Here is a 55893-nt window from a genome sequence, read left to right as displayed (position 1 = left end):
TTTGTTCCATCCCATGTGCGGTACTTTCAACCGTTCGGGGCGGGTGTCGGCCAGGCCCGCCGCGCCGGTGTCGGCCAGGCAGGCTTCGTCGTCGGCGGCGATCAGGTCCGCGAAGCGCGGGCCCGAGAAGCGGCGCACGACGCCGGGGAACAGGCCCAGGCAGGACGTGCCGCCCTCTTCAGAGGAGTCGAACAGCATCTGCTCGCCCACGCAGACGCCCAGCAGGGGCTTGGTGCGGGCGGCGCGCACGACCGCTTCGCGCAGGCCGGATTCATTCAGGGTGCGCATGCAGTCCGCCATGGCACCCTGGCCCGGGAACACCACGCGGTCGGCCGCGTCGATGTCCTGGGGCTGGTTGCAGATGCGGATGTCCGCATCGGGGGCGGCGAACGTCAAGGCGCGTGCGACGGAGTGGAAATTGCCCATTCCATAGTCGACGATGGCGATAGTGGTCACTTCTTTTTGCCTGGTGCGGTGGGGTTGGCGAACGTTACAGCACGCCCTTGGTGGAGGGCACGACGTCGCCCATGCGCGGGTCGACTTCCATGGCCATGCGCAGGGCGCGGCCACAGGCCTTGAACACGGTTTCCGCCTGGTGGTGGGCGTTCAAGCCGCGCAGGTTGTCGATGTGCAGCGTGATCAGCGCGTGGTTGACCAGGCCCTGGAAGAATTCGCGCGTCAGGTCGACGTCGAAATTGCCGATGTGGGCGCGCGTGAACGGGATGTGGTATTCCAGGCCGGGGCGGCCCGAGAAGTCCACCACGACGCGCGACAGCGCTTCGTCCAGCGGCACGTAGGCGTGGCCGTAGCGGCGCAGGCCGGCCTTGGTGCCGACCGCTTTGGCGATCGCCATGCCCAGCGTGATGCCCACGTCTTCCACCGTATGGTGCGCATCGATGTGCAGGTCGCCCTCGGCCTTGATGTCGAGGTCGATCAGGCCGTGGCGCGCGATCTGGTCCAGCATGTGGTCCAGGAACGGCACGCCGGTGTCGATCGTCTGCTTGCCGGTGCCGTCGATGTTGATGGCCACGCGGATGCGGGTTTCGTTGGTGTTGCGGGTGATCTCTGCGGTACGCATGTTAAGCACTCAAAATCTCTTGCAGGGCAGCCAGCAAGGCGGCGTTCTCGGCCGGGGCGCCCACCGAGATGCGCAGGCAGTCGGCCAGGAGCGGATGGGCGTTGGAGAAGTTACGAATCAATATTTTGCGCGTTTTCAGCGCAAGATGCACGGCGTTGCCGTCCAGCTTGCCGGAAAAGCGCGCGAGGATGAAGTTGCCGGCGGAAGGGAATACCCTGACGCCGGGCAAGGCGGCCAGGGCGGCGGCCAGCGGTTCGCGGTCGGCGCGCAGGCGCGCGGCCTGCTCGTCCAGCACGTCCTTGTGGCGCAGGACCGTCATCAGCGTGGCCTGGGTCAGCACGTCCAGGTTGTAGGGCGGACGCACCTTGTTCAGTTCGGCGATCCAGTCAGGATGGCCGGCCAGGTACCCGAAACGCAGGCCCGCCAGGCCGATCTTGGAGACCGTGCGCATGACGACCACGTTGGGCGCGTCCAGCACCTGGGCCATCCAGCTGCGGTCGGCGAAGGGCTGGTAGGCCTCGTCCAGCACCACCAGGCCGGGGGCGGCGGCGATGATCGCCTGCACGTCGCCGTCGGACCAGAGCCCGCCGGTGGGGTTGTTGGGCACGGCCAGGAACACCACCTTGGGCCGGTGTTCGCGGATGGCGGCCAGCATGGCCGGCAAATCCAGGGTCAGATCAGCCGTCAGCGGCACGCCGACAAAGCGGGCGTGGTCGAAACGGGCCGCCATGTCGAAATAGACGAACGACGGCCAGGGCGACATCACGGTGTCGCCGGGGTTGCAGCAGGCCTGCACCACGATGTGGATGAGTTCGTCCGAGCCGTTGCCGAACAACACGCCGGCGGCGTCCGGCACCCCGAAAGCCGTCTTCACCGCCTGCTGCAGCGCGGACAGGTCGGCGGCCGGGTAGCGGTTCAGCGGCGTGTCGCGCACGGTGCGGGCGATGTCGTCGCGGACCGCCTCGGGCAGCTCGTAGGGGCATTCCATCGCGTCCAGCTTGATGCAGCCTTCCGCGTTGGCCACGGGATACGCGGCCAGTTCGCGGATATCGGCGCGGACCGTGCCGGCGATGCGGCCGGCGACGCTCATGGCTTGTCGATCCGGTACTGGGCGCTGGCGGCGTGCGCCTGCAGGCCCTCGCCCAGCGCCAGTTCGGCGGCGATGCGGCCCAAGGTCTGCGCGCCCTGGTGCGATACCTGGATCAGGCTGGAGCGCTTCTGGAAGTCGTACACGCCCAACGGCGACGAAAAGCGCGCCGTGCGGGACGTGGGCAGCACGTGGTTGGGGCCCGCGCAGTAGTCGCCCAGCGCTTCCGAACTGAAACGGCCCATGAAGATCGCGCCGGCGTGACGGATCTTGGCGGTCCAGATTTCGGGCTGCTCGGTGGAGATCTCCAAGTGCTCGGGCGCGATGTCGTTGGCGATCTGGCAGGCTTCTTCCAGGCTCCGGACCTGGATCAGTGCGCCGCGATTGGCCAGGCTGACGCGCAGGATGTCGGCGCGCGGCATCGTGGGCAGCAGGCGCGCGATGGCGGCCTCGACCTCTTCGATGAAGGCGGCGTCCGGACAGAGCAGAATGGACTGCGCCAGTTCGTCGTGCTCGGCTTGCGAGAACAGGTCCATGGCGATCCAGTCGGCCGGCGTCTTGCCGTCGCAGATGACCAGGATTTCGCTGGGGCCGGCGATCATGTCGATGCCGACCACGCCGAACACGCGGCGCTTGGCGGCGGCGACATAGGCGTTGCCCGGGCCGACGATCTTGTCCACCGCGGGCACCGTATCGGTGCCGTAGGCCAGCGCGCCCACGGCCTGCGCGCCGCCGATGGCGAACACGCGGTCCACGCCGCCGATGGCGGCCGCGGCCAGCACGATGGGGTTGCGCACGCCGTCGGGCGTGGGCGTGACCATGATCAGTTCTTCTACGCCCGCGACCTTGGCCGGGATGGCGTTCATCAGCACCGACGACGGATAGGCGGCCTTGCCGCCCGGCACGTACAGGCCCACGCGGTCCAGCGGAGTGACCTGCTGGCCCAGCAAGGTGCCTTCGGCGTCGGTGTAGGTCCAGGTCTCGGCGCGTTGGCGCTCATGGTAGCTGCGCACGCGGTCGGCGGCGGCTTCCAGCGCATTACGCTGCGCGGCCGGCAGCGAGGCCAGCGCGGCATGCCAGTCTGCCTTGGGGATTTCCAGCGCGGCGGCCGCTGCGTCCGGCATGCGGTCGAAGCGCTGCGTGTATTCCACCAGCGCGGCGTCGCCGCGGGTGCGCACGTCGGCCAGGATGCCGGCGGCGGCGCGGTCGATGGACTCGTCCTCGTGGGCCTCGAAGGCCAGCAGCTTGGACAAGGCGGATTTGAATCCGGGATCGCGGGAGTCGAGACGATTGATCAGGGCCATGGCGTCATGGAGCAAAGCGGAAAGCGGCCGCCGCGGCTTCGCGGCGGGCGGGGGTCAGGCATTGCGGGAGGCGGCTCTTTCGAAGGCGTCCAGCAGCGGTTGCAGGCGGGCGCCGCGGGTCTTCAGTGCGGCCTGGTTCACGATCAGGCGCGACGAGATCGGCATGACGTCCTCGACCGCGACAAGGTCGTTGGCGCGCAGCGTGCCGCCGGTGGACACCAGGTCGACGATGCAGTCGGCCAGGCCGACCAGTGGCGCCAGTTCCATCGAACCATACAGCTTGATGATATCCACGTACACACCCTTGGCCGCAAAGTGTTCACGGGCTGAGTGGACGTACTTGGTGGCCACGCGCAGGCGCGCGCCCTGGTGCACGGCGCCTTGGTAGTCGAAGCCGTTGCGCACGGCCACGGCCAGGCGGCACTTGGCGATGTTCAGGTCGATGGGCTGGTACAGGCCGCCGGGCTGTTCCTTGGCGTGCTCGATCAGCACGTCCTTGCCCGCGATGCCCAGGTCGGCCGCGCCGTATTGCACGTAGGTCGGCACGTCGGAGGCGCGCACGATGATCAGGCGCAGGCCAGGGTCGCTGGTCGGCAGGATCAGCTTGCGCGAGCTTTCCGGGCTTTCGGTCACTTCGATGCCGGCTTCGGCCAGCAACGGCATGGTTTCTTCAAAAATCCGGCCCTTGGACAGGGCCAGGGTCAGGGGCTTCGTCGTGGCATCGTTCATTGCCGAGCCGCCTCAAAATGAACGGGCCCCCTCGGGGGGCAGCAAGCCGAAGGCGCAGTGTGGGGGCAGCCTCGCCGCCGGGCCGCCCCAAGGCGGGGCAGCCCCCTCGGGGGGCAGCAAGCTGTAGGCGCAGCGTGGGGGCTATTGTGTTTCATGCCTGTTCCTTGCCGGTAACGCGTTGGATGTTCGCGCCCAGGGCGCGCAGTTTGACTTCCATCTGGTCGTAGCCACGATCCAGGTGGTAGATGCGGTCGACCAGCGTGTCGCCGTCGGCGGCCAGGCCGGCGATGACCAGGCTGGCCGAGGCGCGCAGGTCGGTGGCCATGACGGTGGCGCCCGACAGGCGCGTAACGCCGCGCACAATGGCGGTGTGGCCGTCGATGTCGATGTCGGCGCCCATGCGGCGCAGTTCCTGCACGTGCATGTAGCGGTTCTCGAAGATGGTTTCGACGATGACCGAGGTGCCGTCGGCCACGGCGTTCAGCGCCATGACCTGCGCCTGCATGTCGGTGGCGAAACCGGGGTACTCGTGCGTGCGCAGGCCCACGGCCTTCGGACGCTGTGACATCGCGCCGCGGATCCAGCCCGGACCGGTCTCGATGGTCAGGCCGGCTTCGGTCAGCTTGTCCAGCGTGGCGCCCAGGATGGCGGCGTCGGTGTTTTTCAGCAGGATGTCGCCGCCTGCCGCGCCCACGGCGCACAGGAAGGTGCCGGCTTCGATGCGGTCGGAGATGACGCGGTGTTCGGCGCCGTGCAGGCGGGCGACGCCGTCGACCACGATGCGGTCCGTGCCGTGCCCCTGGATGCGGGCGCCCATCTTGATGAGCAGCTCGGCCAGGTCGACCACTTCGGGTTCGCGCGCGGCGTTCTCCAGCACGGTCTGCCCGTCGGCCAGCACGGCGGCCATCAGCAGGTTCTCGGTGCCGGTGACGGTGACCATGTCGGTGCGCACGGATGCGCCCTTCAGGCGCTTGGCGCGCGCGACCACGAAGCCGTGTTCGATGCTGATCTGGGCGCCCAGCGCGGCCAGGCCCTTGATGTGCTGATCGACCGGCCGCTGGCCGATGGTGCAGCCGCCGGGCAGGCTGACGCGCGCCTCGCCGAAGCGGGCCAGCAGCGGGCCCAGCACCAGGATGGACGCGCGCATCGTCTTGACCAGGTCGTACGGCGCTTCCAGGTCGTCGACGCGGTCGGCCTGCAGCGTGACCACGCCGTCCGCGCCGCGTTCGGCGCGCACGCCCATGCGGCCCAGCAGGCGCAGCATGGTGGCCGTGTCGTTCAGGTGCGGGACGTTGGTCAGCGTCAGCGCGTCGGCGGTCAAGAGGCCCGCGCACAGGATCGGCAAGGCCGAGTTCTTGGCGCCGGAAATCGAGATCTCGCCATGCAGCGGGGCGCCGCCGGTGATGCGAAGCTTATCCATTACTTGCCTGCTTGCTGATATTCGCCTGGGGTCAGCGTGCGCATCGACAACGCGTGGATCTCGGCCTTCATGCGGTCGCCAAGCGCGGCATAGACCATCTGATGGCGCTGGATCAGGCGCTTGCCTTCGAAGGCGGCGCAGACGATGACGGCGTCGAAATGCGAGCCGTCGCCTTGCACGTCAAGATGGTCACAGGACAGGCCGTCCGCGATGTATTGGCGGACTTGCGCGGGAGTGGGAAGCATGGACGTCAGTTCCTGAGTTTGTAGCCGCTGGCCAGAAGCCGCAGCGCGTAAAGCGATAGCGCCAGGAACACCGCCGTCACCACCGCCAGGCTGCGCCAGGGCGAGACGTCCGACACCGCGAAGAACCCGTAGCGGAATCCGTCGATGGCGTAGAAGATGGGGTTCCAGTGGGACACGCTCTGCCAGAAGGGCGGCAAGGTGTGGATGGAATAGAACACGCCGGACAGGAATGTCGCGGGCATGATCAGGAAATTCTGGAAGGCGGCCAGCTGGTCGAATTTTTCGGACCACAGGCCCGCGACCACGCCCAGCACCGCCATGATGCCGCAGGACAGCACGGCGAACACCAGCAACCACAGCGGATTGGCGGGCACCAGCGACACGAAGAACAGCGCCACGGCCCAGACGCACAGCCCCACGGCCAGACCGCGCACGACGGCCGCCAGCACGAAGGCGCCGAACATGTCGCGGTGCGACAGCGGCGGCAGCAGCATGAAGACGAGGTTGCCGGTGATGCGGCTTTGGATCAGCGACGAGGACGGGTTGGCGAACGCGTTCTGCAGCATGCTCATCATCATGAGCCCGGGGATCAGGAACGCCGTGTAGGGCACGGTGCCGTACACCATCAGGCGCCCTTCCAGCACGTGCGCGAAGACCAGCAGGTACAGCAGCGCCGTGATCACGGGGGCGGCGATGGTCTGGAAACCGACCTTCCAGAAGCGCAGCAATTCCTTGCGCAGCAGGGTCGGGAAACCGGAGCCCGCATCCAGGCGGGGCTGCACCAGCGGCTGGCTGGCGGTCGCGTTGGACGGCGTCATGACGAAATCTCTTCGGGTTGCAGGGCGGGTGCGGCGGGCTCGTCGCCCTGATGCATGATGCGCACGAATGCGTCTTCCAGGTCGACGCCGCCCACGCGGGCCATCAGGGCCTGCGTGGTGTCCAGGGCCACGATGCGGCCGCGCTTGAGCATGGCGATGCGGCCGCACAGGGCTTCCGCTTCTTCCAGGTAGTGCGTGGTCAGCATGATCGTGTGGCCGGCCTTGTTCAGGCGCGAGATGAATTCCCACAAGGTGCGGCGCAGGTCAACGTCCACGCCCGCGGTGGGTTCGTCCAGCACGATCACGGGCGGGCGGTGCACCAGCGCCTGCGCCACCAGCACGCGGCGCTTCATGCCGCCCGACAGCGCGCGCATGTTGTTGTCGGCCTTGTCGGCCAGGCCCAGGTTGAACAGGATCTCGTCGATCCAGTCGTCGTTGTTGCGCAGGCCGAAGTAGCCGGACTGGATGCGCAGGGTCTCGCGCACCGTGAAGAACGGGTCGTAGACGAGCTCTTGCGGCACCACGCCCAACGCGCGCCGTGCCGACTTGTAGTCGGCCACGACGTCGTATCCACAGACGGTGGCCCGTCCGGAGGACGCGTGCGCCAGACCTGCAAGGATAGAGATCAGGGTGGTCTTGCCCGCGCCGTTGGGGCCGAGCAGGCCGAAGAACTCGCCGTGCTCGATGTTCAGGCTGACGTTGTCCAGCGCCTGAAAGCCGGGGGCGGGCGTGCGCCCAAGCAACTTCTGCCAGCCGCGCTGGCGCGGCAAGTAGACCTTGGAGACGTTTTCTAGACAGACGGCTGACATGACGGCGGGGGAGTGCCCGGAAAGAGCGAATTGATCATTATATAAGCGCGCCGTGACGGCAAGCGCCTATGGCCCCGGGAGCCGTAGGGATGGCGGCTTCATCCGTCCCTTAAATAATCAGCCCGGCGGGCCGCAAAGGACGCGCCGGGCCGGAGGCAGCCGGAACCGTGAAATTACTGGTTGCGCTGGTTCAACGCCTTGATCAGGCCGTCGATGCCGTTCTGATTGATCTGCTGCGCGAACTGGTTGCGGTAGTTCTCGATCAGCCAGATGCCTTCGACGTTCATGTCGTAGATCTTCCAGCCTTGCGGCGTCTTTTCCAGGCGGTAGTCCACGCCGGTGGGCTGGCCGTTGGCTTGGCTGATCAAGGTGCGCACGACCACGTCGTCAGCTTTGGGGTCGCCGCGGAATGGCAGGGCCTTGACGGTGGTGCTGGGCGTGACGCGGGTCAGCGCGCCGCTGTAGGTGCGCACCAGCGTGCCGCGGAACGCCTCGGCCAAGGCCGTCTTCTGCTGTTCCGTCGCCTGGCGCCAGAAGCGGCCAGCGGCCAGGCGCGTCGTCTTCTGGAAGTTGACGTAGGGCAGGATGTGCTGGTTGACGACTTCGTTGATGCGGGTGGTATTGCCGGCTTTGACGGCGCCGTCCGCTTTCAGCACGTCGAGGGCTTCGTTGGCCGTGGCCACCACGAATTGGTCCGGGGGACCGTTGGGGTTGGGCTTGGCCTGCGCGGCACCGGCCGCGGCAAGGCCGACGAGGCCCGCGATGGCCAAGCGCTGCAACAGGGAAATAAAAGTAAATTGCATCAAAACTCCTTACTGTACCGATGAACGCAAGCGAGCAGCTTACTTGGTTGCCGGCGCGGGCACCGGAGCGCCCTTGGCGGCGGCGGGGGCATCGCCACCTTCGTCTTCGTAATTAGGCAGTGTGTCTTCGTCGTTCACGCGCTGGCCAAGCACCATGGCGTTGCGGCGTTGCAGGTAGGCGTCGCGGATGAAGCTGTACGGGTCCAGCGCGACGCGGTCGATCGTGTCGGTGGCGCTCAGCAGGCTGGCGCGCGTATCGACCAGGCGCAAGCCCCACAGCGAGTTGCGCAGGCGCACGTTGTCGATGGAGTCGACGCCCATGTAGCCGTAGGTCGTGCCGTAGTAGTCGCCGATCAGACCGGCGCCGTCGCGCACGGTGGACGAACCGAAGAACGGCAGCACCAGGTACGGGCCCTGGCCAAAGCCCCACACGCCCAGCGTCGTGCCGAAGTCGTTCGGAATCTTGCGCGCGCCGTTGGCCGAGGCGACGTCGAAGCAGCCGCCCACGCCCATCGTGGTGTTGAACAGGAACCGGCCCAGCGTGTTCACGAAGTCGTGGCCGCGGCCTTGCAGGAAGCTGTTGGTGCCGGACCAGAGGTCGCCGACGTTGCTGAAGATGTTGTGCACGCAGCTGCGCACGGGCTGCGGCGTGACAAAGGTGTAGGCCTGAGCGACCGGCTTGAAGACCGCGCGGTCGACCGTGTCGTTGAACTTGTAGACGCCCCGGTTGAAGCCTTCCCAAGGATCGCGCGGATCCGGGTTCTGCGGCGCGGCGCAGCCGGCCATCAGTGCACCCGCCGCTGCGATGGTGGCAATTCGGGTAAGTGCGTTCTTGTTCATGATCAGGACATCCCTATCAACGATTCTTATGATATTTCGACGGTGAAGCGCAGCCTGTTACGGCGTCTTTCGCATCGTCTTTAATTTGGTGCTTTCGCGGGCTCGGCTTCAGGGGCCGTCGCGCCCTGCTTTTCGGCGGAGCCATACAGGAACTGGCTGATCAGCTGCTCCAGCACGACTGCGCTTTGTGTATAGCGGATTTTTCCGCCGTCGGTAAAGTTCTCTTCCTCGCTGCCGGCCGTCAGGCCCAGGTACTGTTCGCCCAGCAAGCCGGACGTGAGGATCGACGCCGACGTGTCCTTCGGGAACTGGTAGGCCTTTTCCAGATTCACGGAGACGACCGCCTGGAAGGTCTTGTCGTCGAACGAGATGCTGGACACGCGGCCCACCACGACGCCGGCGCTTTTGACCGCCGCGCGCGGCTTGAGGCCGCCTACGTTATCGAAATTGGCCGATAGCGTATAGGTCGGAGCGAAGGAAAAGGTGCTGAGGTTGCCGGCGCGCAACGCCAGGAACACCAGCGCGACTGCGCCCAGCAGTACAAACAGGCCTACCCAGAAGTCGGTTTTTTCGCGTGACATGATCGATCCGTTTCAATTTCCAAACATCAAGGCGGTGAGCAGGAAGTCCAGCCCAAGTACCGCCAAGGAGCCCACGACCACGGTGCGCGTGGTGGCGCGGGCAACGCCTTCAGGGGTGGGCCGGGCCTGCCAGCCTTCGTAGAGCGCCACCAGCGTCACCGTGACGCCGAACACCACGCTCTTGATGACGCCGTTGGCCACGTCGTTCCAGACATCCACGCCGCTTTGCATCTGCGACCAGAACGCGCCCGAGTCCACGCCGATCATCACGACGCCGACGACCCAGCCGCCCAGGATGCCCACCATGGAGAAAACCGCCGCCAGGATGGGCATGGCGATGATGCCGCCCCACAGGCGGGGCACCAGCACGCGGCGGATCGGGTCGACGGCCATGACTTCCATGGCCGACAGTTGCTCGCCGGCCTTCATCAGGCCGATTTCGGCGGTCAGGGACGTGCCCGCGCGGCCGGCGAACAGCAGCGCCGTCACGACAGGCCCCAGCTCGCGCACCAGCGACAGGGCCACCAGCAGCCCCAGCGCCTCTTCGGAACCATAGCGGTTCAGCGTGTAATAACCTTGCAACCCCAGCACGAAGCCCACGAACATGCCGGACACGGCGATGATCAGAAGGGAATAGTTGCCGATGAAATGGACTTGCTGCGACACCAGGCGGGGGCGCGAGAACACGATGCCGCTGCGCGCCAGCATGCCGGCGAAGAACCGAGTGAAGTAGCCGATGCCGGAGACGGTGCCGCGCACCCATCCGCCCAGCGCGCTGACGGGGTTGTTGGATCCGCTCATGCTTTGCGCCCCTTCTGTTCGGAAAGCCACTTTTGGAAAGCCGGCGTTTCGGGGTACTGGAACGCGACCGGGCCGTCGGGCTCGCCTTTCAGAAATTGCTGCACGTAAGGGTCTTGCGACGCCGACAGCGTTTCCGGCGTGCCGGCCGCGGCCAGCTTGCCCTGCCCCACCAGATACACCTGGTCGGCGATGGCGAAGGATTCCTGCACGTCGTGGGTGATCAGCACCGAGGCGCACCCCAGGCGGTCGGCCAGGCTGCGGATCAGGCGGGCGGTGATGCCCAGAGAGATCGGGTCCAGGCCGGCGAAGGGTTCGTCGTAGAGGATCAGTTCGGGTTCCAGTACCACGGCGCGGGCCAGGGCGACACGGCGCGCCATGCCGCCGGAGATCTCGGCCACCTTCAGGTGCGCGGCGGCCCGCAGGCCGACGGCGTCGAGTTTGTCCAGTACGCGGTCGGTGAGGTCGGATTCGGACAGTTTTGTATGTTCGCGCAACGGGAACGCGACGTTTTCGAACACGTTCAGGTCGGTGAACAGCGCGCCCTGCTGGAACAGCACGCCCATGCGCTTGCGCAAGGCTTGCAGTTCGGCGGGAGTGGCGCGCCCGATGTCCTGGCCGAACGCCAGGACCTGGCCTTGCTGCGCGACGAGCTGGCCGGTGGCCGCGCGCAACAGCGTGGTCTTGCCCGAACCCGAGCCGCCCATGACGGCGACCACTTGGCCCGCGCGCACGTCCATGGAGATATCGCGCAAGACGGTGAAATCACCGTAGCCTAGCGCCACACCTTCCAGGCGCAGGGCGAATTCCGGGGTGCTGCTTGTTTGAGCGGGCATGGGCAACGAAAAGGGTGTTTTGCGAGGACCAAGGCGGACTCTGGCCTCCAGCGGCGAGGCGCCATTGTAGCCCGACGCTTTGTAATCACAATGCGATACGTCGCCAATGGAACAGTGTTTTCGGTTTCAGGGACAATCACCGGCCCCGGGGCAGCCGGTGCCGGGGCAGCGGGGGCCCGCCCGCTGCTCAACGGCGCGTTTGGGCCGCCAGGGTTTCCCGCGCCAGACGTTGGACCAGGTCGGCCGTGCGCTCGCGCCGGGCCAGCGGGGCGGCCTGGCCCGCCCACAGGGACAGCACGTTGATATTGCCGGCCTTGCCGCCCGCCGTGCGCATGGGGCGCGTCAGCGCGTTCTGCAGGGGGTACGGCAGGATGTCGCCGGCGATGGCGTCGGCGTCCCGCATGAAGGCGTTGGAGATGCCGCGCGCCGGGCGGCCTGAAAAAGCCCGTGTCACGCGCGACTGCTCGGACCGCGAAGCCGGCAGCACGGCCTTGTAGGCGTCGCTGATGCCGGATTCGTCCGTCGTCAGGAAAGCCGTCCCCATTTGTGCCGCGTCAGCACCCAGCGCCAGGGCGGCGGCGATGCCGCGGCCGTCCATGATGCCGCCGGAGGCGATCACCGGCACGGAAACCGCGTCCGCCACCTGCGGCACCAGCGCCATGGTGCCGATCAGCGATTGGTCGAAATCGTCCAGGAAGGTGCCGCGGTGTCCACCCGCTTCGGCCCCCTGGGCCACGACGGCGTCCACGCCGTCCTGTTCCAGCGCGACCGCCTCGCGCACGGTGGTCGCCGTGCCGACGGTCAGGATGCCCAGTTCGCGGCAGCGGGCCAGCACGTCGGCGGCAATCCGCCCGAAGGTGAAGCTGAAGACCGCCGGGCGCAGCCGCAGGATGGCGTCGATCTGCCCCGGCAGGGGGTCGGCCTGCGGCCCGGGCGCGGCGGGGGCCGGCAGGCCCAGCTGCTCGTGGTAGCGGGCCAGCAGGGCCAGCATGCGGCCGGTGTCGCCCTGCACGGGCAGGTCCGGCACCGACGCGAAGAGGTTGATGGCGAACGGCCGCGGGGTGCGGGCGCGGATGCCGGCGACCGCCGCGTCGATCTGTTCGGGGCTCATGTAGGCCGCCCCGAGCGATCCCAGCACACCCGCTTTCGACGCCTCGGACACCAGTTCCACCGTCGTCGCGCCGCCCGCCATGGGGGCCTGGATGATGGGATGGTCCAACTTCAGAAGGTCAAGCAGACGGGTGGCCATGGGAAGACTCCTAAGGGTTATTGAAGCTGGATGTTCCCAGCCTTGATGACGTGGGCCCACTTCTCGGTTTCGGTCTTGATGAAAGCCGCGAATTCCTCGGGCGTGCCGCCGCCGACCTGGCTGCCGGTATCGGCGATGGCCTTCTGCACATCCGGTTCCTTCAGGATGCGGTTGAATTCGGCGTTGAGCTTCGCGATGATCGGCGCCGGCGTGCCGGCGGGGGCGACGATGCCTTGCCAGTTGTAGGACTCGAAGCCCGGCAGGCCGGATTCGGCCATCGTGGGCACGTCGGGCAGCACGGCCAGGCGCTTGGCGGACGTGACGGCGATGGGGTGGATCTTGGCGCCCTGGATGGCCGGCAGCGCGGAATAGCCCATTTCGAACATCATCGAGATGTGGCCGCCCATCAGGTCGGTCGCCGCCAGGCTGCCGCCCTTGTACGGCACGTGCACGATGTCGATCTTGGCCTGCTCGCGGAACATCTCGCCCGACAGGTGATGCGCGCCGCCCACGCCCGACGACCCGAAGGACAGCTTGCCGGGCTGCTTCTTGGCCAGCGCGATCAGGTCGGCCAGCGTCTTGACCGGCAGCTCGTTGTTCACGCTCAGCACCAGCGGGCTGTTTTCGATCAGGATGATGGGCGCCAGGTCCTTTTGCGGGTTGTACGGCATTTCCTTCATCAAGGACGGGTTCACCGCCATCGGGGCCAGATTGCCGGTACCGATGGTGTAGCCGTCGGGCGCCGCCTTGGCGATCAGGTTGGTGCCGACCACGCCGCCGGCGCCCGCCTTGTTCTCGACCACGATCGGTTGGCCCAGCGTTTCACCCAGTTTGCGCGCCAGCAATCGCACGCGCGTGTCGGCGAAGCCGCCCGGCGCGTAGGGGACGATCATGGTGATGGGTTTGGCGGGCCAGTCGGCGGTCTGGGCCTGTGCGGCGCCGCTGAAAGCGGCCGCGGCCGCCAATGCGGCGATCAGGGGGCGCAAAGATTTCATGCTGGGTGACTCCTCTCTTTTCTTTAATGTGTGCAGCCCTGCGGGCCGCTCGCATTATGCCCAGCGCCTTTGTCTTCTGTCGTGATTTTTCCCAAGCGCCAGGCCGAAAGCGCCAGCAGCGCCGCGCCGGCCCCCAGCACCTGCGGCAGGCCCGCGCCCCAGCGCGACGCCCATGACGCCAGCAGCGGCCCCAGGATCTGTCCGGCGGCGAACGCCGCCGTCATGACGGCGGCGGCCCGGGGCGCCGCGGCGCCGGCGGCGCCCCGGGCGGTCAGCATGCCCGCCTGCGTGATCACCATGAAGGTGCCGCCCACCAGCAGCGCGGCCACGATCACGGCGGCGATGTGGTGCCAGAGCGCCACGGCCAGCATGCCCAGCGCCATCAGCGCCTGCGCGCCCTGCCAGACGCGCTTGTCGTCGCGTCCACGGGCAAGCTTGGGTACCAATAGGCAGGACACGGCCGCGGCCAGCCCGAACAAGGGCCAGGCCCACCCGAAGACCGCCGGGTCCGGGATGACCTCCTTGGCCATCGCGGGCAGGAAAGTGGCGGGAATGATGTAGCCCACGCCGAATACGCCATAGTGCAGCGCCAGGCGCGGAATGACGCGGGGCAGCCGGGCCGGTTGCGCGGCGCCGGCGGACGGCCGGCCCGAGGCGGTGGGCCGATTCAGCCCGGGCCCGGCGATGGCGGACAGGGCCAGCGTCAATCCCCCCAGGGCCAGCCACATGCCGTCGGCGCGGACGCCCCATGCCATCAGGGCCAGGCAGGCCAGCCCGGTCAGCGCGATGCCCGCGCCCACGCCGGCATACGTCACCGCGGATGCGGCGGGTTCGCGCGGATCGCCCGCCGGCACGGGCCGCCATCCGGCCACGCAGATGAAGGCGCTGGCGCTGGCGTAGCCCGCGGCAAGCCGCAACACGCACCAGAACGCGACGTCGTGGACAAGCGGCATGGCCAGCGTCAGCAGCGCCACGGCCAGCAGGCTCAGCGCCAGCTGGCCGCGGGGATGGCGCACGGGCCAGGCCACGGCGGCCAGGGCGCCCAGCAGGTAGCCCGCGTAGTTGGCCGAGGCGATCCAGCTGCCCTGCGCCAGCGACAAGCCCCCTTCCTGCGCCATCAGCGGCCAGACGGGCGTGAAGGCGAAACGGCCGATCCCCATGGCGGCAGCCAGCGCCAGCGCGGCCGGCCAGGCCAGGCTGGCGGCGCTGCGGGAATCGGGAACGGAAGGGTAAGCAGGCGTTGACATGCGTCCACTCTACGGCTGTACTAATATCTTTAATAGTGAATTATTAAGAACATAGGTTCTTGAAATGAGAAACTTGGATCTCGACGCGTTGCAGATCTTCAAGGCGGTGGCCGATCAGGGCGGCGTGGCGCGCGCGGCCCAGCATCTGAACCGGGTGCAGTCCAATGTGTCGACCCGCCTGAAGCAATTGGAGGCCTCGCTGGAGGCTCCGCTTTTCCGGCGCCAGAACCGCCGGCTGGTGCTGTCGGACCAGGGGCGCGTGCTGCTGTCGTACGCCGATCGCCTGCTGCGCTTGTCGGACGAGGCGCAGGCCGCGGTGCGTGACGGCGCGCCGCGAGGCGTGCTGCGCATCGGCACCATGGAAAGCACGGCCGCAGCCCGCCTGCCGCCGATCCTGGCGGCCTATCACGCGGCCTGGCCGCAGGTGGGGATCGAGCTGGTCACCGGGACATCCGGCGCGCTGGCGGCCAAGGTGCGCGACTACGAGATCGAGGCGGCATTCGTGGCCGAGCCGTTTCCGGCCGACGGCCTGGCGGGCATGGATGCCTTCAAAGAGGAACTCACGCTGATCTCACCGCTGGCCTGGGGCGAAATCGCCAGCGCCCGCGACCTGGGCGGCCGCACCGTCATCGCGTTCGCGGCCGGGTGTTCGTACCGGCGCATCCTGGAGTCGTGGCTGAACCACGAAGGCCTTGCGCCGGGCAGGGTGATGGAATTCGCGTCGTATCACGCCATCGTGGCGTGCGTGGCGGCAGGGTCTGGCGTGGCCATTGTGCCGCGTTCCGTGCTGGCCGTGCTGGGGGCGGAGCATTCCGTCCGCGTCAGGGCGTTGACTGGCCCGTATGCGCAAGCCCAGACCCGGCTGGTCTGGCGCGCCGATGACGACACCCCTGCGTTGCAGGCATTGCGGCAACAGCTGCAAGCGACGGGTCGATAGCGCCGGGCCAATAAGCAAAAACGGGTTGCGCGCGGCAACCCGCGCGCAACCCGTGCAGTCCTTCCAGCCAGTCGCTTAGAAGCGGTAGCCGACCCCCAGCGTCGCCACCCACGGATCGATGCGCGCGGTGCCGATGTGCTGGCCGTCCAGCTTCACCTTCGAGCGGATGTCGATGTAGCGGATGTCGGCGTTCATGAACCAGCGTTCGTTGATTTTGAAGTCCGCGCCCAACTGCGCGGCCACGCCCCAGGAATCGCCCAGCTTCAGGTCCGATCCCTTCAACGGGCCTTCGGCCTTGGTGTCGAAGAAGTGCGTGTAGTTGATGCCGACGCCGATGTAGGGCTGGATCATGCTGTCGGGCAGGATGTGCCATTGCAGGCTGAGCGTGGGCGGCAATTGCTTGCTGGAGCCGATCTTGCCCAGGCCGCTGCCGCTGACGTCGTGTTCGAACGGCCAGGCGCCCAGCAGTTCGATGCCGATGTTGCGCGTCACCATGTAGCCCAGCGTGAAGCTCGGGCGCACGTTGTTGTTGACGTCGAGCTTGACGCTGCCGTCCAGCACCGTGCCGTTGTCGGACGACGGACGGACCTGCGTCACGCCCACGCGGAACAGCACGTCGCCTGCCTCATGGGCATGCGCGGGAGCGGCGAGTGCGCCGGCGGCGATCAGCCCGGCGATGGCGGTGGCGCGGAAACGCCCGTTCAGCGAAAACATTTTTTCTTCTCCGATCTTTCCATGAGGGTGAGACCACAGGTTCTCAAACCTGGCCCAGGGGCAGATTGATATGTGTCAAACCGTGAAAAGATGGAGCGCGCCCGTGGCAGACAGGCAACAAGAATCGGATGGATCCTACGCAAGCGCGGCCAAAAACACCACCGCGCCCAGGCCCAGCATGAGGAACGGGCTGACGCGCGTGTAGACCAGCGCGGCGGTCGACAGGGCCGCCACGCCCCAGGCCCACGCCCCGCCTTCGGCCGCGCGCAGCAGGGTGCAGGACGACGCCAGGATCATGCCCGCCGCCACCGGCACCAGGCCCGCTTCGATCGCGCGGATGCAGACCGTGCGCCGGTATCGCGCCCACACGCGCGCCAACGCGTAGATCAGCAGCGAGCACGGCAGGAAGATCGCGATCGATGCGGCGATGGCGCCGGCCCAGCCGCCCACATGCCAACCGATTAGCGTCACCAGCAGCGACGCCGGGCCCGGCGTGATGCGCGACAGCGCGAAGTAGTCCAGGAACTGCGCGTCGTTGATCCAGCCATAGCTGTCCACCGCCTGGCGATGGATGTCGGGCAGGATGCTCTGGCCGCCGCCGACGGTCAGGAACGACAGCGGCGTGAACACCGCGAACAGGTCGTGAAGTGTCTCCAGGTTCATTTCCGGGACTCCTGCCGGCGGATGCGTGTGTAGGCGATGAAGATCGACAGCGGCGCCATCACGCCCACCACCCACAGCAGCGGCAGGCGCAGCAGGAAGATGGCGGCGAAGGTGCACGCCATGATCGCGGCGGGCACGCGGCCGATCAAGGCCCGCCGCGCCGCGCGCAGGCCCGTCTGCAGCGATACGCCTACCGCGGCGGCCGCCACGCCGGCCATCGCCACGTGCAGGCCGTGCGACTGCGCCATGCTGGCGAACAGCGCCGCCAGCGCGATCGCCACCAGCATCGGCGGCACGGTGATGCCCAGGCCGCCCAACAACGCGCCGGGCCCGCCGCGCAGCCGGAAGCCGATCCAGATGGCCAGGTTCACCACGTTCACGCCGGGAAAGGACTGCGCAAGCGCCAGCCCTGACAGGAAATCGGACTCGGACATCCAGCGCCGCTGCTGCACGAATTCACGCATCATCCAGCCGCTCAGGCCGCCGCCGAAACTCGTCAGGCCGACTTTGGTGAAGGCCAGGAAGATCTGCGGCAAGGAGGGGGGAGCAAGGGGCGCGTCGGCGGACATGGCGGAAACTTAAAGGAGGTGATGGCGCATCGGAAGGAAGCGATGCCGCATCTTACGGAAACGAGAATGTCGTCTGCCTGAAAGCATTCGCCGCCTTGGCGCGGTGGGCGCGAAGGCGGCGAACGGGTATTGCCGGGTCGAAAAAGGATCAGCGCGGCAGTTCGCTTGCGCCCATCAGGTAGGCGTCCACCGATCGCGCGCACTGGCGGCCTTCGCGGATGGCCCAGACCACCAGCGACTGGCCCCGGCGCATGTCGCCCGCGGCAAACACCTTCTCCACGTTGGTGCGGTAGTCGTCCGTGTTGGCGCGCACGTTGCCGCGCGCGTCGCGGTCCACGCCGAACGCGTCCAGCACCGTCTGCACGGGCGCCACGAAGCCCATGGCCAGCAGAATCAGGTCAGCCTTGATCTCGAATTCCGAGCCTTCGACTTCGCGCATCTTCATCTGGCCGGTGGCGTCGTCCTTGAACCACTCGACGCGGGCGCCGACCAGTTTCTCGACCTTTCCGTTGCTGCCCTTGAACAGCTTGGTGGTCACGGACCAGTCGCGCTCGCAGCCTTCTTCGTGGGACGACGACGTGCGCATCTTCAACGGCCAGTACGGCCACGTCATGGTCTTGTTTTCGGACTCGGGCGGCTGGGGCATCAGTTCGAACTGCGTGACCGAGGCCGCGCCGTGGCGGTTGCTGGTGCCCACGCAATCGGAACCCGTGTCGCCGCCGCCGATGACGACCACGTGCTTGCCCTTGGCAAGCGTCTGGTCGGTCAGGCGGTCGCCAGCGACCGCCTTGTTCTGCTGGCGCAGGAAGTCCATGGCGTAGTACACGCCCGACAGCTCGCGGCCCGGCACGGGCAGGTCGCGCGGGGTCTCGGAGCCGCCGGTCATGACGATCGCGTCGAATTCCGCCTTCAGCGAATCCGGCGTGCGCACGGTCAGGCCGTCGGCTACCGGGTCCTTCGGGTTGCCGATGTAGGTCGACGGCGCGAATTCCACGCCCTCGGCTTCCATCTGCGAGATGCGGCGGTCGATCTGGTGCTTTTCCAGCTTGAAGTCGGGGATGCCGTAGCGCAGCAGGCCGCCGATGCGGTCGCTCTTTTCGAACAGCGTCACGGAGTGGCCGGCGCGCGCCAGCTGCTGCGCGCACGCCATGCCGGCGGGGCCGGAGCCCACGACCGCGACCTTCTTGCCCGTCTTTTTGGCCGGCACCAGCGGCGCGACCCAGCCTTCGGCCCAACCCTTGTCGATGATCGCGTGCTCGATGGACTTGATGCCGACAGCGTCGCTGTTGATGTTCAAGGTACAGGCAGCTTCACACGGCGCCGGGCAGATGCGGCCGGTGAATTCGGGGAAGTTGTTGGTGGAGTGCAGCACGTCCAGCGCGCGGCGCCAGTCCTGCTTGTACACCAGGTCATTCCAGTCGGGGATGATGTTGTTGACCGGGCAGCCGTTGTTGCAGAACGGGATGCCGCAGTCCATGCAGCGCGCGGCTTGCTGCTTGGCCTGGTCGTCGGTCAGGTGCAGCACGAATTCGCGCCAGTTCTTCAGCCGCTTCTGTGGGGCCTCGGAGGCCTCCTGCAGACGCTGAAATTCCATAAAGCCGGTAATCTTTCCCATGGTATCCCTCACGCAGCCAGTTGTTGCTGATTGGCTGCACGCCACATTTCACCCAATGCGCGACGGTAGTCCGTCGGCATGATCTTTACGAATTTGCCGCGCGAGGCTTCCCAGTCGCCCAGGATCTCGCGGGCGCGGTAGCTGCCGGTGTAGCGGAAGTGGTCTTCCACCAGGCGGCGCAGGATGGTTTCATCCGTCTCGCGTTCGCCACCGCGCTGCGCGCTGTGCCAGATGTCGATATTGTTCAGCGCCTGCTGTTCCGCATGCGGCACCACGCCTTCCAGTTCCACCATGGACAGGTTGACGCGGTGCTTGAGCGTGCGTTCCGGATCCCAGACGTAAGCCACGCCGCCCGACATGCCGGCCGCGAAGTTGCGGCCCGTGGCGCCCAGCACCACGACCGTGCCGCCCGTCATGTATTCGCAGCCGTGGTCGCCCGTGCCTTCCACCACCGTCGCGGCGCCCGAATTGCGCACCGCGAAGCGTTCGCCGGCCACGCCGTTGAAGAACGCCTCGCCTGCCAGCGCGCCGTACAGCACGGTGTTGCCGGCGATGATGTGGTCGGGGCCGAAGCCGCGGAAGTCGTTGGGCGAGCGCACGATGATGCGGCCGCCGGACAAGCCCTTGCCCACGTAGTCGTTGCCTTCGCCCACCAGATCCATCGTGATCCCGTGCGCCAGGAACGCGCCGAAGCTCTGGCCGGCGGTGCCGTTGCACTGGATGTGGATGGTGTCGTCCGGCAGGCCGTCGTGGCCGTAGCGCGAGGCCACGGCGCCCGACAGCATGGCGCCGATCGTGCGGTTGCGGTTGCGCACCGGCACGATGAAGGACACCTTTTCGCCGCGTTCCAGCGCGGGGCGGCTGCGGTCGATCAACTGGTGGTCCAGCGCGCCGGCCAGGCCGTGGTCCTGCTCTTCGGTCTGGCGCACGTCGGCATCCGACTGCGTTTGATGGAACACGCGGGCAAAGTCCAGCCCTTGCGCCTTCCAGTGCTCGACGCCCGAACGCATGTCCAGCAGATCGGCGCGGCCGATCAGGTCGTCGAACTTGCGGATGCCCAGCTGGGCCATGATTTCGCGCACTTCCTCGGCGATGAAGAAGAAGAAGTTCACGACGTGCTCGGGTTTGCCCTGGAATTTCTTGCGCAGGACCGGGTCTTGCGTGGCCACGCCCACCGGGCAGGTGTTCAGGTGGCACTTGCGCATCATGATGCAGCCTTCCACGACCAGCGGCGCCGTGGCGAAGCCGAACTCGTCGGCGCCCAGCAGCGCGCCGATGACGACGTCGCGGCCGGTCTTCATCTGGCCGTCGGCCTGCACGCGGATGCGGCTGCGCAGGCGGTTCAGCACCAGCGTCTGTTGCGTTTCGGCCAGGCCCAGTTCCCACGGCGTGCCCACGTGCTTGATGGACGACACCGGGGACGCGCCCGTGCCGCCGTCATGGCCGGCGATCACGACGTGGTCGGCCTTGGCCTTGGCGACGCCGGCGGCGACCGTGCCCACGCCCACTTCGGACACGAGCTTGACCGACACGGATGCCTTGGAATTCACGTTCTTCAGATCGTGGATCAGCTGGGCCAAGTCTTCGATCGAATAGATGTCATGGTGCGGCGGGGGCGAAATCAGGCCCACGCCCGGCACCGAGTAGCGCAGCTTGGCGATGTATTCCGACACCTTGTGGCCGGGCAGTTGGCCGCCTTCGCCGGGCTTGGCGCCCTGCGCCATCTTGATCTGGATCTGGTCGGCAGACGACAGGTACTCGGCGGTCACGCCGAAACGGCCCGACGCCACCTGCTTGATCTTCGAGCGCAGCGAGTCGCCCTTCTTCAGCACGACGTCCGCTTCGATGCGGTCCGAGCCCAGCAGCGAGGCCAGCGTGTCGCCGTCCTTGATGGTGCTTTTGCCTTCGCGCATTTCGGCGCGGTAGCGCAGTTCGTCTTCGCCGCCTTCGCCGGTGTTGGACTTGCCGCCGATGCGGTTCATGGCCACGGCCAGCACCGAGTGCGCCTCGGTCGAGATCGACCCCAGCGACATGGCGCCGGTGGCGAAGCGCTTGACGATGTCCTTGGCCGATTCGACGTCGTCCAGCGGGATGGCGCGCGACGGGTCGAAGCGGAACTCGAACAGGCCGCGCAGGGTCATGTGGCGACGGCTCTGGTCGTTGATGATCTGCGCGTATTCCTTATACGTGCGGTAGTTGTTGGCGCGCGAGGCGTGTTGCAGCTTGGCGATGGAATCCGGCGTCCACATATGCTCTTCGCCGCGGACGCGGTAGGCGTATTCGCCGCCGGCGTCCAGGTCGTTGGCCAGCACCGGGTCGGTGCTGAAGGCCGCGCGATGCTGGCGCAGCGCTTCTTCGGCCACCTGGAAGATGCCGATGCCTTCGATGTTGGACGAGGTGCCGGTGAAGTACTTGTTCACCAGGCCGCTCTGCAGGCCCACGGCTTCGAAGATCTGCGCGCCGGTGTAGGACATGTAGGTCGAGATGCCCATCTTGGACATGACTTTGTTCAAGCCCTTGCCGATGGCCTTGATGAAGTTCTTCACGGCCTTTTCGGGGTCATTCAGCTTGCCCAGCGATTCCAGCGCCAGGTAGGGGTGAATGGCTTCGGCGCCGTAGCCGCCCAGCAGCGCGAAGTGGTGCACTTCGCGGGCCGAGCCGGTTTCCACGACCAGGCCGGTGTTGGTGCGCAGGCCGGCCCGGATCAAGTGTTGGTGGACGGCGGAGGTCGCCAGCAGCGCGGGGATGGCCACGCGTTCGCTGTCGACCAGGCGGTCCGACACGATCAGGATGTTGTAGCCGCTTTGCACCGCATCGACGGCGCGCGCGCACAGCGCGGCCACGCGGGCTTCGATGCCCTCGGGGCCCCAGGCGGCGGGGTACGTGATGTCGAGCTCGAAGCTGCGGAATTTCTTGCCGGTGACCTGCTCGATGTCGCGGATCTGCGCCATGGCGGCGAAATCCAGCACCGGCTGGGACACTTCCAGGCGCAGCGGCGGGTTGACGTTGTTGATGTCAAGCAGGTTGGGCTTGGGGCCGATGAACGACACCAGCGACATCACCAGCTGTTCGCGGATGGGGTCGATGGGCGGGTTCGTGACCTGCGCGAACAGTTGGCGGAAGTAGTTGTAGAACGGCTTGGCGCGGTCCGACAGTACGGCCAGCGGGGCATCGTTGCCCATCGAGCCGATGACTTCTTCGCCGGTCGAGGCCATGGGTTCCAGGATGAACTTGTAGTCTTCCTGGGTCCAGCCGAAGGCCTGCTGACGGTCCAGCAGCGACACGGACGACTGCGTGGCGACGGCGACCTGGCGTGGGGCCGGCAGCGATTCCAGCTTGATCTGCAGGCGTTCGATCCACTGGCGGTACGGGCGGCTGTTGGCCAGCTGCAGCTTGATTTCGGCGTCGTCGATGATGCGGCCCTGTTCCAGGTCGATCAGGAACATCTTGCCCGGCTGCAGGCGCCACTTCTTGACGATGCGGTTTTCGGGGATCGACAGCGTGCCGGCTTCGGACGCCAGGATGACCATATCGTCGTCGGTCACCAGGTAGCGGGCGGGACGCAGGCCGTTGCGGTCCAGCGTGGCGCCGATCTGGCGGCCATCGGTGAACGCGACGGCGGCGGGGCCGTCCCACGGCTCCATCATGGCGGCGTGGTATTCATAGAAGGCGCGGCGGGACTCGTCCATCTGCGTGTGCTGTTCCCAGGCTTCCGGGATCATCATCATCATGGCGTGGGCCAGCGAGTAGCCCGAGTTCACCAGCAGTTCCAGGCAGTTGTCGAACGTGGCGGTGTCGGACTGGCCTTCGTAGACGATCGGGTACAGCTTCTTCAGGTCGTCGCCCAGCACGGCCGACTGCATCATGCCTTCACGGGCGCGCAGCCAGTTGAAGTTGCCCTTGACCGTATTGATTTCGCCGTTGTGGGCGATCATGCGGTACGGGTGGGCCAGCGGCCAGGCGGGGAACGTGTTGGTCGAGAAGCGCTGGTGCACCAGCGCCAGCGCGGACACGGCGCGGGTGTCGGCCAGGTCGCGGTAGTAGCGGCCGACCTGATCGGCCAGCAACAGGCCCTTGTAGACCACGGTGCGCACCGACGCCGACGGCACGAAGTATTCCTTGCCATGGGCCAGATGCATGTTCTGGATGGCGTGGCTGGCCGTCTTGCGGATCACGTACAGCTTGCGTTCCAGCGCGTCCGGCACCATCACGTCGGCGCCGCGGCCGATGAACAGCTGGCGGATCACGGGCTCGCATTCGCGCACGGTGGGCGACATCGGCATGTCGACGTCCACCGGCACGTTGCGCCAGCCCAGGACGACCTGGCCCTCGGCGCGCACGGAACGTTCCAGTTCTTGTTCGCACGCCAGGCGCGAGGCGGTTTCCTTGGGCAGGAACACCATGGCCACGCCGTACTCGCCGGGAGGCGGCAGGACGATGCCTTGCTGGCCCAGCTCGTCGCGGTAGAGCGTGTCGGGGATCTGGATCAGGATGCCCGCGCCGTCGCCCATCAGCTTGTCGGCGCCGACCGCGCCGCGGTGGTCCAGGTTTTCAAGGATCTTCAGACCTTGCTGGATGATCGCGTGGCTTTTCTTGCCCTTGATGTGCGCAACAAAGCCGACGCCGCAGGCGTCATGCTCGTTCTTGGGGTGGTACAGGCCCTGGGCCGCCGGCAGACCGATGCGGCTGGCATCGATAGGGGTCGCCTTGGGGGTGGGACAGGATTCGATCGGGGTAATTTGGGGCATGGCGCGCTCCGCAGTGGGCCTGCGTCGTAATGTTGCAGTGCAGGAGACGGACAATACCCCCGCTGCAAGTAGGGTGCAACAGGAACAATAGGGGTATGACCCTACTTATATTAATGCTCCATCATAGGGCATAAATATAGGGACATAACAACAGCCGCACCGTTATTGGCTTGCCGTGGAGAGGGGTTTAGACCGGTTACGGCGGGCTTGGTGGAATTGCCAATTTTCGCATTATGCGTCCCTAATTAAATGGACATTTCCAACCAAAAGACGGCGCGGTGATGTGGCGAAAAATGCACACGGACGCGCGCTCGACAGCATGCCAACAGAAGAACGCCCAAAACGAGGCCACCCAAAAGGGAGGCCACTCAAAAGGGAGGCCACCCAAAAGAAAACCCGCCATGCAGGCGGGTCGGAGTTTCAGGAGCTGGTCGTCGTAGGCGGTGACGAGGACGGGGCCGGAGAACTGGATTCGGCATCCGCCGGCGGAGCCGGCTTCTTGCGCGGACGGCCGCGCTGGCCGGGGGCGACTCGCCGGCTGGCGGTATGGGCCAGGCTGGCGATAAAGCTGGCGCCGCCCAGCGCCCATTGGCCCGAGACGGCCTGGTCGATGCGCTGCGTTTCCTCGCGCGACAGGCCGTCTTGCAAGCGCTTGCGGTAGTTGGCCTGGCGGTCGAACGGCGTATTGCCGCACGCCCAGTAGTCGGCGTGGTCGGATTGCCACTGCGCGGGCGCCGCCGTCGTGTTGCCGGTATGGCTGGCCGCGGACGACCAAGGCCAGGAATCGGGGTCTTGCGACGCGCCGCTGCGCACCGGGTAGGTTTCCAGCCAGACCAGTGCCGGCAGCACCCAGGCGCCGGGTTCCAGCAGGGCCGACCGGTACCGGCCCGCGAACACGCGGCCGCCACGCAGGCGCGCCGCCAGGTTGCGGCCCAGCGTCTGCATCAGCCTGGGCAGGCCTTCTTCGTCGGCCGGGGTGGCCAGCAAAAGGATGCGGTCGTTGGCAAGCAGCCAGCCATGAACCGACACCCGATGGCGTTGGGCGGATTCGCCCAGCCACGTGGCCAGTTGGTTCAGGATATCGGCGGGCGCTGGCTGCGATGGCGCGGCCAGCGGCGAAATGAAGTTGGCCTGCACCAGTTGGGGCAGCCCAGGGGCGTACAGACGGGGCAGACGGGCCATAGTGTCAGGGCTTGCGTATCTGGAAGAACGGGTTGTCTTCGCTCACGGTATATAAATAGTGCCACGGTGGGCGCTGGTCAAGTCCCGTGATCACAATATGGGCACGGAATCTCTTTTTTTTTGCCGCCGGGCCCGTATGAAGCGCAGGTTAACATTCGGCGACGGAACGTCGTACCGTGGATATACCCTAACCCGTCGACGTTTTTTTCACCCCTGACCGGAGAAAATCCATGCCTGTGGCCTTGGAGCTCATTTCCCAGCATCGCTGCTTTGGCGGTACGCAGCGCTACTACCGCCATGAGTCCGAGGCGATCGGCCTGCCCATGCGTTTTTCGGTCTACGTGCCGCCGCAGGCGGAACACGGGCCGGTGCCGGTGCTGTTCTATCTGGCGGGGCTGACCTGCACCGAAGAGACCTTCATGATCAAGGCGGGCGCCCAGCGCCTGGCGGCCGAGCTGGGCGTGATGCTTGTCGCCCCGGACACCAGCCCGCGGGGCGCCAATGCGCCCGGCGAGGACGAAAGCTGGGACCTGGGCACGGGCGCCGGCTTCTATGTGGATGCCACCACCCCGGCCTGGCGCGGCCACTACCGCATGTACAGCTATGTTGCCGACGAACTCTTCGCGATCGTCACGGGCGACGCCCTGCCCGGCGACGCATCGCGCACGGGCATTTTCGGCCATTCCATGGGCGGCCACGGCGCCCTGGTGCTGGCGCTGCGCAATCCGGGCAAGTTCCGTTCGGTGTCGGCTTTCGCGCCCATTGCCGCGCCCAGCCAATGCCCCTGGGGCAAGAAGGCGTTCGGCGCCTACCTGGGCGACAACGTCCTGGACTGGGCCGCTTACGACGCGTCGGCGCTGATGCGCAGCCTGCAGCAGCCCTTCCCGGCCGGCATCCTGATCGACCAAGGCGAATCAGACCAATTCCTGGCTGAACAGTTGTATCCCGACGTGTTCGAGGCCGCCTGCGCCGACGCCGGCCAGCCGCTGACGCTGCGCCGCCAGGCCGGCTACGACCACGGCTACTACTTCATCTCGACCTTCATCGAAGATCACATCCGGTTTCACGTCGAACGGCTTGGAAAGCCGGCTGTCTGAAAACGCGCTTCTATACTGGGAAGCCTGCCGCGGCATGCTCGTGGCGCCGTGGGCGCGCCGGGCCAGGCGCCGCGGCTTCCTGAATAGGAACGCCTGATTTGATCAACGGTATCGCTCCCTTCGTCTGGATCCTCCTGGTTGCCGTCGTCGTTCTCCTGCCCGGCATGGCCATGCTGTTGGGCCGGGGCGGGCCCCGCGACGAGCGCGGCCGCAAGATGTTCCAGTTCCGGCCGGTGCGCCGCCTGTTCGGCCTCATGCTGGTGCTGCTGGGATGCGTGTCCGGCTTGTTGGCGCTCTCGCTGGTCCAGTTCTTCCGGTTGACCACGGACGAGTCCGTCGCCCGCATCGAGGTGCGCCAGCAGGCGGAAGGCCAGTTCCAGGTCACCGCCACGGCGCCGGGGGTCAGCCCCAAGCAATACGTGCTGTACGGCGACCAATGGCAAATCGACGCCCGTGTCGTGCGCTGGAAACTGCCGGCCCTGGTGGCGGGCGTGCCGCCCCTGTACCGCCTGGAGCGCTTGTCCGGCCGCTACAGCGACGCGGCGCGCGAAGCCTCGGCCACGCGCTCCGTCCATGCGCTGGACGACTGGCCGGCGCCCGACCTGGGGTCGCTCAAGAAGAGCTTCCCGAACTGGTTCCCCTTTGTCGATGTCCAATTCGGAAGCGGCGCCTATATGCCGATGTTCGACGGCGCCAAGTACCAGGTGTTCATGGACCCCCGGGGCGCCTTGTTCGTCCGGCCGGACGGCGAGGCGACGGTTGAAGGGCTCAAGCGCCTCGGGTGGTGAGGTTGGGCTAACAAAATAAACGGGGACGCACTTGTTTCTGTGAAACTTTGACGCGCCGCAATAGTCGAATTAGCACTCCCTCTACTAGAGTGCTAACATCGAATCCATGTCGTTACCCCTTCGCTTTCCGGAGACCCTCGCTATGAAACAACCCAGTACCTCGTTGGCCGCTTCCGGCAACGCCCTGGCGTTGGCCATTGCCAATCCGGGCGCACTTGGCACGATCGACGCGTATATCTCTTCGGTCAACCGCCTGCCGGTCCTGTCCGCCGAGCGTGAAACCGAGCTGGGCCGTCGCCTGCGCGACCAGGAAGACCTGGGCGCCGCGCGCGAGCTGATTCTGTCGCACCTGCGCCTGGTGGTATCGGTTGCCCGCCAGTACCTCGGGTATGGCTTGCCGCACGCCGACCTGATCCAGGAAGGCAACGTCGGCCTGATGAAGGCCGTGAAGCGTTTCGACCCCGAGCGCGGTGTGCGCCTGGTGTCGTTCGCCGTGCACTGGATCAAGGCCGAAATCCACGAATACATCATTCGCAACTGGCGCCTGGTCAAGGTGGCTACCACCAAGGCCCAGCGCAAGCTGTTCTTCAACCTGCGCAGCATGCGCCCCGACGGCCAGACGCTGGACCCGGATCAGGTCGATCACATCGCGCGCGAACTGAACGTGCGCCGCGAAGACGTGAGCGAAATGGAAGTGCGCATGTCCGGCCGCGACATGTCGCTGGAAAACCAGGACGACGACGACGACAGCTACGCGCCGATCGCCTACCTGTCCGACGACGGCCGCCAGGAACCCACGCGAGTGCTGGAACGCGCTGCACGCGACCAGCTGCAAAGCACCGGACTTGCCACCGCGCTGGAAGCGCTGGACGCCCGTTCGCGCCGCATCGTCGAGGCCCGCTGGCTGCAAGACGACGGGGGCGCCACGCTGCATGAACTGGCGCAGGAATTCGGCGTATCGGCCGAACGCATCCGCCAGATCGAAGCGGCCGCCCTGAAGAAGATGCGCGGCAACCTGGCTGCCTGATCGCCGCCTTCGATCCGCTGCATCAAACCCCGGAAGGGCCGCGAAAGCGGCCCTTTTCCTTGTGCGGCGCCCGTCAGAATGCTGCGGCCGCACAGGCGTCACGATCGCTCAATAAATTGATACAAATTTGGCCATAAATTTTGCGCGATTGGAGAAACTTAATGGGGATCGCGCCGACTAACTTCATGTAGACCGCGAACTTCGGTTAGCAGTCTTGTCATCCGTCTCGGCTTCTCCTCTTTCCCCTCCCCTATGAGACGGATGCTTGCGGGGCACCATGCATATCTTGGTGCCCCGTTTTTTATGCGCGTTCGGAATGGAGAGGCCGCCGTGAAACCGGCGGCGATACCGGGATTAAGGCCTCATGCGGCTTGCGCGTCGTCCGGCGCCAGCGCGGTATGCCACAGGGCGTCCTGCACGCGGCGCACGCCGGTTGCCATCGACCCGTCCTGATAGAGCTTGATCCAGCGGTAGCCGGGCGCCATGTTGTCGACGACGTGCTTGCCGTCGCGGATGCTGAACTGGAAGCACGTCGACGGCGTGGCCAGCATGCGCAGATTGTGCCGGCGGCGGTCGAACTCGTGGTGCACGTGCCCCCACAGCATCACGCGCGCCTGCGGCCAGCGGGCCAGGCGCTTGAAAAGCGCCTGCGGGTTGTCGATCATCATCGAATCATGCCAGTGGCTGTCGATCTGCATCGGGTTGTGATGCATCGCGACCAGGGTGTGCCGGCCGGGAGCTTCCGCCAGGGCGGCTTCCAGCAGGTCCAGCTGGCTGTCGGGCAAGTGGCCGGCATTGGAGCCGGGCACCGTGGTGTCCAGCGCCACGACGCGCCAGGCGCCGACATCGGTCACCGGCGCCGACCATTGCGGCAATTCCTGGCGCAGCACGGCCGGCTGGTCGTGGTTGCCCGGCAGGCACCGGATCTGCGCGCGCGCCAACGCGCTCGCTTCACCCAGGATGGCGGCAAAGCGCCGGTACGAGGCGGCTTCCCCGTCTTGCGACAGGTCCCCCGTGGCCAGCAACAGGTCGGGGTGCTTGCCATCGGCGTCGATCTGGCGCAGCACGGCGCGCAGGCTCGCGTCGGTATTGACGCCCAGCATCGCGGTGTCGGGTTCGCCGAACAAATGGCTGTCGGTCAATTGGACGAGCATGGCGGGCGCTTCGTGACGCCGGGCCAGGGAATGGACGCGGGGCAAGTGCCGCTCCTGCGAAGTGAATACGTTTGCACATTACCCAAAAAACAGGGCATGGCGCGAATTTCGCGCGCGCCTTGGGGTAACGAAACGTGCGTTCTCCCTGATTACAGGCCGCTTGCCGCAGGGGGCCTCGGAAAAAAGCCGCTATTCTTGGGGAACTTCACACTCGCTTCATGATCGGGACGCGGCGCTATCCATGGATGTCGGTTTTCTTGTTTTCGGTTTGGCCGGGTTGCTCACACTGGTCTGCTTCATGCCACCGCTGGCCGGCCGCCTCAAGCTGCCGTACTCGGTGCTGTTGGCTATCGTCGGCTGTCTGCTGGGCATCATCATCCACGTGCACGGCTGGGCGCCCAGCTGGATCGCCGATTTCCTGGATTCGCTGGAACGTTTCGAGATCTCGTCTGAAACCTTCCTGATGGTGTTCCTGCCGGTGCTGCTGTTCGAGACCGCGCTGTCCATGAACGTCCGCCGCTTGATGGACGACATCGGCCCCATCCTGATGATGGCCATCGTGGCCGTGGTGGTGTGCACCGTGGTGGTCGGCGTGACGCTGGACGCGATCTCGCCCTACGGCCTGGTGGTCTGCCTGCTGCTGGGCGCCATCGTCGCCACGACCGACCCCGTCGCCGTGGTGGGCATCTTCCGCGAGGTCGGCGCGCCCAAGCGGCTGACGACGCTCGTCGAAGGCGAAAGCCTGTTCAACGACGCGGCGTCCATCGCCCTGTACTCCGTGCTGCTGGCCGTGTTGAGCGGCCATGGCGAACTGACCGTCAGCGGCATTTTCAACGACTTCATCGTGCACTTCATCGGGGGCGGCATCGCCGGCTTCGCGATGGGGCGGCTGGCCTGCTTCCTGTTCGCGTGGCTGCGCGGCTTCCCCACGGCCGAGATCACGCTGACGCTGACGCTCGCCTACCTGTCCTTCTTCATTTCCGAGCACTACCTGAACGTGTCGGGGGTGGTCGCCACGGTGATCGCGGGCCTGGTCGTGGGGTCCACCGGTCGCACGCGCATGTCCCCCACCACTTTCGAGTACCTGTCCAGCGCCTGGGAGCAATTCGGGTTCTGGGCCAACTCGCTGATTTTCCTGTTTGCGGCCATGCTGATCCCCAAGCTGATGGCCGCGGCCGATTGGCAGGAACTGGTGCTGGTGGCCGTAGTATTTGTCGCGACGCTGATCGCGCGCGCTATCGTGGTCTTCGGGCTGCTGCCGTTGTTGGGGCTGACCAAACTGGGCACCAAGGTCAGCAATCCGTACAAGGTGGTGATGCTGTGGGGCGGACTGCGCGGCGCCGTGTCGCTGGCGCTGGCGCTGGCCGTGACGGAGCAGACCGGCGTGCCTGAAGAGGCGCGCCAGTTCATCGCGGTGGCCACGACCAGCTACGTCCTGCTGACGCTCTTCATCAACGGCATCAGCCTGCGGCCGCTGATCCGCATGCTGGGCCTGAACCAGCTGTCGTCGGTGGAGCGCACCATCCGCAACCAGGCGCTGGCCGTGGCGCTGGAAGACCTGCAGGGCAAAACCGACGAAGTGGCCAAGACCGAGCACATCGGCACCGAGGTCCGAGACCGCATCCGCGCGGTGTTTGACGCCAGCCTGACCAGCGTGCACGACGGCCAGGTCGGCCAGATGAGCGACGAGCAGCGCGTGGCCGTCGGCCTGGCTATCGTGGCGCAGCGCGAAGAGGAAATGTTCTTCGACATCCTGAAGGCGCAGATCGTGGACTGGCGCATGGCCGAGGCCTTGCTGGCACGGGCGGAAAGGCTGGAGGACGCCATCCGCCTGGGCGGCGTGCCGGGCTTTGAACGCGCCATCGTGGCGGACGTGCGCTATTCCACCGGTTTCCGCCTGGCGTTGCGCATGCACTACCTGTTCGGCTTCCAGGGCTGGCTGGCGCGCGAACTGGGGCAGCGCTTCGCCAACCTGATGAGCAAGCGCTCCGTCGCGCAGCGGCTGATCGTGTTCGCGCGCGAGCAGGTCACCCCGCTGCTGGGCGAAGAAGCCACGCAGCGCATCGTGTCCCTGCACCAGCGCCGCCTGGACCTGATCGAAAGCGCCATGCAGGCGCTGAACCTGCAATACCCGTCGTATGCGCAGTGGTTGCAGGAAAGCTACCTGGGCCGCGTGGCCCGCGAGCTGGAGCGCATCCGTTACCGCGACATGCTTGAGCAGTTCCTGATCAGCGGCGAGGTCTATGCGGACCTGATGGCGCAATTGAAGAGCCGTTGGGCGCATATCGACACGCACCCCCCGCTGGATATCGAAATGAGCGCGGCCGAGCTCATCAAGCGGGTGCCGCTGTTCGAAGGCCTGTCGCCCGATTCGCTGCGCGCGATCAGCAAGCTGCTCAAGCCGCGCCTGTCCCTGCCCGATCAGCGCGTGCTGACCCAGGGCCGCCATGGCGAGGAAATGTGTTTCGTGGCCTCAGGCGCGGTGGCCGTGCACTTGCCCGACCACACCATGATCGAACTGGGCAGCGGCGAGTTCTTCGGCGAACTCGGGCTGCTGGGCGAACAGCAGATCACGCCGGAAGTGACGTCGTTGGGCTACAGCAAGCTGTTGATGCTGTCCTCGCGCGATTTCCACGCCCTGCTGGCGCGCGACGAGCATTTGCGCGAACGCATCCAGGTCGTGGCCAAGCAGCGCCTGCGCGCGATCGAGGTCTGGAAGCAGTTCTCGCAGGCCTCGGCCGCAGCTGCCGCGCCGGCCCCTGCGCCGGTCTCGGCACCGAGCCCGGCGCAGGCCGCCGAAGCGGCGGAAGCCGCGGGCGCCGAGATGCCGAAAGGGGCAGGCGGATCGGAAGCGACGGGCAGTCCGGAAAAGTCGAGCGGGGCGGAGGCGACGGCGGTGCCCGCCGCACGGACGGCTGTCCCGGAAGCGCGCCCTGCCGCCGAAGCGGATGTGGCCGAGCCGCCGCCCGGCATGTTGGGCGAGCCAGGGGTTGCGCCCCGCTGAATCAGATCTGGCCGGCGGCCTGGCGCTGCATGATGTCTTCGACGATCACCAGCGCCGCTTCCAGCGTGAATTCGCCTTCGGCGATCTGCCGCACGGCGGTCGCCACATCCACGGTGGCGATCTGCATGACTTCGCCGTCCCGATTGGCGGGGCGGGCGTCGGCCGCCAGCACGCAGGTGCTGGTCAGCACGTCTTCGACCTGATAGCCCTCGGGCAGCCGGCGGTGGATGCGCAGAATGGTGCGCAAGGGCGTGCGCCGGGCCAGGTCGGGCGCATCCAGACCCGCTTCTTCACCGCATTCGCGCAGCAAGGCCAATTCCAGGTCTTCGCCGCAACCGGCCAGGCCGCCCACCAAGGTGTCCCACATACCGGGATCGGTGGACTTGCTGAGCGCGCGCCGCGCGACCCACAGCCGACCGTCCGGCGTCCAGGCGTTCAGATGCACCGCCTTGGTCAAGAGGCCCAGCGGCCGCACCGCCGCGCGCTCGATCACGCCCAAGGGCATCACGCCGTCCATCACGTCCAGCAGTTCGTCGCGCCAGCCGCGCAGGCAGTTGGCTTGGCGCAACAGTTCCGCGGCGTTTTCCAGCACGGCGTTGAGCTCGGCGCCCGGCGTCAGGTCTGGGCCGATATGCAGCGACGTGTCGTCGCAGGCGATGCGGGGCGCGTCGCGCAGCGCATCGCACGCCGCATGCGTCGCCCAGCCGCAGCGGCGCCCCGCTATATATAAAGCGTGCGCGCCTTCGGGGGCGGGTTCCTGCGCGCGGGCGCACAGGTCGGCATACAAATCGGACAACTGCTTGGGCATCGTTGGGCGCCGTGATGAGGTTGGCGGTGATTTTATGCCACCCTGTTTATGGCGTGCGGTCAAGGGGCGCGTGCAGATGGGGGCGGGACCTATGAAATCAAGGGGCCCGTCTTACATCTGTTTGCGTGTCCGCTATAATCCGCCAGTTTCTTTGTGATTTCGAGTGGGAATGCGGGGGCCGCTCTATCTCCCTGCCTAGCCCTGCCATCTAATAATTGCGCGTAGTCCTGTTGAAGTGACACTCGTGCCACTAGGCGACAAGGGCCCTCGCGCCGTGTTTCGAGGTAAGCATGAAGAAGTGGAGAGGGATACTGGGGGCTTGTGCGATGCTGATTGGCAGCGTGGCCAGCGCTCAGGTGCAAGACATGCCCGGCGGCCCGAAGGTCAATCAGCTGAACCTGCATGAAGGTGTCACGGCGATTTCGCGCGACATCATGTGGCTGCATTGGTTGCTGCTCACGATCTGTATTGTGATTTTCATCGGTGTGTTCGGAGTGATGTTCTACTCCATCTGGGCACACCGGAAGTCCCGGGGACACAAGGCCGCGACCTTCCATGAGCATCTGGGCGTGGAAGTCGCCTGGACGGTCATCCCCTTCATCATCGTCATCGCCATGGCGCTACCGGCCACCAAGACGGTCGTGGCCATGAAAGACACCTCAAGCGCCGACCTGACCATCAAGGTCACGGGCTATCAATGGAAGTGGGGGTACGAGTACCTCGACGGTTCCGCTGCCGGCGTCAAGTTCCTGTCCACGCTGTCCACGCCCCGCGCGCAGATCGAGAACCGCGAGCCCAAGGGCGAGTTCTATCTGATGGAAGTGGACAACCACATGGTGGTGCCGGTGGACAAGAAGGTCCGGGTCGTGCTGACCGCGGCCGACGTCATCCACTCGTGGATGATCCCCGACTTCGGCGTCAAGCAGGATGCCATCCCCGGCTTCCTGCGCGACGCCTGGTTCCGCGCGGAAAAGCCCGGCATCTATCGTGGCCAGTGCGCGGAACTCTGTGGCAAAGACCACGCCTTCATGCCCATCGTCGTGGAAGTCCTGGCGCAGGCCGACTACGATAAGTGGGTTGAAGACCAGAAAAAGAAGATGGCGGCAAACGCCGACGATCCTAATAAAGAGTGGACGGAAGCCGAACTGGTTGCCCGTGGCGAGAAGGTTTTCGCCGCCAATTGCGTGGCCTGTCACCAGGCCAACGGCAAGGGCATTCCGGGCAGTTTCCCACCGCTCGACGGAGACAAGGTTGTTCTGGGCCCCAAGGCGGACCAGATCAACACCGTGCTCAAGGGCAAGCCCGGCACCGCCATGGCGGCATTCGGCGGGCAGCTCAATGATGTCGAGATCGCAGCGGTCATCAGCTATACGCGCCATGCCTGGAGCAATGCAGGCAAGGGGCAGGACCCGACGGTTCTACCGAAGGATGTCGCGGCCGCGCGTTAATCGCGCGCCTCGCGTTCCCACCGTTAGAACCGGTTCCGTTTAGTTAGAGATACCCTGCCGTCCCCGTGGAACGGGGGCGGCACTCAGCAGGAAGGAGTCCATCATGAGCAGCGTCACTGTAGACCACGTGTCGCCGGGCCACGGCCACGGTCACGATGACCACCACCACGCCATGCCCACGGGCTGGCGCCGCTGGCTTTTCGCCACGAACCATAAAGACATCGGGACGATGTATCTCATCTTCTCGTTTGCCATGTTGCTGGAAGGCGGCACGCTCGCCTTGCTGCTGCGCACTGAATTGTTCGAGCCGGGCTTGCAGTTCTTCCGCCCCGAACTGTTCAACCAGTTCACGACCATGCACGGCATCATCATGGTGTTCGGCGCCATCATGCCGGCCTTCGTGGGCTTCGCGAACTGGATGATCCCGATGCAGATCGGCGCGTCCGACATGGCATTCGCGCGCATGAACAACTTCAGCTTCTGGCTGCTGCCGGTGGCCGCGATCATGCTGACGGCGTCGTTCTTCGTGCCGGGCGGCGCCACCGCTGCGGGCTGGACGCTGTATGCGCCGCTGTCCCTGCAGATGGGTCCGGGCATGGACCTGGGCATTTTCGCGATGCACATCATGGGCGCGTCGTCGATCATGGGCGCGATCAACATCATCGTGACCATCCTGAACATGCGCGCGCCCGGCTTGACGCTAATGAAGATGCCGCTGTTCTGCTGGACCTGGCTGATCACCGCGTTCCTGCTGCTGGCCGTGATGCCGGTGCTGGCCGCGGCCATCACCATGGTGCTGACCGACCGCCACTTCGGCACGGGCTTCTTCAACGCGGCCGCCGGCGGCGACCCGGTCCTGTACCAGCACGTGTTCTGGTTCTTCGGGCACCCCGAGGTCTACATCATGATCTTGCCGGCGTTCGGCATCGTGTCGGCCATCGTGCCCGCGTTCGCCCGCAAGAAGCTGTTCGGGTACGCCTCGATGGTGTACGCCACCGCCTCCATCGCCGTGCTGTCGTTCATCGTGTGGGCCCACCACATGTTCACGACGGGCATGCCGGTGACGGGCCAGCTCTACTTCATGTACGCCACCATGCTCATCTCCATTCCCACCGGGGTGAAGGTGTTCAACTGGGTCGCCACGATGTGGCGCGGCTCGATGACGTTCGAGACGCCGATGCTGTTCTCGATCGGCTTCATCTTCGTGTTCACGATGGGTGGCTTCACCGGCCTGATCCTGTCCGTGGCCCCGATCGACATCCAGGTGCACGACACCTACTACGTGGTGGCCCACTTCCACTACGTGCTGGTGGCGGGTTCCCTGTTCGCGCTGTTCGCCGGCGCCTACTACTGGGTGCCCAAGTGGACCGGCCGCATGTACAGCGAAAAGCTGGGCAAGCTGCATTTCTGGTCGACGCTGATCTCGTTCAACGTGACCTTCTTTCCGATGCACTTCCTGGGCCTGGCCGGCATGCCGCGCCGGTACGCCGACTACGCCGCGCAGTTCACGACGTTCCACCAGATGGCCACCATCGGCGCGTTCTGGTTCGGCCTGTCGCAGCTGATTTTCCTGTGGGCGATCGTGCGCTGCTACATGGGCAAGGGCGAAGTGGCCGCCGCGAAGCCGTGGGAAGGCGCCGAAGGGCTGGAATGGACGGTGCCGTCGCCCGCCCCGTTCCACACCTTCGAAACCCCGCCCGAAGTGAAGTGAGCAAGCCTTTCATGTTCCAGGTAGCACGAGAATGACACCCGAGCAGCGCCGCCGTAACAAGATTGCAGGACTGGTCCTGCTGGTTTTCGTTCTTGCCGTGTTCGGCTGGACCGTGTTTCGCGGGTCGGCGCTGCTGACCGGCAACGCGGTCGGCTAGGCCACGCGCATGAGCGACGACCTGCACGAAACCACTCGGCGCAAGCTGAGTTTCCTTCAGACGATGAAGGCGGTGGCGTGGGGGTTTTTCGGCGTGCGCAAGGGCGCGGGCTACCGGGAAGACAGCGCCAGGCTGAACCCGGTGCACGTGATCGTGGCCGGGCTGCTGGCGGCGGCAATCTTCGTTACTGTGCTGGTATTAATTGTGCGTTGGGCGGTTTCAAGCCTGACTTGAATCACTTAATCTATAAGTCTGTACCAGGGAGAAAACCATGAGTGCAAGCCACTCGGTTCAAGGTAAAGAGGCACCGTACTACTTCGTGCCCGCCGACTCGGGGCATCCCGTGCGCACGGCGGTCGCGCTGCTGTTCATGGGGCTGGGCGCCGCGGCCTGGATCAACGGCGTCGGCTGGGCCAAATGGGCCGTGCTGGCGGGCTTTATCGGCCTGATCGTCGTGCTGTACTACTGGTTCGGCGACGCCATCCAGGAATCCGAATCCGGCATGAACAGCAAGCGCATCGACGGGTCGTACCGTTGGGGCATGAGCTGGTTCATCTTCTCTGAGGTGATGTTCTTCGCCGCGTTCTTCGGCGCGCTCTGGTACACGCGCACGATCACCACGCCGTGGCTGGGCGACATCGACCACCGCCTGATGCTGTGGCCCGACTTCAAGGCCGCCTGGCCCAACTTCGGCCCGGCCGGCGTGGTCGAGCAGTTCCAGACGGTCGGCCCGTTCTGGCTGCCCACGATCAACACGGCGCTGCTGCTGTCCTCGGGCGTCACGCTGACGATCGCCCACCATGCGCTGCGCGAGAACCACCGCGGCAAGACGATGTTCTGGCTGGCCGCCACGGTCATCCTGGGCTTCATCTTCGTGGCCTGTCAGGCCGCCGAATACCATCATGCGTACACCGAGCTGAACCTGAAGTTCAACTCGGGCGCGTATGGGTCGCTGTTCTACATGCTGACCGGCTTCCACGGCTTCCACGTGATCCTGGGCGCCACCATGCTGACGGTCATCCTGATCCGCCTGATCCGGGGCCACTTCACCGCCGACCACCACTTCGGCTTTGAAGGCGCGGCCTGGTACTGGCACTTCGTGGACGTGGTGTGGCTGGGCCTGTACCTGTTCGTCTACTGGTTCTGACGCAGGCCGGCACGGACCCGCTCTGCGGCGCAGGGCGGGCAAAGCGCGATAGGGGGCCAGGCGGTGACAATGCCGGGCGCCGATCGCGCTTTGTTGCGATGGGGGCGGGAACCGATGCCCCGCGGGCCTATCTAAGCCCGGTGCTTTCGATCCAGCCCATGTGATGGGCGAACAGCACGAACAGGAACAGGGCGACCGACAGCCCGATGCGCACCGTCAGCGCATTGACGGTGCGGCTGGTAGTGCCTTTGTCCCGCATCAGATAGACCAGGGCGGATGCCAGGCTGGCCAGAATGCCGATGAAGGCCAGGACGACGAAAACGCGCATGGTGGTCTCCGGACAAAACAGAGTTAGCAACGATACATGGCCCGACCGCATTCAACCCGCTACACGGTAGCCGCCCTACTCCTGCTTGGCATCGCCGTGGTGATCCTCGTGTCGCTGGGGCAATGGCAACTGCGTCGCAGCGACGAGCGACGCGCCATTCTGGCGGCGATCGAAGCGGGCCGCAAGCAGCCGCCGCTGATGCTGACGCCGGCGACGCCTTCCGACAGCATGACCGCGTGGCGCGTCGCCCAGGCCAGCGGCGCATGGCTGCCGCAATTCAGTGTACTGCTGGACAACCGTAACCACGACGGCAGGCCCGGCTATTGGCTGGCCACGCCGCTGCTGCTGGATGCGTCGTCGCGGCAGGCGGTTGTCGTGCTGCGCGGCTGGCTGCCCCGCGTGATCCAGGGCCAGGGCGAACCACAACTGCCGGCCGCGCCCGAAGGCGCGCAGACCGTCATCGGCGAACTCTCCGACCGCGTGCCGCGTTTGTTCGAGCTGTGGTCGATGGGCGGGCAGGATCAGTCCGCGCTGCCCCATGCCCTGCCGGTGGAAGGCGGCCGCGTGCCGCAGGTGCAGAACCTGCCGCTTGCCGACTATGCCCGCGCGACGGGGTTGAATTTGTTGCCGGTGGTGCTGAGCCAGACGGGTCAGGGCGCGGGCGCTGCCGACGGCCTGGTCCGGGACTGGCCGCAGCCGTCGGTGGATTTCCAGAAGAACACGTCTTACGCCGTGCAGTGGTTTGCGTTTGGTCTGATAGCCGCCATCGCATGGCTGGTGGTGCTGGGGGGCGCCATCAAGCGCATGCGCCAGCGCACGCAGGATGGCCCCCGGGCCTGATGCGCGCGTCAATGAATGAATCATCCAGGATATAACGTGGCTCGCGACATTTCATCCAACAAGCCGGCAGGCAAGCGCTCATTGGTGCCCATGCTGCTGGTGTTCCTGTGTTCGCTGGCGCCGATCGTGGCCGCCTTCGTGGTGTACATGAACCCGCAGTGGTGGCCCGCGGATTCCAGCAATTACGGCACGCTGGTGTCGCCGCAGCGCCCGATGCCGGCCGCGGCCAAGCTGAAGCTGACCACGCTGGACGGCAAGCCGTTCGACCTGCAAAGCCTGAAGGGCAAGTGGCTGCTGGTGACCGCCGACGGCGCGGCCTGCCCGGAAAGCTGCGCCCGCAAGCTCTACATCACGCGCAACAGCCACGCCAGCCAAGGCAAGAACGTGGACCGCCTGGCGCGCGTCTGGTTCATCACGGACGATGCGCCGGTGCCGGACAAGGTGCTGGAAGCCTACAAGGGCACGGTCATGCTGCGCGTTGATCCGGACCAGCTGGCGCGCTACCTGCTGGCGCGGGATTCGGCCGCCGGCCAGCCCGGCTTGCCCGATCCGATGTGGGTGATCGACCCGCTGGGCAACCTGATGATGCAGTACCCTGCCGAGGCGGATGGCGTGAAAGTGCGCAAAGACATCAGCAAGCTCGTCTACAACTCGCGCATTGGTTGAATTGGTTTTACAGATTGGTTGATATGGAACGCATCAAAGCGCGTTATCGCAAGCTCGTATTTTTCACCTGGTTCCTGACCCTGGACCTGATCATGTTCGGCGCCTTCGTGCGCCTGACGGATTCGGGCCTGGGCTGCCCCGACTGGCCCGGCTGCTACGGCAGCGCGACGCCGCTGGGCGCGCAGGGCGACATCCATCAGGCGTCGCAGGCCATGCCCTTCGGCCCGGTGACGATGTCCAAGGCATGGATCGAGATGATCCACCGCTATGTCGGGACCATCCTGGGCATGCTGATCATCGGCATCGTCTACATGGCGTGGCGCTATCGCCGCGAACTGGGCCGTTCGCCCGCGCTGGCCGTCGCAACGCTTGTCGCCGTGTGCGTGCAAGGGGCGTTCGGCGCCTGGACGGTCACCCACAAGCTGATGCCGGCCGTGGTGACGTCGCATCTGGTGTTCGGGCTGTCGGTGCTGGCGCTGATGACCTGGCTGTCGGCCCGCGAACGCCCGCATCTGGCGGTTGGCGCCGCGGCCGCCCGCTGGAAGCCATGGGTGGCGGTGGGCTTCGGCCTGCTGCTGGTGCAGGTGACCTTGGGCGGCTGGGTCAGCACCAATTACGCGGCGCTTGCCTGCATGGATTTTCCGATGTGCCACGGGAAATGGGTGCCGGACATGGACTTCCATGGCGGCTATTCGGTGATCCGCGGCCTGGGCGAACTGCCGTCCGGTGAGATGATCTCGCAGCCGGCGCTGACGGCGATCCATTGGGTGCACCGCAATTTCGCATTCGTCGTGTTCCTGTACCTGGGCACGCTGGCGTGGCGGCTGCGGGCCGAGCCGGGCCTGCGCGGGCCCGCCACGCTGATGCTGGCGCTGCTGGCCGCGCAGCTGTTCACCGGGCTGACCACCATCTTCTTCCAGTGGCCGCTGCTGATCGCGGTGCTGCACAATGGGGGCGCCGCCGGCCTGACCTTGGCCGCCGTGGTGCTGATGGTGCGATTGTCCACAGCGGGACGCGCGCCGGCCGGGGGCTATGGCCCCAATTCGGTGCGCGTTTAAAATAGGGTCCACTATGACCAGTCTTGCCGCTCCCCAACCCGGATTGTTCCGCCAATACTTCGTACTCACTAAGCCGCGCGTCACGCAGCTGGCGGTGTTTTGCGCAGTCATCGGCATGTTTCTCGCTGCCCCGGGCATCCCCGACATGCGCCGCGTGCTGTTCGGCACGCTTGGCATCTGGCTGCTTGCCGCCGCCGCATTCGCCATCAACTGCCTGATCGAACAGGAAGTCGACGCGCGCATGCTGCGCACGGCGCGCCGCGCCACGGCCCAGGGCACCATCTCGGCCTTCCATGTGCTGAGCCTGTCCGGCCTGCTGGGCGGCGCGGGCATGTTCGTGCTGTATACGCTGGTGAACCCCCTGACCATGTGGCTGACCTTCGCCACTTTTGTGGGCTACGCCGTCATCTACACCGTCATCCTCAAGCCGCGCACGCCGCAGAACATCGTGATCGGCGGCTTGTCGGGCGCGATGCCGCCGGCACTCGGCTGGGCCGCCGTGGCCGACTCCGTGCCCGCCGAGGCCTGGGTGCTGGTGCTGATCATCTTCATCTGGACGCCGCCGCACTTCTGGGCGCTGGCGCTCTACCGCAACCACGATTACGCCAAGGCCGGCCTGCCCATGCTGCCGGTCACGCACGGCAACCAGTTCACGCGACTGCATATCCTGCTGTACAGCGTGGCGTTGGTGGCCACGACGCTGTTGCCCTACGCCATCCGCATGAGCGGCGAACTCTATCTGCTGTCGGCCTTGGTGCTGGGCGGGATGTTCGTCTCGTATGCGTGGCGCCTGTACCGCGCCTATAGCGACGAGCTGGCGCGCAGCATGTTCCGTTTTTCCATTCTCTACCTGGCGCTGCTGTTCGGCGCCCTGCTGGTGGACCACTGGGTCGGCCTGCTGCGCTGACCCCCTGGAGGTTGTTGATGTCCGTGTTTTCCGCCAGCCGCCGGCTGGCCCTGCGTTTCGGCGCCGCCGCCGCCTTCACCGCCGCCCTTGCCGCTTGCGGCGAAAGCGCGCCCAAGTTCAAAGGCAGCGACATCAGCGGCACCCAGCTGGGCCGCGCCATGGAACTGACCGACACCAATGGCAAGCCGCGTCAGCTGTCCGACTTCGCCGGCAAGGTGGTGGTGGTGTTCTTCGGGTTCACGCAGTGCCCCGACGTGTGCCCCACGTCGCTGGCCGAGCTGACGGAGGTCATGAAGAAGCTGGGCCCGGACGCCGACCGCGTGCAGGTGCTGCTGATCACGGTGGATCCCGAGCGCGACACGCAAGAAGTACTGAAACAGTACGTCACGGCCTTCGACCCGCGCTTCCTGGGCCTGACCGGCACGCCGGACCAGGTCAAGAAGGCGGCCGCCTCGTTCAAGGCGTACTACGCCAAGGCGCCCACCAAGGATGGCAACTACACGATGGACCATACCGCCGCGTTCTACTTGCTGGATGCCAAGGGCGAATCCCGCGTGCTGGCCAACAACAACCTGGGCGTGGACGCCCTGACGCACGACATCCAGGCCCTGCTGAAAGGCTGATCAGGGATTGGAAGGCGCATGCGCGCCCGAAGCAGCCCAGCCGGCCAGCGCCGCCTGGGCTTTTTCATTGAGCTCGGCGACCAGGATGTCGTGCCGGTGCGAGATGATCATCAGGGCATAAGGCGTGGCCAGCGCCGCGGCTTCGGGGCACAGGCGCGATTCGTCGCCGACCGACGGCGACACATTGCGCCAATAGTTGATCGCCTGTTCGAGCTGGGGCAGGGAAATGGAATCCATGCGCCTATTGTCCACGAATGGGATGGGCTGTCCACCGGCGCGGCGCCTGCAAAGAAGCGTCACCATCGCAACATGCCGAAACCGCGCCCGGGTGCTATACCGATGCCGGTTAGTTACGATGGAGCTTCGTCATGAATACCACCCGAATCGAGAACCCGCGCCGCGGCCTGCATCCGCTGGTCGCGGCCGCGGCGATCGCCGTCATTGTCATGTGCGCGGTGGGCGTGGCCGCGGTGATGGGCTGGCTGCCCTCGCCGTCGGCCAACCCGCACGCGGATGCGCCCGTCGCGGGCGCCGGCCCCGAAAGCGCCAACCTGGCGCCCGCGCCCCAGGCGGCGGCGTCGCCTGCGCCGGCCCAGACCGGCCGCCCGGCTTCCGCCGCGGCACCCCGTCCGGCGGCGCCCGCCCCGGCGCAGCAAGCCTGCCAGAGCTGCGGCGTGGTGGAGTCGGTGCGCCAGGTGCAGGTGCCCGTGAAAGACAACAGCGACCATCTGGTCGGCACCATTGGTGGCGGCGTGGTGGGAGGCGTTGTGGGTAATCAGTTTGGCGGAGGCAGCGGCAAGACGGCCCTGACCGTGCTGGGCGCGGTTGGCGGCGCTTTGGCAGGCCGTGAAGTTGAGCGTAATATCAGACAGCAACAAACGGTGACGCACTATGAACTGACGGTCCGCATGGGCGACGGTAGTGCGCGCCAGTTCCGCAGCGCGCAGCCGTTCGCCTTTGCCTCGGGCGATCGTGTGCGCGTGGAGAATAACCAGCTGCTGCCGGGTTGACCGGCAGCCGGCGGAAACCATCCGTATTTGGGGAGACCTGGCATGAGCGACCAATTCACGAACCCGTTCGTCCTTCCTGGCATGGGACAGAATTCCGACCTGTCGGGCAATCCCCTCCTGGCCAGCATGGAAATGATGCGCCAGGCCTGGGCGGGCCTGACCGGGCCGGGCGGCCTGGCCAGCAGCCTGCCGATGGCCCCGCCCATGAACCTTGAAGACCTGGACCGCCGCATCGCGGAACTGCGCTCGGTGGAAAACTGGCTGCGCATGAACTTGTCGATGCTGTCGTCCACCATCCAGGGCATGGAAGTGCAGCGCTCCACCATCAGCACGTTGCGCGCGTTTGTGGATAGCGCGGCCAACATGGACCTGGGCGGGGTTCGCGACAGCGGCGCCGCGTCTCCGCTGGAAGTGGTGCTGGGCTTGAAGCCCGCGCCCAAGGCCAAGCCGGCATCGAATCCGCCGCCGGCCGAAGGCCGGGCAGCGGACGGCCAGGCCAAGGGCGCGGACGCATCCGCCAGTAAGGATTCGCCGGAATCGTCCATGCAAGGCATGAGCGAGCAAATGGGCGCCGCCGCGCAATCGGCGTCCAAGGCGTGGTGGGATCTGCTGCAGCAGCAGTTCAACCAGATCGCCGCGGCCACCGCGGCGACCATGCCGGGCACGCCCGCGGAGCCGGGGGCGGACGCCAAGGCCAAGCCGGGTGAGTCCAAGGCCGCCGCCAAGACCGAAACGAAGGCCGAAGCGAAGGCCGCCAAGCCCGCGGCGCGCAAGCCTGCCGCCAAGACGGCCGCCAGATCCGCGCCGAAGGCCGCCAAGAAAACCGGGGCTGCCGACGGCAAGCCCTGACCCCCTTTCAATCGACATGCGAGCGGCCGCCAGGCCGCTCGGCCGTCCCAACCCTACCTGGAACTTATGCTTAACGTAGTGATTCTTGCCGCCGGACTGGGCAAACGCATGCAGTCCGATCTTCCCAAAGTGCTGCACACGCTGGCGGGTAAACCGATGCTGGGCCACGTGCTGGACAGCGCACGCCAACTGAAGCCGGCGCGCATCATCGTCGTGGTCGGCCATGGCGCCGATCGCGTCAAACAGGCCTACGACGGTCAGGGTGATCTGCACTTCGTGTTGCAGCAGCCGCAGCAAGGCACGGGCCACGCCGTGCAGCAGGCGGTGCCGCTGCTGCTGGAAGGCGACGGCAAGGACGACGTGACGCTGGTGCTGTACGGCGATGTGCCTCTGGTGCAGCCGGACACGCTGCAACGCCTGCTGGCCGCGCGCGCCTCGGGCGCCGCCGTGTTGACGGAAGTGCTGGCGGACTCCACGGGCTACGGCCGCATCGTGCGCGACGCCCAGGGCAACGTGTGCCGCATCGTCGAGCACAAGGACGCTTCGGAAGCCGAGCACGCCATCAAGGAAGTGAACACCGGCATCCTGACCGCGCCGACCGCCAAGCTGAAAGACTGGTTGTCCCGCATCGACAACAAGAACGCCCAGGGCGAGTACTACCTGACCGACGTGGTCGGGCTGGCCGTTGCTGACGACGTGCCGGTGGGTGCGGCCCAACCCGGCGCGGGCTGGGAAACGCTGGGCGTGAACAGCCGCGTGCAGCAGGCCGAACTGGAGCGCCGCTGGCAGGGCGAACAGGCCCGCCGCCAACTGGAAGCCGGTGTCACGCTGGCCGACCCGGCGCGCTTTGACGTGCGCGGCACGCTGACGTGCGGGCGCGACGTGTTCATCGACGTGGGCTGCGTATTCGAAGGCAACGTGACGCTGGCCGATGGCGTGCGCGTGGGCCCGCATTGCGTCCTGCGCGATGTCGCCGTGGGCGCCGGCACCCAGATCGAAGCGTTCAGCCACCTGCAGCAGGCCGAAGTGGGCCTCGACGCGCGCGTGGGCCCGTATGCCCGCCTGCGTCCCGGCGCTGAACTGGGCGACCGCAGCCACGTCGGCAACTTCGTCGAAATCAAGAAGAGCGTGCTGGGCGCGGACAGCAAGGCCAATCACCTGGCCTACATCGGCGACGCCGACATCGGCGAACGCGTGAATGTGGGCGCCGGCACCATCACTTGCAACTACGACGGCGTGAACAAGCACCGCACCGTCATCGAGGACGACGCCTTCATCGGTTCCGACTCGCAACTGGTGGCGCCCGTGCGCGTGGGCCGTGGCGCGACCCTGGGCGCGGGCACGACCCTGACCCGCGACGCGCCGGCCGGCAAGCTGACCGTGTCGCGCGCCAAACAGCTCACCATCGAGGGTTGGCAGCGTCCGGTCAAGAAGTCGTGATGGCGGAGAACGACTCCGCCCGGGACACGCCGCCGTCTGGCGGGGCCAAGCCCGCCCCGCCAGACGGCTTGCCGGCCCCCAGGCGGTATTGGGCGGCCGCCACGGTGATGACGGGCATCAGCCTGTCGGTGCTGGACACTACCATCGCCAACGTGGCGCTGCCCACCATCGCCGTCGATCTCAACGCGTCGCCCGCCGAAGCGGTCTGGGTCGTCAACGCCTACAACCTGGCGGTGGTGATGATGCTGCTGCCGTTGTCGGCGCTGGCCGAACGCATCGGCTTTCGCCGCATGTTCACCTTCGGCCTGATGCTGTTCACCCTGGCGTCGCTGGGGTGCGCGCTGGCCGGCACGCTGTGGCAGCTGACCGCCGCTCGCGTGTTCCAGGGCGTGGGCGCCGCGACGCTGATGTGCATGTTCGGCGGCCTGGTGCGCAACATCTATCCCCTGAAGATGCTGGGCCGGGGCATCAGCATCAACGCCACCACGGTGGCGGTGATGTCGGTGCTGGGCCCGACAATCGGGTCGGCCATCCTGTCGGTAGCGCCGTGGCCCTGGATCTTCGCGGTGAACCTGCCGATCTGCGTGCTGGCCATGTTCGGCCTGCGCCATCTGCCCGAAGTGCCGCGCAACGACGTGAAGCTGGACTGGATCAGCGCCCTGCTCTGCATGGCGACGCTGGGCGTCTTCATTTCGGGCGTGGACATGATGGGCCAGGATCTGCTGCGCGGCATCGGCCTGGTGGCGATCGCGTCAGTGGCCGGCATGGTGCTGGTGCGCCGTGTCAGCAAGCAGCCGGCGCCGCTGGTGCCGGTGGACCTGCTGCGCATCCGCCCGCTGGCGTTCGCCGTGGGCGCGTCGGCCTGCACCTTCGCGGCGCAGATGGCGTCGTATGTGTCGTTGCCGTTCTATTTCCAGCAGGTGCTTGGCCGGCCGTATCTGGAAGTGGGCATGCTGATGGGCGCCTGGCCTGTGGGCACGGCCCTCATCGCGCCGCTGGCGGGCCGCCTGTCCGACCGCTACTCCGCCGCCACCCTGAGCGGCGTGGGGGCGGCGACCATGGTGGTCGGCATGCTGTCGCTGGCGCTGCTGCCGTCGACGGTATCCAATTGGCCCATCGTGGCGGGCATGTTCGTGGCCGGGGTGGGCTTCGGCTTCTTCCAGACGCCGAACAACCGCGCCATGCTGTCGGCGGCGCCCCGCTCCCGCAGCGGCGCGGCGGGCGGCCTGCAGGCGACGACGCGGGTCTTCGGCCAGAGCTTCGGCACGGCGCTGGTGGCCATCGCCTTCAGCGTCAGCGTCGCTCATGGCCCTGGTCTGGCGCTGGTGCTGGGGACGGTTTGCGCCGCGCTGGCGGTGGTGGTCAATACCGTCCGGTTCAACAAACTGCGGGTCTAGGTCGGTTCCGCCCGTCAACCCCGGCCGCTTCTATAATGGCGGCCAGCGCCTGGTCCAGGGACCAGGCGCGCAAGATTTCCTATTTTGAAGGCGTGCAGGCATGAAAATCACGGTCGTGGGTACCGGTTACGTGGGGTTGGTGTCGGGAGCGTGCCTGGCCGACATGGGCAACGACGTCATGTGTCTGGACGTGGACGCGGCGAAGATCGCCCTGTTGCGCCAGGGCGGCATCCCCATCTACGAGCCCGGCCTGGAAGACCTGGTCCGCCGCAACGTGCAGGCGGGCCGCCTGCATTTCACCGACGACGTGGCGCAAAGCGTGGCCTTCGGCGACGTGCAGTTCATCGCCGTGGGCACGCCGCCGGGCGAAGACGGTTCCGCCGACCTGAAGTACGTGCTGGCCGCCGCCGGCAACATCGCGCGCCACATGACGTCCCGCAAGCTGATCGTGGACAAGTCCACCGTGCCCGTCGGCACGGCCGACAAGGTGCGCGCGGTGGTGGACAAGGAGCTGGCCGCGCGCGGCGTCGACATCCCGTTCAGCGTGGCCTCCAACCCCGAATTCCTGAAGGAAGGGGCCGCCATCAACGACTTCATGAGCCCGGACCGCGTGGTCGTCGGCGCCGACGACGACTACACCGTCGGCGTGATGCGCCGCATCTACGAACCGTTCCAGCGCACGCACGACCGTCTGATGGTGATGGACGTGCGCTCGGCCGAGCTGACGAAATACGCCGCCAACGCCATGCTGGCTACCCGCATCTCGTTCATGAACGAGATGGCGAACCTGGCCGAAGCCCTGGGCGCCGACATCGAGCAGGTGCGCCGCGGCATCGGCGCCGATCCGCGCATCGGCTACCACTTCCTGTACCCCGGCGCGGGCTACGGCGGTTCCTGCTTCCCCAAGGACGTGCAGGCGCTGGTGAACACCGCCGCGGAAAACGCCCTGCCCATGCGGGTCATCGAAGCCGCCGAAGCGGCCAATCATGCGCAGAAGTTCCGCTTGTCGGAAAAGCTGGTGGCGCGCTACGGCGAAGACCTGCGCGGCCGCAAGATCGCGTTGTGGGGCTTGTCGTTCAAGCCGAACACCGACGACATGCGCGAAGCGCCCAGCCTGACGGTCATCGCCGAACTGACGCGGCGCGGCGCCGAAGTGCGCGCCTATGATCCGGTGGCCATGCACGAGGCCGCACGCATGCTGGTCGGGCAGCCCGGCATCACGTTCGCCACCGACATGTACGACGCGCTGGACGGCGCGGACGCGCTCTTGATCGCCACCGAATGGAAGGTCTTCCGCGCGCCCGACTTCGACCGCGTGAAAGCCTTGCTGAACACGCCGCTGATCATCGACGGCCGCAACCTGTACACGCCGGCCGACGTGCGCGGCCTGGGCTTCGAGTATTCCGGCATCGGGCGCGCATGAAGATCCTGCAACTGAACTTCGAAAAGGGCTGGCGCGGCGGCGAACGGCAGACGCTGTATTGCATGCGCGCCTTCCGCAAGGCGGGCCACGACGTCGAAGTGATGTGCCGCGAGGGCGCGCCGCTGGCTGAACGCGCGCGCCAGGAGGGCTTCGTGGCCCACACCTGCCGCAACGTGCCCGGGCAACTGGCGTTCCTGGCCGGCGCCGGCCGCTACGACATCATCCACGCGCAGACCGCCAACACCATCACATGGGCCGTGCTGACCAAATGGCTGCATCGCAGCCCCGTGGTGTTCTCGCGCCGCACGTCGTTCGTGGTCAAGCCGGGCGACGAATGGAAGACCGGTTTCAAGTGGCGCCACGCGAACCTGTTCGTGGCCATCAGCGAGATGGCCGCCAGCGAACCGCGCCGGCTGGGCATCGAGCCTGTCATCATCCGCAGCGCCGTCGAACCGCATGCGATCAATGCCGAAAACGTCGCCGCCCTGGTCCATGAATTCGACCTGGCCGGCAAAAAAGTCATGGCGACGTCCGCCGCGCTGATCCGCGACAAAGATCCGGTGACCCTGGTGCGCGCCGTGGGCGAGCTGGCCAGGACACGCCGCGACTTCGTGTTCCTGCACTTCGGCGCCGGCGGCGACCGCGAACAGCAGGCCAAGGACGAAGCCAAAAAGCTCGGCATCGAAGACGTCTACCGCTTTGCGGGCTTCCGCAAGGGCGTCGAAGACTTCTACAGCATCCTCGACGTGTTCGTCATGAGCTCCGAGGAAGAGGCGTTGGGCAGCAGCGTGCTGGACGCCTTCCTGCAGCGCGTGCCGGTGGTGTCCACCGATGCGGGCGGATTGAAGGAAAGCCTGGCCGATGGCCGCGGCGTGCTGGTGGCGGTGGGCGACCACCAGGCCATGGCGGCCGGCATGGCCCGCTGCCTGGACGACGCGGCCTTCCGCCACGACGTCACCGAACGCGCCTATGCGTACGTGAAGAGCGAACACGACGTCCAGGAGATGGGCAACCGCTACCTGGCGCAGTTCGAGCGCCTGCTGCGCCGCCGGTAGGCGCGGCGCCCGCCGCGCCACTCCCAACGCATTATCCGCGCACGTCGATCCGCGTCTCGAACTTGGCGCGGTGCACCGAGAAGAACGTGCGCACGTTGCGCACATTGGCCTGGGCCGTGAAGGCCCGGTGCACCAGCGCGTGATAGGCCGGCATGTCCTTGACCTGTGCGATCACCACGAAATCCGGCCCCGGCGACACCCGGTAGCACTGCAGCACGGCGGGTTCGGCCAGCAGGCTCTGCTCGAACGCGTCCAGGCTTTCGGCCGCCTGCACGTCCAGCGTGATCTCCACGATCGCCGTCAGCGTGCTGCCCAGCTTTTCGGCCGCCAGGATGGCGACCTGCCGGTCGATCACGCCTTCGTCCACCAGCCGGCGCACCCGCCGCAGGCAGGTCGGAGGCGACGCGTGCACGCGCGCGGCCAGATCCTGATTGGTCAGCGAGCAGTCTTCTTGTAACTGTTCAAGAATGCGCCGGTCCAGATCATCCAGTTCCGGCAGCGAAATCGGCCCGTTTTGCATGATTAGTTCAAAAATATGGCTTTGAAGAAAGATTATTTAATCACACTTATGTAAGGGAATTAAATTCCATTTTTATAAGCATAAAGAAATCAAATTTCTTAATGGGTCGCGCACAATGCGTCGGTACACGAACTTAGCGGAGTCTCTCCTATGTGCGGCATTGTTGGCGCCGTCGCCCAGCGCGACATCACCCCGATCCTGGTTGAAGGCCTGAAGCGGCTGGAATATCGCGGCTACGATTCTTGCGGCGTCGCCGTCTACGCCGACGGTCATCTGCGCCGCACGCGCAGCACGCAGCGCGTGGCAGAACTGGCCGAGCAGGTCGCCGAGGACAAGGTGCAGGGTTTCACCGGCATCGCCCACACCCGTTGGGCCACCCACGGCGTGCCGGCCACGCATAACGCCCACCCGCACTTCTCGCACCTGGGCAACGATGAGCCGCGCATCGCGCTCGTCCACAACGGCATCATCGAGAACCACGACGAACTGCGCGCCGAGCTGCAGGCCGTGGGCTACGTTTTTGAAAGCCAGACCGACACCGAGGTCATCGCGCACCTGGTGAACCACCTGTACGCCGGCGACCTGTTCGAAGCCGTGCAGAACGCCGTGCGCCGCCTGCATGGCGCGTACGCCATCGCCGTGTTCTGCCGCGACGAGCCGCACCGCGTGGTCGGCGCGCGCCAAGGCTCGCCGCTGGTGGTGGGCGTGGGCCAGAACGAGAACTTCCTGGCCTCCGACGCGCTGGCCCTGGCCGGCACGACCGACCAGATCATCTATCTGGAAGACGGCGACGTCGTCGACCTGCAGCTGTCGCGCGTCTGGATCGTGGACGCCGAGGGCAAGAACGTGGACCGCGAAGTCCACACCGTGCACGTGCACACCGGCGCCGCCGAACTCGGGCCGTACCGCCACTACATGCAGAAGGAAATCTTCGAGCAGCCCCGCGCGGTCGGCGACACCCTGCAAGATATCGAAGCCATCACGCCCGAACTGTTCGGCGACGAGGCCTTCAAGATCTTCAAGGACATCGATTCGCTGTTGATCCTGGCTTGCGGCACCAGCTACTACGCGGGCCTGACCGCCAAGTACTGGATCGAGTCCATCGCCAAGATCCCGGTCGCCGTGGAAATCGCCAGCGAATACCGCTACCGCGACAGCGTGCCCAACCCGCGTTCGCTGGTGGTGACGATTTCGCAGTCCGGCGAAACCGCCGACACGCTGGCCGCGCTGAAGCATGCGCGTTCGCTGGGCATGGAAAACACGCTGACCATCTGCAACGTGTCCACCAGCGCGATGGTGCGCGAGTGCAAGCTGTCCTACATCACGCGCGCCGGCGTTGAAATCGGCGTGGCCTCGACCAAGGCCTTCACCACGCAGCTGACCGCGTTGTTCCTGCTGACGCTGGCGTTGGCGCAAGTGCGCGGCCGCCTGAGCGACGAGCAGGAAGCCGAACACCTGAAGGCGCTGCGCCACCTGCCGGTGGCCATCGGTTCCGTGTTGGCGCTGGAACCGCAGATCATGGCGTGGGCTGACCGCTTCGCCTCGAAGGAAAACGCCCTGTTCCTGGGCCGCGGCATGCACTACCCGATCGCGCTGGAAGGCGCGCTGAAGCTCAAGGAAATCAGCTACATCCACGCTGAAGCCTACCCGGCTGGCGAACTGAAGCACGGCCCGCTGGCGCTGGTGACAGAGCACATGCCCGTCGTGACCATCGCGCCCAAGGACGAGCTCCTGGAAAAGCTGAAGTCCAATATGCAGGAAGTGCGTGCGCGCGGCGGCGAGCTCTACGTGTTCGCCGATGCCGACAGCAAGATCCAGAGCGCCGAAGGCATGCACGTGATCCGCATGCCGGAGAACTACGGCAAGCTGTCGCCCATCCTGCACACGATCCCGCTGCAACTGCTGTCGTACCACACGGCATGCGCGCGCGGCACGGACGTGGACAAGCCGCGCAACCTGGCCAAGAGCGTGACGGTGGAATAACGCGAAGGGCGTTGCGGGGTTTCCTGAAAACTGGAAATAAAGACGGTCGCGCGGAATAAAGTCGGTCGCAGCGCCGACATCCTTCTACTCCTTCGATCTACCGCCATATCAGCTTGTACCCCATTGCAAGGGCCGCGTAAGCGGCCCTTCTTCATTTTTGGCATGAGGTTCGGCTCAGCAGAAGACGTACCAATCCAATCGTTGATACCGGGACAACCATTCAAACCGTCCTGTTGAACCGTTCAACACGGGCGTTTGCTGCGGCTTGCCCGGATGGATGTACTCGAGCTTGGTGTGCCACGCCTGGTTAACGTGGGACGGGAGCCGCCTGTACCAACTGCGTCGTCGCGCAGCACCGTGCGTCACCACCTCTGGTGAGGCATCATTGAATTGCTCCGAAATCTCAGTTCAACGCCCCGATTTGGACCGGCGCTCGCAGATGTGCGTAAACTTCCCCTGCTTAGCGTGTAGAGACCGTGGAGGCATTTGAATGGTTGTGTTCTTAAACCTCGAAGCACTTACCTCTAGGATGGAGGGTGACACATGATCGGCTGGTGGATCATCGTATCGACAGGCAGCCCCGAGGAATGCGACCGCGCCGACCCAGAAGCGCGTCGTGCTGCCATCCTGGCGCAGTGGGAAGCGGGCGCTGGCGGCATCGGTTGGATCGAGCGTTTGACGCAAATGAGCAAGGCCGCCAAGTTCGCCGGTGGCGGCTATCCGAACCGCTATGCCGCACGCGCTCGCGATGTGCTGCCATTGATCGAAGGCGGCGGTATCTTGCCATCCAAGGATGGCGTCTGGATCTTCGGCATCGACGAGGGCGAGGAATACGCGCAGCCTCCCGGTTGGATAGGCAAGATCCAGGTGCATGCCGACCGTGTGGCCGCATGTTCTCCCGATCAGCTCTTGACAATTGATGCCTGGGATCAATCCTGACTGTCATTTGAGGCCGCCAGGTCACAAAACCCGCAGCCCGCGCTTGGCCGGCGGCGCGTTCACAAATGTCGACCGTGTGCCCGCCGCGCGTCAGGGACCGTCAGCGTTGGCGCGCCAGGCCTCACAGCTCTTTGATCCTGTCCCCAGGTCGAGCTATTTCGTGAAGGAGATCATCAAGGTATCCCGCGATGTCTCCAACCTCCATATCGGCCGGGATGATGATGTCATCCGCACGCACCTGCTTGCCGTCGGTTAGGCGGTACACCTCCCATCCCCGGGTCGTGTGAAGCACTTCCAGCGCAAATCTTCCGTAAACGTCGAACTTCATGGCATCTCCACGTGGTTATGCGGTCCGTGGCTACGGTCGCTACGGGCCCCTATGCGGCCAAACTCGGGTATCCGGGTGGTGGCGCGAATGCCGGCGTTCGACCCTGAGCGGGCAATCTCTACGCTTTAAAGCAGACCCCGCTGTGAATTCCGGATCTCTCACGATTGCTGGGCAGGAGCCATTGTCAAACAACGTGCTTAATCAATGTTTCGATTTGAAGGCCTTCCACCAACGGTTGTCCCACTCCCGCGGCAACTGGATAGCCCTGCACATCCTCATTTCGCACGTAGCCTCTCCGTTGATAGAACGCGATGAGTTCCGCTCGAGAAGATAAAACGGACATTCTGAGATGCGTAGGATTGAAGTGTGACTTAGCGTATTCCTCGGCGTGAAGAAGGATTTGCTTTCCCAGCCCTAGGTTCTGTTGACATGGCTCAGTGGCAAGCATGCCGATGTAAACATCGGAATCATTGCGTTGAAGGTGAGCACAAGCTACGACATTTTCATCGTTGCACAGAACCAAGATAAGCGATTGAGGCTTAAATAGTGCATTTACTTGGTCAGGAGTCGTTCGGTCTCCTGCCACTAAATCGGCCTCGTGCGTCCAGCCTCGCTCAGACAACCGCGGCCTGTAGGCTCGGTTCACCAAGCTAGAAATCGCCTCCGCATCCGCTTTCGATGCAATACGTAATTGAAGTGGCATTGTCTTCCCGTCTGAAATTCGCTTCGAGGAATTGTATTGGCCGCAGATTAGCAACGACCGCTCCTGGCCGGCTGTAGCCGGTCACGCTTGCCGTCGCGAAGGGGGCAAGCATATCGGTCCAGATCAAGAGCCTAGAACAGCTTCGGCGCAACGGCGGCCAAGGAGGGGGGCAAGGATCACGCCGGGGTGTGCGACCAATGCAAATAAGCCCTCAATTCTTCCCACATGGCCGCATAGCGGTTTGCCGTCGGCCGTCATAGGACGCTGCGCAGCGGTTATGGAAAGCAGGGATGGCGACGCCCCGATTCCAAACAGGCGAGCAATTGCTTCTCCAGTTAGCTCGGCAAGGGCGGGAAGGCCGGCTTCGCCGCTTTCTGGATAATCGGCAGCAGAAACAAGGCCGCCTCCTAAGGAGGGGCGCAGCTCCATTTCTTGCGCGCAAACTAGGTGACGAAGGCCAGCCACTTCAGGACCGAATCGAAGCAATACTGCCGGCGTCTCATAGATCGGAATCTCCACGCCGACCGTCAAGGCAATCGCGCGCGCGCCATAGCCATTGGCGAGCACGACAATGTCGGCGGGTAGTTTCTTCCCCTCAACCACGACCCCCGTGATCCGGTTTCCTGCGGCTTCGATGGCTTCAACCGTTCCTTGGCGGACACTTGCCCCAGCGGCCTGCGCTCCTGCCAGCAGTTGGCGTGCAAATGCGGTGGGTTCCAATGCGAAGTCGTCGGGCGCCCAGGCGGCGAGTGATGGCGGATCTGAAATCATCGGTTCCCTTTCGGCAATCTGAGACCGAGTAAGTCGCTCCATTCGTGTGCCGGCATCCCGATGCTCAGCAATCATTGCTGCCGTTTCGTCCTCCGTAGACCGCCAGAGAATTGCGCCGCGCGCTGCGAGCGGCAACGGGCAGAGTTCGCGTTCGATACATGCGAACTCCTCCAGAGCCTTCAATCTTTCAGCGAATGCTGTAGGGCTGTCAGAGGGCGTGCTCGCGCTGGCACCGACCCAGCCGAAAGAGGAAGCGGTCGCACTGGTGAGGGAATTCGGGGCGCGTTCGATCAATGTGACTGATGCGCCTGCTTTGGACAGATGCCAAGCGGCCGACGCGCCCATGATGCCGCCGCCGACCACGATGACCTTGCCTTTACTTATCACGACTGGATTGTGCTTGAGGAAAATGGGCATGTGTTTGGCTGGGAAACTTGTTGACGGCAAGGGTGGGATTGCATTCCCCTTCGATCCATCGGACGCATCATAGTGTCGATTCGTTCAGATGATCCGAACCGAGACGAAGGACCGCTCCTGGCCGGGAGCTGTCCTTGACGACAGACCGCACCCGACCCACAGCGGTCCTATGTGCGGTCAGGGTGTACAGATTGATAGCCGAGGCCATCGGTGGCCGAATCGCTTGGAACTCACGCGGTGCATAAACGTTGAGACGCTCGCCCGCCGAGGGTTGTGCCGAACTCGCAGTTCAAACAGGTCACTCAATCCGTACGGCGCTATGACCTTCAATGATTCATTACCGTCCAGGTAAATGCCAACGCAAGTGGCAAACTCTGGCCACGTGGCCAGCCCATCGTCCAAAGACGTTAGGGGTGAAACCACCTGGCCGAGCGCTTCTGCGAACCACTCGTGCACTCTGGCCTGGTTTGTCACTTCCCAAGTGAGCGAGGGAAGGAGCCAATGCAGCCGCTCTTGAAGTTCGGCATCGAGAGCTAGAGGCGCTTCGGCATCAAAGTACGCAACGTCCACGTCATCCAAGTTCGAGGGCTCCTGAAAGCCATGCAAGCTATTCCAAACCAAGGATCTGATCGCCCCTGCACCGATGCACCACGAGGGCAAACCAAGGCAGCGAACCGCCCGCAGCGCAGCCATCAGTTGCTCAGAGGATTCGACGAGGTCGCATAGTTGTTGCTCATAGCCCGCTCGAACGTTTGTCATCATTTCGCCAGGAACTAGAATTTCGGGTTGCTTGTATGTGGAAACAGCATATCCGGAATCGTCCGGACGACCACTCCTAGCCGATAGCGGGCAGAGTGACGGCGCCAAGCGCCGTACAGACTTCCTGGTCGACCGGTTGGAGTGGCGCGACATCTGAAGATCGTACGCTGATCCGTCGATCACGACCGCAGGATGAGCCGAGCGGCGAGTGACCCATCCATTTCGCCACTAAGTCGCTGGAACACCGGAGGCACGAACGTTGCGACCGA

The 55893-nt window shown here is 65.7% G+C and carries 55 protein-coding genes (1 of these 55 running past the window's edge); 23 read left to right on the top strand and 32 right to left on the bottom strand.

Going from position 1 to position 55893, the window contains the following annotated elements; genetic code table 11:
* The 17 genes from A9973_RS28015 to A9973_RS27935 all read right to left on the bottom strand — a co-directional run.
* Positions 1-456, bottom strand: the 5' portion of a protein-coding gene (locus tag A9973_RS28015; RefSeq protein WP_183016875.1) for an imidazole glycerol phosphate synthase subunit HisH. Its footprint begins 243 nt before the window's first position; only the first 456 of its 699 coding nucleotides appear in the window; it begins with the start codon at positions 454-456; its stop codon lies off the left edge, out of view.
* Between the two features lie 34 nt (positions 457-490).
* Positions 491-1078, bottom strand: coding sequence for an imidazoleglycerol-phosphate dehydratase HisB (gene hisB, locus A9973_RS28010; RefSeq protein WP_183016874.1), 588 nt, complete (start codon positions 1076-1078; stop codon positions 491-493).
* A gap of 1 nt (position 1079) precedes the next feature.
* The gene (hisC, locus tag A9973_RS28005; protein WP_183016873.1) at positions 1080-2168 is read right to left on the bottom strand and encodes a histidinol-phosphate transaminase; all 1089 of its coding nucleotides are present in this window, start codon (positions 2166-2168) and stop codon (positions 1080-1082) included.
* Complete coding sequence (gene hisD / locus A9973_RS28000) at positions 2165-3469, bottom strand: histidinol dehydrogenase (RefSeq protein ID WP_183016872.1); 1305 nt, start codon at positions 3467-3469, stop codon at positions 2165-2167. The genes hisC and hisD overlap by 4 nt, the downstream gene beginning before the upstream one ends.
* Positions 3470-3523: 54 nt before the next feature.
* On the bottom strand, positions 3524-4198 hold the full coding sequence (gene hisG / locus A9973_RS27995) for an ATP phosphoribosyltransferase (protein ID WP_183016871.1): 675 nt from the start codon (positions 4196-4198) through the stop codon (positions 3524-3526).
* Between the two features lie 151 nt (positions 4199-4349).
* Complete coding sequence (gene murA / locus A9973_RS27990) at positions 4350-5618, bottom strand: UDP-N-acetylglucosamine 1-carboxyvinyltransferase (RefSeq protein WP_183016870.1); 1269 nt, start codon at positions 5616-5618, stop codon at positions 4350-4352.
* Positions 5618-5863: a BolA family protein gene (locus tag A9973_RS27985; protein WP_183016869.1), complete on the bottom strand. Its 246-nt coding sequence runs from the start codon at positions 5861-5863 to the stop codon at positions 5618-5620. Before A9973_RS27985 ends, murA begins: the two co-directional genes overlap by 1 nt.
* A 5-nt stretch (positions 5864-5868) precedes the next feature.
* The gene (locus tag A9973_RS27980; RefSeq protein ID WP_183016868.1) at positions 5869-6681 is read right to left on the bottom strand and encodes an ABC transporter permease; all 813 of its coding nucleotides are present in this window, start codon (positions 6679-6681) and stop codon (positions 5869-5871) included.
* Entirely contained in the window at positions 6678-7490 is an 813-nt protein-coding gene (locus A9973_RS27975; RefSeq protein WP_183016867.1) for an ABC transporter ATP-binding protein, read from the bottom strand. The genes A9973_RS27980 and A9973_RS27975 overlap by 4 nt, the downstream gene beginning before the upstream one ends.
* Before the next feature lie 173 nt (positions 7491-7663).
* Positions 7664-8293 (bottom strand): phospholipid-binding protein MlaC, encoded by a 630-nt coding sequence (locus A9973_RS27970; protein ID WP_183016866.1) that lies wholly within the window; start codon positions 8291-8293, stop codon positions 7664-7666.
* Between the two features lie 39 nt (positions 8294-8332).
* Entirely contained in the window at positions 8333-9133 is an 801-nt protein-coding gene (locus A9973_RS27965) for a VacJ family lipoprotein (RefSeq protein ID WP_183016865.1), read from the bottom strand.
* An 80-nt stretch (positions 9134-9213) separates the two neighbouring features.
* The gene (gene mlaD, locus A9973_RS27960; RefSeq protein ID WP_183016864.1) at positions 9214-9714 is read right to left on the bottom strand and encodes an outer membrane lipid asymmetry maintenance protein MlaD; all 501 of its coding nucleotides are present in this window, start codon (positions 9712-9714) and stop codon (positions 9214-9216) included.
* Positions 9715-9726: 12 nt separating this feature from the next.
* Positions 9727-10515, bottom strand: a complete 789-nt coding sequence (gene mlaE, locus A9973_RS27955) for a lipid asymmetry maintenance ABC transporter permease subunit MlaE (protein ID WP_183016863.1) — start codon at positions 10513-10515, stop codon at positions 9727-9729.
* A complete protein-coding gene (locus A9973_RS27950; protein ID WP_183016862.1) occupies positions 10512-11348 on the bottom strand; it encodes an ABC transporter ATP-binding protein in 837 nt (278 codons plus the stop codon). Before A9973_RS27950 ends, mlaE begins: the two co-directional genes overlap by 4 nt.
* Before the next feature lie 187 nt (positions 11349-11535).
* The gene (locus A9973_RS27945) at positions 11536-12597 is read right to left on the bottom strand and encodes a nitronate monooxygenase family protein (protein WP_183016861.1); all 1062 of its coding nucleotides are present in this window, start codon (positions 12595-12597) and stop codon (positions 11536-11538) included.
* A 17-nt stretch (positions 12598-12614) separates the two neighbouring features.
* The gene (locus tag A9973_RS27940; RefSeq protein ID WP_183016860.1) at positions 12615-13592 is read right to left on the bottom strand and encodes a tripartite tricarboxylate transporter substrate binding protein; all 978 of its coding nucleotides are present in this window, start codon (positions 13590-13592) and stop codon (positions 12615-12617) included.
* A gap of 23 nt (positions 13593-13615) precedes the next feature.
* Positions 13616-14839, bottom strand: a complete 1224-nt coding sequence (locus A9973_RS27935) for a YbfB/YjiJ family MFS transporter (RefSeq protein WP_183016859.1) — start codon at positions 14837-14839, stop codon at positions 13616-13618.
* A 64-nt stretch (positions 14840-14903) separates the two neighbouring features.
* Between A9973_RS27935 and A9973_RS27930 the strand changes: the two genes are divergently transcribed.
* A complete protein-coding gene (locus A9973_RS27930) occupies positions 14904-15776 on the top strand; it encodes a LysR family transcriptional regulator (protein WP_183016858.1) in 873 nt (290 codons plus the stop codon).
* A gap of 75 nt (positions 15777-15851) precedes the next feature.
* Here A9973_RS27930 and A9973_RS27925 read toward each other — a convergent pair whose 3' ends face one another.
* The 6 genes from A9973_RS27925 to A9973_RS27900 all read right to left on the bottom strand — a co-directional run bounded on the left by A9973_RS27925 (position 15852) and on the right by A9973_RS27900 (position 25267).
* Positions 15852-16490, bottom strand: a complete 639-nt coding sequence (locus A9973_RS27925) for an OmpW family protein (RefSeq protein ID WP_183016857.1) — start codon at positions 16488-16490, stop codon at positions 15852-15854.
* A gap of 135 nt (positions 16491-16625) precedes the next feature.
* A complete protein-coding gene (locus tag A9973_RS27920) occupies positions 16626-17153 on the bottom strand; it encodes a chromate transporter (protein WP_183016856.1) in 528 nt (175 codons plus the stop codon).
* A complete protein-coding gene (locus tag A9973_RS27915) occupies positions 17150-17722 on the bottom strand; it encodes a chromate transporter (RefSeq protein ID WP_183016855.1) in 573 nt (190 codons plus the stop codon). Before A9973_RS27915 ends, A9973_RS27920 begins: the two co-directional genes overlap by 4 nt.
* A gap of 148 nt (positions 17723-17870) precedes the next feature.
* Positions 17871-19337, bottom strand: coding sequence for a glutamate synthase subunit beta (locus tag A9973_RS27910; RefSeq protein ID WP_183016854.1), 1467 nt, complete (start codon positions 19335-19337; stop codon positions 17871-17873).
* 8 nt (positions 19338-19345) lie between these two features.
* On the bottom strand, positions 19346-24085 hold the full coding sequence (locus A9973_RS27905) for a glutamate synthase-related protein (protein ID WP_183016853.1): 4740 nt from the start codon (positions 24083-24085) through the stop codon (positions 19346-19348).
* A 420-nt stretch (positions 24086-24505) separates the two neighbouring features.
* Positions 24506-25267 (bottom strand): hypothetical protein, encoded by a 762-nt coding sequence (locus A9973_RS27900; protein WP_183016852.1) that lies wholly within the window; start codon positions 25265-25267, stop codon positions 24506-24508.
* A 230-nt stretch (positions 25268-25497) separates the two neighbouring features.
* Here A9973_RS27900 and fghA point away from each other — a divergent pair, with 230 nt between their 5' ends.
* The 3 genes from fghA (at position 25498) to rpoH (ending at position 28179) form a co-directional block, all read left to right on the top strand.
* Positions 25498-26364: an S-formylglutathione hydrolase gene (gene fghA / locus A9973_RS27895; RefSeq protein ID WP_183016851.1), complete on the top strand. Its 867-nt coding sequence runs from the start codon at positions 25498-25500 to the stop codon at positions 26362-26364.
* Between the two features lie 98 nt (positions 26365-26462).
* Positions 26463-27152, top strand: coding sequence for a hypothetical protein (locus tag A9973_RS27890; protein WP_183016850.1), 690 nt, complete (start codon positions 26463-26465; stop codon positions 27150-27152).
* A gap of 142 nt (positions 27153-27294) precedes the next feature.
* A complete protein-coding gene (rpoH, locus tag A9973_RS27885; protein ID WP_183016849.1) occupies positions 27295-28179 on the top strand; it encodes an RNA polymerase sigma factor RpoH in 885 nt (294 codons plus the stop codon).
* Positions 28180-28541: 362 nt separating this feature from the next.
* On the opposite strand, the gene A9973_RS27880 is transcribed toward rpoH, so the two are convergent.
* A complete protein-coding gene (locus A9973_RS27880; protein ID WP_183016848.1) occupies positions 28542-29378 on the bottom strand; it encodes a metallophosphoesterase in 837 nt (278 codons plus the stop codon).
* A gap of 196 nt (positions 29379-29574) precedes the next feature.
* Here A9973_RS27880 and A9973_RS27875 point away from each other — a divergent pair, with 196 nt between their 5' ends.
* On the top strand, positions 29575-32337 hold the full coding sequence (locus tag A9973_RS27875) for a cation:proton antiporter (RefSeq protein WP_183016847.1): 2763 nt from the start codon (positions 29575-29577) through the stop codon (positions 32335-32337).
* 1 nt (position 32338) lies between these two features.
* Here A9973_RS27875 and A9973_RS27870 read toward each other — a convergent pair whose 3' ends face one another.
* Positions 32339-33145 carry an NUDIX hydrolase family protein gene (locus A9973_RS27870; RefSeq protein WP_183016846.1) on the bottom strand — a complete coding sequence of 269 codons (807 nt, stop codon included), beginning with the start codon at positions 33143-33145 and terminating at the stop codon, positions 32339-32341.
* A gap of 290 nt (positions 33146-33435) precedes the next feature.
* On the opposite strand from A9973_RS27870, the gene coxB reads away from it, so the two are divergent.
* The 5 genes from coxB to A9973_RS27850 all read left to right on the top strand — a co-directional run bounded on the left by coxB (position 33436) and on the right by A9973_RS27850 (position 37608).
* Positions 33436-34593 (top strand): cytochrome c oxidase subunit II, encoded by a 1158-nt coding sequence (gene coxB / locus A9973_RS27865; RefSeq protein WP_035213042.1) that lies wholly within the window; start codon positions 33436-33438, stop codon positions 34591-34593.
* A gap of 103 nt (positions 34594-34696) precedes the next feature.
* Positions 34697-36304, top strand: coding sequence for a cytochrome c oxidase subunit I (ctaD, locus tag A9973_RS27860; protein WP_169274114.1), 1608 nt, complete (start codon positions 34697-34699; stop codon positions 36302-36304).
* A 31-nt stretch (positions 36305-36335) separates the two neighbouring features.
* A complete protein-coding gene (locus A9973_RS30990) occupies positions 36336-36461 on the top strand; it encodes a cytochrome oxidase small assembly protein (RefSeq protein WP_220805688.1) in 126 nt (41 codons plus the stop codon).
* Positions 36462-36470: 9 nt separating this feature from the next.
* A complete protein-coding gene (locus A9973_RS27855) occupies positions 36471-36695 on the top strand; it encodes a DUF2970 domain-containing protein (protein WP_006224568.1) in 225 nt (74 codons plus the stop codon).
* A gap of 37 nt (positions 36696-36732) precedes the next feature.
* The gene (locus A9973_RS27850) at positions 36733-37608 is read left to right on the top strand and encodes a cytochrome c oxidase subunit 3 (RefSeq protein ID WP_183016845.1); all 876 of its coding nucleotides are present in this window, start codon (positions 36733-36735) and stop codon (positions 37606-37608) included.
* Positions 37609-37735: 127 nt separating this feature from the next.
* Here the strand turns inward: A9973_RS27850 and A9973_RS27845 are convergent, their stop codons facing one another.
* On the bottom strand, positions 37736-37936 hold the full coding sequence (locus A9973_RS27845; protein ID WP_006224570.1) for a twin transmembrane helix small protein: 201 nt from the start codon (positions 37934-37936) through the stop codon (positions 37736-37738).
* 36 nt (positions 37937-37972) lie between these two features.
* Here A9973_RS27845 and A9973_RS27840 point away from each other — a divergent pair, with 36 nt between their 5' ends.
* The 5 genes from A9973_RS27840 to A9973_RS27820 all read left to right on the top strand — a co-directional run bounded on the left by A9973_RS27840 (position 37973) and on the right by A9973_RS27820 (position 42030).
* Entirely contained in the window at positions 37973-38776 is an 804-nt protein-coding gene (locus A9973_RS27840) for an SURF1 family protein (protein ID WP_183016844.1), read from the top strand.
* A 90-nt stretch (positions 38777-38866) separates the two neighbouring features.
* Entirely contained in the window at positions 38867-39442 is a 576-nt protein-coding gene (locus A9973_RS27835; protein WP_220805693.1) for a hypothetical protein, read from the top strand.
* A 23-nt stretch (positions 39443-39465) separates the two neighbouring features.
* Positions 39466-40500: a heme A synthase gene (locus tag A9973_RS27830; protein ID WP_183016842.1), complete on the top strand. Its 1035-nt coding sequence runs from the start codon at positions 39466-39468 to the stop codon at positions 40498-40500.
* 13 nt (positions 40501-40513) lie between these two features.
* Positions 40514-41407 (top strand): heme o synthase, encoded by an 894-nt coding sequence (gene cyoE, locus A9973_RS27825; protein ID WP_183016841.1) that lies wholly within the window; start codon positions 40514-40516, stop codon positions 41405-41407.
* 17 nt (positions 41408-41424) lie between these two features.
* Positions 41425-42030 carry an SCO family protein gene (locus tag A9973_RS27820; protein WP_183016840.1) on the top strand — a complete coding sequence of 202 codons (606 nt, stop codon included), beginning with the start codon at positions 41425-41427 and terminating at the stop codon, positions 42028-42030.
* Here A9973_RS27820 and A9973_RS27815 read toward each other — a convergent pair whose 3' ends face one another.
* Complete coding sequence (locus tag A9973_RS27815) at positions 42031-42267, bottom strand: DUF3717 domain-containing protein (RefSeq protein WP_183016839.1); 237 nt, start codon at positions 42265-42267, stop codon at positions 42031-42033.
* 131 nt (positions 42268-42398) lie between these two features.
* Between A9973_RS27815 and A9973_RS27810 the strand changes: the two genes are divergently transcribed.
* The 6 genes from A9973_RS27810 to A9973_RS27785 all read left to right on the top strand — a co-directional run bounded on the left by A9973_RS27810 (position 42399) and on the right by A9973_RS27785 (position 49204).
* Positions 42399-43040 carry a glycine zipper 2TM domain-containing protein gene (locus A9973_RS27810; RefSeq protein WP_183016838.1) on the top strand — a complete coding sequence of 214 codons (642 nt, stop codon included), beginning with the start codon at positions 42399-42401 and terminating at the stop codon, positions 43038-43040.
* A gap of 42 nt (positions 43041-43082) precedes the next feature.
* The gene (locus A9973_RS27805) at positions 43083-43889 is read left to right on the top strand and encodes a PhaM family polyhydroxyalkanoate granule multifunctional regulatory protein (RefSeq protein ID WP_183016837.1); all 807 of its coding nucleotides are present in this window, start codon (positions 43083-43085) and stop codon (positions 43887-43889) included.
* A gap of 66 nt (positions 43890-43955) precedes the next feature.
* A complete protein-coding gene (gene glmU / locus A9973_RS27800) occupies positions 43956-45329 on the top strand; it encodes a bifunctional UDP-N-acetylglucosamine diphosphorylase/glucosamine-1-phosphate N-acetyltransferase GlmU (protein WP_183016836.1) in 1374 nt (457 codons plus the stop codon).
* On the top strand, positions 45329-46726 hold the full coding sequence (locus tag A9973_RS27795; RefSeq protein WP_183016835.1) for an MFS transporter: 1398 nt from the start codon (positions 45329-45331) through the stop codon (positions 46724-46726). The genes glmU and A9973_RS27795 overlap by 1 nt, the downstream gene beginning before the upstream one ends.
* Before the next feature lie 100 nt (positions 46727-46826).
* Positions 46827-48149, top strand: a complete 1323-nt coding sequence (locus A9973_RS27790) for a UDP-glucose/GDP-mannose dehydrogenase family protein (protein ID WP_183016834.1) — start codon at positions 46827-46829, stop codon at positions 48147-48149.
* Positions 48146-49204, top strand: a complete 1059-nt coding sequence (locus A9973_RS27785; protein WP_183016833.1) for a glycosyltransferase family 4 protein — start codon at positions 48146-48148, stop codon at positions 49202-49204. Before A9973_RS27790 ends, A9973_RS27785 begins: the two co-directional genes overlap by 4 nt.
* A 31-nt stretch (positions 49205-49235) precedes the next feature.
* Here the strand turns inward: A9973_RS27785 and A9973_RS27780 are convergent, their stop codons facing one another.
* Entirely contained in the window at positions 49236-49724 is a 489-nt protein-coding gene (locus A9973_RS27780; RefSeq protein ID WP_183016832.1) for an Lrp/AsnC family transcriptional regulator, read from the bottom strand.
* 150 nt (positions 49725-49874) lie between these two features.
* Between A9973_RS27780 and glmS the strand changes: the two genes are divergently transcribed.
* Both glmS and A9973_RS27770 read left to right on the top strand, forming a co-directional pair.
* Entirely contained in the window at positions 49875-51707 is a 1833-nt protein-coding gene (gene glmS, locus A9973_RS27775; protein ID WP_183016831.1) for a glutamine--fructose-6-phosphate transaminase (isomerizing), read from the top strand.
* A gap of 543 nt (positions 51708-52250) precedes the next feature.
* Complete coding sequence (locus tag A9973_RS27770) at positions 52251-52646, top strand: hypothetical protein (protein ID WP_183016830.1); 396 nt, start codon at positions 52251-52253, stop codon at positions 52644-52646.
* A gap of 121 nt (positions 52647-52767) precedes the next feature.
* On the opposite strand, the gene A9973_RS27765 is transcribed toward A9973_RS27770, so the two are convergent.
* The 4 genes from A9973_RS27765 to A9973_RS27750 all read right to left on the bottom strand — a co-directional run bounded on the left by A9973_RS27765 (position 52768) and on the right by A9973_RS27750 (position 55558).
* Positions 52768-52974: a hypothetical protein gene (locus A9973_RS27765; protein WP_183016829.1), complete on the bottom strand. Its 207-nt coding sequence runs from the start codon at positions 52972-52974 to the stop codon at positions 52768-52770.
* A gap of 184 nt (positions 52975-53158) precedes the next feature.
* Positions 53159-53677 carry a GNAT family N-acetyltransferase gene (locus tag A9973_RS31405; protein WP_183016828.1) on the bottom strand — a complete coding sequence of 173 codons (519 nt, stop codon included), beginning with the start codon at positions 53675-53677 and terminating at the stop codon, positions 53159-53161.
* A 123-nt stretch (positions 53678-53800) separates the two neighbouring features.
* A complete protein-coding gene (locus tag A9973_RS27755; RefSeq protein ID WP_183016827.1) occupies positions 53801-54865 on the bottom strand; it encodes an FAD-binding oxidoreductase in 1065 nt (354 codons plus the stop codon).
* 177 nt (positions 54866-55042) lie between these two features.
* Positions 55043-55558 (bottom strand): nucleotidyltransferase family protein, encoded by a 516-nt coding sequence (locus A9973_RS27750; protein WP_255469331.1) that lies wholly within the window; start codon positions 55556-55558, stop codon positions 55043-55045.
* Positions 55559-55893: the final 335 nt, after the last annotated feature.

This window comes from Achromobacter sp. UMC46 (assembly GCF_014170335.1).
In the GTDB taxonomy this organism is placed as follows: domain Bacteria; phylum Pseudomonadota; class Gammaproteobacteria; order Burkholderiales; family Burkholderiaceae_B; genus Achromobacter.
Note: the sequence above shows the minus strand (reverse complement) of the source record. Positions and strands in the feature narration are given on the sequence as shown.

What these genes read in the sequence shown, in the direction of transcription:
- A9973_RS27985 (WP_183016869.1), bottom strand. Translation starts at nt 5,863, where the DNA reads ATGCTTCCCACTCCCGCGCAAGTCCGCCAATACATCGCGGACGGCCTG.
- A9973_RS30990 (WP_220805688.1), top strand. Translation starts at nt 36,336, where the DNA reads ATGACACCCGAGCAGCGCCGCCGTAACAAGATTGCAGGACTGGTCCTG.
- ctaD (WP_169274114.1), top strand. Translation starts at nt 34,697, where the DNA reads ATGAGCAGCGTCACTGTAGACCACGTGTCGCCGGGCCACGGCCACGGT.
- A9973_RS27935 (WP_183016859.1), bottom strand. Translation starts at nt 14,839, where the DNA reads ATGTCAACGCCTGCTTACCCTTCCGTTCCCGATTCCCGCAGCGCCGCC.
- A9973_RS27945 (WP_183016861.1), bottom strand. Translation starts at nt 12,597, where the DNA reads ATGGCCACCCGTCTGCTTGACCTTCTGAAGTTGGACCATCCCATCATC.
- A9973_RS27810 (WP_183016838.1), top strand. Translation starts at nt 42,399, where the DNA reads ATGAATACCACCCGAATCGAGAACCCGCGCCGCGGCCTGCATCCGCTG.
- A9973_RS27840 (WP_183016844.1), top strand. Translation starts at nt 37,973, where the DNA reads ATGGCCCGACCGCATTCAACCCGCTACACGGTAGCCGCCCTACTCCTG.
- A9973_RS27785 (WP_183016833.1), top strand. Translation starts at nt 48,146, where the DNA reads ATGAAGATCCTGCAACTGAACTTCGAAAAGGGCTGGCGCGGCGGCGAA.
- A9973_RS27845 (WP_006224570.1), bottom strand. Translation starts at nt 37,936, where the DNA reads ATGCGCGTTTTCGTCGTCCTGGCCTTCATCGGCATTCTGGCCAGCCTG.
- hisD (WP_183016872.1), bottom strand. Translation starts at nt 3,469, where the DNA reads ATGGCCCTGATCAATCGTCTCGACTCCCGCGATCCCGGATTCAAATCC.
- mlaD (WP_183016864.1), bottom strand. Translation starts at nt 9,714, where the DNA reads ATGTCACGCGAAAAAACCGACTTCTGGGTAGGCCTGTTTGTACTGCTG.
- glmU (WP_183016836.1), top strand. Translation starts at nt 43,956, where the DNA reads ATGCTTAACGTAGTGATTCTTGCCGCCGGACTGGGCAAACGCATGCAG.
- A9973_RS27900 (WP_183016852.1), bottom strand. Translation starts at nt 25,267, where the DNA reads ATGGCCCGTCTGCCCCGTCTGTACGCCCCTGGGCTGCCCCAACTGGTG.
- A9973_RS27820 (WP_183016840.1), top strand. Translation starts at nt 41,425, where the DNA reads ATGTCCGTGTTTTCCGCCAGCCGCCGGCTGGCCCTGCGTTTCGGCGCC.
- A9973_RS27750 (WP_255469331.1), bottom strand. Translation starts at nt 55,558, where the DNA reads ATGGCTGCGCTGCGGGCGGTTCGCTGCCTTGGTTTGCCCTCGTGGTGC.
- A9973_RS27970 (WP_183016866.1), bottom strand. Translation starts at nt 8,293, where the DNA reads ATGCAATTTACTTTTATTTCCCTGTTGCAGCGCTTGGCCATCGCGGGC.
- A9973_RS27805 (WP_183016837.1), top strand. Translation starts at nt 43,083, where the DNA reads ATGAGCGACCAATTCACGAACCCGTTCGTCCTTCCTGGCATGGGACAG.
- rpoH (WP_183016849.1), top strand. Translation starts at nt 27,295, where the DNA reads ATGAAACAACCCAGTACCTCGTTGGCCGCTTCCGGCAACGCCCTGGCG.
- hisC (WP_183016873.1), bottom strand. Translation starts at nt 2,168, where the DNA reads ATGAGCGTCGCCGGCCGCATCGCCGGCACGGTCCGCGCCGATATCCGC.
- A9973_RS27950 (WP_183016862.1), bottom strand. Translation starts at nt 11,348, where the DNA reads ATGCCCGCTCAAACAAGCAGCACCCCGGAATTCGCCCTGCGCCTGGAA.
- cyoE (WP_183016841.1), top strand. Translation starts at nt 40,514, where the DNA reads ATGACCAGTCTTGCCGCTCCCCAACCCGGATTGTTCCGCCAATACTTC.
- mlaE (WP_183016863.1), bottom strand. Translation starts at nt 10,515, where the DNA reads ATGAGCGGATCCAACAACCCCGTCAGCGCGCTGGGCGGATGGGTGCGC.
- A9973_RS27980 (WP_183016868.1), bottom strand. Translation starts at nt 6,681, where the DNA reads ATGACGCCGTCCAACGCGACCGCCAGCCAGCCGCTGGTGCAGCCCCGC.
- A9973_RS27795 (WP_183016835.1), top strand. Translation starts at nt 45,329, where the DNA reads ATGGCGGAGAACGACTCCGCCCGGGACACGCCGCCGTCTGGCGGGGCC.
- A9973_RS27755 (WP_183016827.1), bottom strand. Translation starts at nt 54,865, where the DNA reads ATGCCCATTTTCCTCAAGCACAATCCAGTCGTGATAAGTAAAGGCAAG.
- fghA (WP_183016851.1), top strand. Translation starts at nt 25,498, where the DNA reads ATGCCTGTGGCCTTGGAGCTCATTTCCCAGCATCGCTGCTTTGGCGGT.
- hisG (WP_183016871.1), bottom strand. Translation starts at nt 4,198, where the DNA reads ATGAACGATGCCACGACGAAGCCCCTGACCCTGGCCCTGTCCAAGGGC.
- murA (WP_183016870.1), bottom strand. Translation starts at nt 5,618, where the DNA reads ATGGATAAGCTTCGCATCACCGGCGGCGCCCCGCTGCATGGCGAGATC.
- glmS (WP_183016831.1), top strand. Translation starts at nt 49,875, where the DNA reads ATGTGCGGCATTGTTGGCGCCGTCGCCCAGCGCGACATCACCCCGATC.
- A9973_RS27870 (WP_183016846.1), bottom strand. Translation starts at nt 33,145, where the DNA reads ATGCCCAAGCAGTTGTCCGATTTGTATGCCGACCTGTGCGCCCGCGCG.
- A9973_RS27965 (WP_183016865.1), bottom strand. Translation starts at nt 9,133, where the DNA reads ATGAACAAGAACGCACTTACCCGAATTGCCACCATCGCAGCGGCGGGT.
- A9973_RS27910 (WP_183016854.1), bottom strand. Translation starts at nt 19,337, where the DNA reads ATGGGAAAGATTACCGGCTTTATGGAATTTCAGCGTCTGCAGGAGGCC.
- A9973_RS27830 (WP_183016842.1), top strand. Translation starts at nt 39,466, where the DNA reads ATGGAACGCATCAAAGCGCGTTATCGCAAGCTCGTATTTTTCACCTGG.
- A9973_RS27930 (WP_183016858.1), top strand. Translation starts at nt 14,904, where the DNA reads ATGAGAAACTTGGATCTCGACGCGTTGCAGATCTTCAAGGCGGTGGCC.
- A9973_RS27770 (WP_183016830.1), top strand. Translation starts at nt 52,251, where the DNA reads ATGATCGGCTGGTGGATCATCGTATCGACAGGCAGCCCCGAGGAATGC.
- A9973_RS31405 (WP_183016828.1), bottom strand. Translation starts at nt 53,677, where the DNA reads ATGCCACTTCAATTACGTATTGCATCGAAAGCGGATGCGGAGGCGATT.
- A9973_RS27790 (WP_183016834.1), top strand. Translation starts at nt 46,827, where the DNA reads ATGAAAATCACGGTCGTGGGTACCGGTTACGTGGGGTTGGTGTCGGGA.
- A9973_RS27780 (WP_183016832.1), bottom strand. Translation starts at nt 49,724, where the DNA reads ATGCAAAACGGGCCGATTTCGCTGCCGGAACTGGATGATCTGGACCGG.
- A9973_RS27765 (WP_183016829.1), bottom strand. Translation starts at nt 52,974, where the DNA reads ATGAAGTTCGACGTTTACGGAAGATTTGCGCTGGAAGTGCTTCACACG.
- hisB (WP_183016874.1), bottom strand. Translation starts at nt 1,078, where the DNA reads ATGCGTACCGCAGAGATCACCCGCAACACCAACGAAACCCGCATCCGC.
- A9973_RS27875 (WP_183016847.1), top strand. Translation starts at nt 29,575, where the DNA reads ATGGATGTCGGTTTTCTTGTTTTCGGTTTGGCCGGGTTGCTCACACTG.
- A9973_RS27915 (WP_183016855.1), bottom strand. Translation starts at nt 17,722, where the DNA reads ATGTCCGCCGACGCGCCCCTTGCTCCCCCCTCCTTGCCGCAGATCTTC.
- A9973_RS27815 (WP_183016839.1), bottom strand. Translation starts at nt 42,267, where the DNA reads ATGGATTCCATTTCCCTGCCCCAGCTCGAACAGGCGATCAACTATTGG.
- A9973_RS27925 (WP_183016857.1), bottom strand. Translation starts at nt 16,490, where the DNA reads ATGTTTTCGCTGAACGGGCGTTTCCGCGCCACCGCCATCGCCGGGCTG.
- coxB (WP_035213042.1), top strand. Translation starts at nt 33,436, where the DNA reads ATGAAGAAGTGGAGAGGGATACTGGGGGCTTGTGCGATGCTGATTGGC.
- A9973_RS27835 (WP_220805693.1), top strand. Translation starts at nt 38,867, where the DNA reads ATGCTGCTGGTGTTCCTGTGTTCGCTGGCGCCGATCGTGGCCGCCTTC.
- A9973_RS27920 (WP_183016856.1), bottom strand. Translation starts at nt 17,153, where the DNA reads ATGAACCTGGAGACACTTCACGACCTGTTCGCGGTGTTCACGCCGCTG.
- A9973_RS27855 (WP_006224568.1), top strand. Translation starts at nt 36,471, where the DNA reads ATGAGCGACGACCTGCACGAAACCACTCGGCGCAAGCTGAGTTTCCTT.
- A9973_RS27850 (WP_183016845.1), top strand. Translation starts at nt 36,733, where the DNA reads ATGAGTGCAAGCCACTCGGTTCAAGGTAAAGAGGCACCGTACTACTTC.
- A9973_RS27905 (WP_183016853.1), bottom strand. Translation starts at nt 24,085, where the DNA reads ATGCCCCAAATTACCCCGATCGAATCCTGTCCCACCCCCAAGGCGACC.
- A9973_RS27975 (WP_183016867.1), bottom strand. Translation starts at nt 7,490, where the DNA reads ATGTCAGCCGTCTGTCTAGAAAACGTCTCCAAGGTCTACTTGCCGCGC.
- A9973_RS27940 (WP_183016860.1), bottom strand. Translation starts at nt 13,592, where the DNA reads ATGAAATCTTTGCGCCCCCTGATCGCCGCATTGGCGGCCGCGGCCGCT.